The 57671-nt window shown below is 41.4% G+C and carries 59 protein-coding genes (1 of these 59 running past the window's edge); 9 read left to right on the plus strand and 50 right to left on the minus strand.

Annotation, left to right across the window (positions count from 1 at the left end):
- The first annotated feature begins 234 nt into the window (after positions 1–234).
- A complete protein-coding gene (locus DET59_RS15840; RefSeq protein ID WP_113970594.1) occupies positions 235–804 on the plus strand; it encodes a hypothetical protein in 570 nt (189 codons plus the stop codon).
- Between the two features lie 33 nt (positions 805–837).
- On the opposite strand, the gene DET59_RS15845 is transcribed toward DET59_RS15840, so the two are convergent.
- The 5 genes from DET59_RS15845 to DET59_RS15865 form a co-directional block, all read right to left on the minus strand.
- A complete protein-coding gene (locus DET59_RS15845) occupies positions 838–1197 on the minus strand; it encodes a DUF1499 domain-containing protein (protein ID WP_113970595.1) in 360 nt (119 codons plus the stop codon).
- A gap of 634 nt (positions 1198–1831) precedes the next feature.
- Complete coding sequence (locus DET59_RS15850; protein ID WP_113970596.1) at positions 1832–2248, minus strand: Fur family transcriptional regulator; 417 nt, start codon at positions 2246–2248, stop codon at positions 1832–1834.
- Between the two features lie 3 nt (positions 2249–2251).
- Positions 2252–3109: a metal ABC transporter permease gene (locus DET59_RS15855; RefSeq protein WP_113970597.1), complete on the minus strand. Its 858-nt coding sequence runs from the start codon at positions 3107–3109 to the stop codon at positions 2252–2254.
- A gap of 18 nt (positions 3110–3127) precedes the next feature.
- The gene (locus DET59_RS15860; RefSeq protein WP_113970598.1) at positions 3128–3904 is read right to left on the minus strand and encodes a metal ABC transporter ATP-binding protein; all 777 of its coding nucleotides are present in this window, start codon (positions 3902–3904) and stop codon (positions 3128–3130) included.
- 150 nt (positions 3905–4054) lie between these two features.
- Positions 4055–4936 carry a YitT family protein gene (locus DET59_RS15865; RefSeq protein WP_113970599.1) on the minus strand — a complete coding sequence of 294 codons (882 nt, stop codon included), beginning with the start codon at positions 4934–4936 and terminating at the stop codon, positions 4055–4057.
- Positions 4937–5026: 90 nt separating this feature from the next.
- Between DET59_RS15865 and DET59_RS15870 the strand changes: the two genes are divergently transcribed.
- Positions 5027–5281: a DUF2624 domain-containing protein gene (locus DET59_RS15870; protein ID WP_113970600.1), complete on the plus strand. Its 255-nt coding sequence runs from the start codon at positions 5027–5029 to the stop codon at positions 5279–5281.
- A 56-nt stretch (positions 5282–5337) separates the two neighbouring features.
- Here DET59_RS15870 and DET59_RS15875 read toward each other — a convergent pair whose 3' ends face one another.
- Positions 5338–6231 (minus strand): deoxyribonuclease IV, encoded by an 894-nt coding sequence (locus DET59_RS15875; RefSeq protein WP_113970601.1) that lies wholly within the window; start codon positions 6229–6231, stop codon positions 5338–5340.
- Positions 6232–6300: 69 nt separating this feature from the next.
- A complete protein-coding gene (locus tag DET59_RS15880; protein ID WP_113970602.1) occupies positions 6301–7608 on the minus strand; it encodes a DEAD/DEAH box helicase in 1308 nt (435 codons plus the stop codon).
- A gap of 307 nt (positions 7609–7915) precedes the next feature.
- Here DET59_RS15880 and DET59_RS15885 point away from each other — a divergent pair, with 307 nt between their 5' ends.
- Entirely contained in the window at positions 7916–8632 is a 717-nt protein-coding gene (locus DET59_RS15885) for a YqfQ family protein (RefSeq protein ID WP_258549703.1), read from the plus strand.
- A 175-nt stretch (positions 8633–8807) separates the two neighbouring features.
- A complete protein-coding gene (locus DET59_RS15890) occupies positions 8808–9764 on the plus strand; it encodes a 4-hydroxy-3-methylbut-2-enyl diphosphate reductase (protein ID WP_113970603.1) in 957 nt (318 codons plus the stop codon).
- A gap of 40 nt (positions 9765–9804) precedes the next feature.
- On the opposite strand, the gene DET59_RS15895 is transcribed toward DET59_RS15890, so the two are convergent.
- The 10 genes from DET59_RS15895 to DET59_RS15940 form a co-directional block, all read right to left on the minus strand.
- Complete coding sequence (locus DET59_RS15895) at positions 9805–10923, minus strand: Nif3-like dinuclear metal center hexameric protein (RefSeq protein ID WP_113970604.1); 1119 nt, start codon at positions 10921–10923, stop codon at positions 9805–9807.
- A complete protein-coding gene (locus DET59_RS15900; protein WP_113970605.1) occupies positions 10920–11630 on the minus strand; it encodes a tRNA (adenine(22)-N(1))-methyltransferase in 711 nt (236 codons plus the stop codon). Before DET59_RS15900 ends, DET59_RS15895 begins: the two co-directional genes overlap by 4 nt.
- A gap of 117 nt (positions 11631–11747) precedes the next feature.
- Entirely contained in the window at positions 11748–12122 is a 375-nt protein-coding gene (gene cccA, locus DET59_RS15905; protein ID WP_113970606.1) for a cytochrome c550, read from the minus strand.
- Between the two features lie 228 nt (positions 12123–12350).
- The gene (locus DET59_RS15910; protein WP_113970607.1) at positions 12351–13493 is read right to left on the minus strand and encodes an acyl-CoA dehydrogenase; all 1143 of its coding nucleotides are present in this window, start codon (positions 13491–13493) and stop codon (positions 12351–12353) included.
- A gap of 163 nt (positions 13494–13656) precedes the next feature.
- A complete protein-coding gene (locus DET59_RS15915; RefSeq protein WP_113970608.1) occupies positions 13657–14193 on the minus strand; it encodes a hypothetical protein in 537 nt (178 codons plus the stop codon).
- Between the two features lie 118 nt (positions 14194–14311).
- Entirely contained in the window at positions 14312–15442 is a 1131-nt protein-coding gene (gene rpoD, locus DET59_RS15920) for an RNA polymerase sigma factor RpoD (protein ID WP_113970609.1), read from the minus strand.
- A gap of 33 nt (positions 15443–15475) precedes the next feature.
- Entirely contained in the window at positions 15476–17287 is a 1812-nt protein-coding gene (gene dnaG / locus DET59_RS15925) for a DNA primase (RefSeq protein ID WP_113970610.1), read from the minus strand.
- 44 nt (positions 17288–17331) lie between these two features.
- Positions 17332–17772 carry a YaiI/YqxD family protein gene (locus DET59_RS15930; protein ID WP_113970611.1) on the minus strand — a complete coding sequence of 147 codons (441 nt, stop codon included), beginning with the start codon at positions 17770–17772 and terminating at the stop codon, positions 17332–17334.
- Between the two features lie 336 nt (positions 17773–18108).
- On the minus strand, positions 18109–18921 hold the full coding sequence (locus DET59_RS15935; protein ID WP_113970612.1) for a pyruvate, water dikinase regulatory protein: 813 nt from the start codon (positions 18919–18921) through the stop codon (positions 18109–18111).
- Between the two features lie 13 nt (positions 18922–18934).
- Positions 18935–19561, minus strand: a complete 627-nt coding sequence (locus DET59_RS15940) for a transcriptional regulator CcpN (RefSeq protein WP_113970613.1) — start codon at positions 19559–19561, stop codon at positions 18935–18937.
- Between the two features lie 466 nt (positions 19562–20027).
- Between DET59_RS15940 and DET59_RS15945 the strand changes: the two genes are divergently transcribed.
- Positions 20028–21401: a glycine--tRNA ligase gene (locus DET59_RS15945; protein ID WP_113970614.1), complete on the plus strand. Its 1374-nt coding sequence runs from the start codon at positions 20028–20030 to the stop codon at positions 21399–21401.
- A 70-nt stretch (positions 21402–21471) separates the two neighbouring features.
- Here the strand turns inward: DET59_RS15945 and recO are convergent, their stop codons facing one another.
- The 15 genes from recO to rpsU all read right to left on the minus strand — a co-directional run bounded on the left by recO (position 21472) and on the right by rpsU (position 33594).
- Positions 21472–22224 (minus strand): DNA repair protein RecO, encoded by a 753-nt coding sequence (gene recO / locus DET59_RS15950; RefSeq protein WP_113970615.1) that lies wholly within the window; start codon positions 22222–22224, stop codon positions 21472–21474.
- A 45-nt stretch (positions 22225–22269) separates the two neighbouring features.
- Entirely contained in the window at positions 22270–22413 is a 144-nt protein-coding gene (locus DET59_RS15955) for a YqzL family protein (protein ID WP_113970616.1), read from the minus strand.
- Positions 22414–22524: 111 nt separating this feature from the next.
- Complete coding sequence (gene era / locus DET59_RS15960) at positions 22525–23445, minus strand: GTPase Era (protein ID WP_113970617.1); 921 nt, start codon at positions 23443–23445, stop codon at positions 22525–22527.
- Entirely contained in the window at positions 23438–23836 is a 399-nt protein-coding gene (locus DET59_RS15965) for a cytidine deaminase (protein WP_113970618.1), read from the minus strand. The genes era and DET59_RS15965 overlap by 8 nt, the downstream gene beginning before the upstream one ends.
- Positions 23837–24088: 252 nt before the next feature.
- Positions 24089–24487, minus strand: a complete 399-nt coding sequence (locus DET59_RS15970; RefSeq protein WP_113970619.1) for a diacylglycerol kinase — start codon at positions 24485–24487, stop codon at positions 24089–24091.
- Positions 24462–24935 (minus strand): rRNA maturation RNase YbeY, encoded by a 474-nt coding sequence (ybeY, locus tag DET59_RS15975; protein WP_113970620.1) that lies wholly within the window; start codon positions 24933–24935, stop codon positions 24462–24464. Before ybeY ends, DET59_RS15970 begins: the two co-directional genes overlap by 26 nt.
- Positions 24932–27097 carry an HD family phosphohydrolase gene (locus tag DET59_RS15980; protein WP_113970621.1) on the minus strand — a complete coding sequence of 722 codons (2166 nt, stop codon included), beginning with the start codon at positions 27095–27097 and terminating at the stop codon, positions 24932–24934. Before DET59_RS15980 ends, ybeY begins: the two co-directional genes overlap by 4 nt.
- A 212-nt stretch (positions 27098–27309) precedes the next feature.
- Positions 27310–28269, minus strand: a complete 960-nt coding sequence (locus DET59_RS15985; RefSeq protein ID WP_113970622.1) for a PhoH family protein — start codon at positions 28267–28269, stop codon at positions 27310–27312.
- 3 nt (positions 28270–28272) lie between these two features.
- Entirely contained in the window at positions 28273–29460 is a 1188-nt protein-coding gene (yqfD, locus tag DET59_RS15990; RefSeq protein ID WP_113970623.1) for a sporulation protein YqfD, read from the minus strand.
- Positions 29461–29471: 11 nt separating this feature from the next.
- Positions 29472–29756: a sporulation protein YqfC gene (yqfC, locus tag DET59_RS15995; protein ID WP_113970624.1), complete on the minus strand. Its 285-nt coding sequence runs from the start codon at positions 29754–29756 to the stop codon at positions 29472–29474.
- A 56-nt stretch (positions 29757–29812) separates the two neighbouring features.
- Positions 29813–30271, minus strand: coding sequence for a hypothetical protein (locus DET59_RS16000; protein ID WP_113970625.1), 459 nt, complete (start codon positions 30269–30271; stop codon positions 29813–29815).
- A 29-nt stretch (positions 30272–30300) separates the two neighbouring features.
- Positions 30301–31302 carry a flotillin-like protein FloA gene (floA, locus tag DET59_RS16005; RefSeq protein WP_113970660.1) on the minus strand — a complete coding sequence of 334 codons (1002 nt, stop codon included), beginning with the start codon at positions 31300–31302 and terminating at the stop codon, positions 30301–30303.
- Positions 31303–31328: 26 nt separating this feature from the next.
- Positions 31329–32639 carry an NfeD family protein gene (locus DET59_RS16010; RefSeq protein WP_113970626.1) on the minus strand — a complete coding sequence of 437 codons (1311 nt, stop codon included), beginning with the start codon at positions 32637–32639 and terminating at the stop codon, positions 31329–31331.
- Positions 32640–32959: 320 nt separating this feature from the next.
- A complete protein-coding gene (locus tag DET59_RS16015; RefSeq protein ID WP_113970627.1) occupies positions 32960–33406 on the minus strand; it encodes a GatB/YqeY domain-containing protein in 447 nt (148 codons plus the stop codon).
- Positions 33407–33420: 14 nt separating this feature from the next.
- Positions 33421–33594, minus strand: a complete 174-nt coding sequence (gene rpsU / locus DET59_RS16020) for a 30S ribosomal protein S21 (RefSeq protein WP_032087602.1) — start codon at positions 33592–33594, stop codon at positions 33421–33423.
- Between the two features lie 335 nt (positions 33595–33929).
- Between rpsU and DET59_RS16025 the strand changes: the two genes are divergently transcribed.
- Positions 33930–34862 (plus strand): Na/Pi symporter, encoded by a 933-nt coding sequence (locus tag DET59_RS16025; RefSeq protein ID WP_113970628.1) that lies wholly within the window; start codon positions 33930–33932, stop codon positions 34860–34862.
- A 35-nt stretch (positions 34863–34897) separates the two neighbouring features.
- Here the strand turns inward: DET59_RS16025 and deoC are convergent, their stop codons facing one another.
- The 14 genes from deoC to gpr form a co-directional block, all read right to left on the minus strand.
- The gene (gene deoC / locus DET59_RS16030) at positions 34898–35569 is read right to left on the minus strand and encodes a deoxyribose-phosphate aldolase (protein ID WP_113970629.1); all 672 of its coding nucleotides are present in this window, start codon (positions 35567–35569) and stop codon (positions 34898–34900) included.
- 166 nt (positions 35570–35735) lie between these two features.
- Positions 35736–37400 carry a glycoside hydrolase family 13 protein gene (locus tag DET59_RS16035; RefSeq protein ID WP_113970630.1) on the minus strand — a complete coding sequence of 555 codons (1665 nt, stop codon included), beginning with the start codon at positions 37398–37400 and terminating at the stop codon, positions 35736–35738.
- A 237-nt stretch (positions 37401–37637) separates the two neighbouring features.
- Positions 37638–38972: a tRNA (N(6)-L-threonylcarbamoyladenosine(37)-C(2))-methylthiotransferase MtaB gene (gene mtaB, locus DET59_RS16040; protein ID WP_113970631.1), complete on the minus strand. Its 1335-nt coding sequence runs from the start codon at positions 38970–38972 to the stop codon at positions 37638–37640.
- Positions 38973–38977: 5 nt separating this feature from the next.
- Positions 38978–39724 (minus strand): 16S rRNA (uracil(1498)-N(3))-methyltransferase, encoded by a 747-nt coding sequence (locus DET59_RS16045; RefSeq protein WP_113970632.1) that lies wholly within the window; start codon positions 39722–39724, stop codon positions 38978–38980.
- A gap of 31 nt (positions 39725–39755) precedes the next feature.
- On the minus strand, positions 39756–40697 hold the full coding sequence (gene prmA, locus DET59_RS16050) for a 50S ribosomal protein L11 methyltransferase (protein WP_113970633.1): 942 nt from the start codon (positions 40695–40697) through the stop codon (positions 39756–39758).
- Positions 40698–40721: 24 nt separating this feature from the next.
- Positions 40722–41849 carry a molecular chaperone DnaJ gene (gene dnaJ / locus DET59_RS16055; RefSeq protein WP_113970634.1) on the minus strand — a complete coding sequence of 376 codons (1128 nt, stop codon included), beginning with the start codon at positions 41847–41849 and terminating at the stop codon, positions 40722–40724.
- A gap of 193 nt (positions 41850–42042) precedes the next feature.
- On the minus strand, positions 42043–43851 hold the full coding sequence (dnaK, locus tag DET59_RS16060; protein ID WP_113970635.1) for a molecular chaperone DnaK: 1809 nt from the start codon (positions 43849–43851) through the stop codon (positions 42043–42045).
- Between the two features lie 39 nt (positions 43852–43890).
- A complete protein-coding gene (grpE, locus tag DET59_RS16065; protein WP_113970636.1) occupies positions 43891–44457 on the minus strand; it encodes a nucleotide exchange factor GrpE in 567 nt (188 codons plus the stop codon).
- A gap of 96 nt (positions 44458–44553) precedes the next feature.
- A complete protein-coding gene (gene hrcA / locus DET59_RS16070; RefSeq protein ID WP_113970661.1) occupies positions 44554–45588 on the minus strand; it encodes a heat-inducible transcriptional repressor HrcA in 1035 nt (344 codons plus the stop codon).
- A gap of 86 nt (positions 45589–45674) precedes the next feature.
- Complete coding sequence (gene hemW / locus DET59_RS16075; protein ID WP_113970662.1) at positions 45675–46832, minus strand: radical SAM family heme chaperone HemW; 1158 nt, start codon at positions 46830–46832, stop codon at positions 45675–45677.
- Positions 46833–46898: 66 nt separating this feature from the next.
- Positions 46899–48731 carry a translation elongation factor 4 gene (gene lepA / locus DET59_RS16080; protein ID WP_397540956.1) on the minus strand — a complete coding sequence of 611 codons (1833 nt, stop codon included), beginning with the start codon at positions 48729–48731 and terminating at the stop codon, positions 46899–46901.
- Between the two features lie 187 nt (positions 48732–48918).
- A complete protein-coding gene (locus DET59_RS16085; RefSeq protein WP_113970637.1) occupies positions 48919–49254 on the minus strand; it encodes a DUF3679 domain-containing protein in 336 nt (111 codons plus the stop codon).
- Positions 49255–49273: 19 nt separating this feature from the next.
- Entirely contained in the window at positions 49274–50482 is a 1209-nt protein-coding gene (spoIIP, locus tag DET59_RS16090; protein ID WP_113970638.1) for a stage II sporulation protein P, read from the minus strand.
- 249 nt (positions 50483–50731) lie between these two features.
- Positions 50732–51841 (minus strand): GPR endopeptidase, encoded by a 1110-nt coding sequence (gene gpr, locus DET59_RS16095; protein WP_113970639.1) that lies wholly within the window; start codon positions 51839–51841, stop codon positions 50732–50734.
- A gap of 202 nt (positions 51842–52043) precedes the next feature.
- Here gpr and rpsT point away from each other — a divergent pair, with 202 nt between their 5' ends.
- Positions 52044–52295 (plus strand): 30S ribosomal protein S20, encoded by a 252-nt coding sequence (gene rpsT / locus DET59_RS16100; RefSeq protein ID WP_113970640.1) that lies wholly within the window; start codon positions 52044–52046, stop codon positions 52293–52295.
- A gap of 61 nt (positions 52296–52356) precedes the next feature.
- Here rpsT and holA read toward each other — a convergent pair whose 3' ends face one another.
- Positions 52357–53385 carry a DNA polymerase III subunit delta gene (gene holA, locus DET59_RS16105; protein WP_113970641.1) on the minus strand — a complete coding sequence of 343 codons (1029 nt, stop codon included), beginning with the start codon at positions 53383–53385 and terminating at the stop codon, positions 52357–52359.
- 293 nt (positions 53386–53678) lie between these two features.
- Here holA and DET59_RS16110 point away from each other — a divergent pair, with 293 nt between their 5' ends.
- On the plus strand, positions 53679–53813 hold the full coding sequence (locus DET59_RS16110) for a YqzM family protein (protein ID WP_113970642.1): 135 nt from the start codon (positions 53679–53681) through the stop codon (positions 53811–53813).
- 149 nt (positions 53814–53962) lie between these two features.
- Here DET59_RS16110 and DET59_RS16115 read toward each other — a convergent pair whose 3' ends face one another.
- The 3 genes from DET59_RS16115 to DET59_RS16125 all read right to left on the minus strand — a co-directional run bounded on the left by DET59_RS16115 (position 53963) and on the right by DET59_RS16125 (position 57472).
- The gene (locus DET59_RS16115) at positions 53963–56230 is read right to left on the minus strand and encodes a DNA internalization-related competence protein ComEC/Rec2 (protein WP_113970643.1); all 2268 of its coding nucleotides are present in this window, start codon (positions 56228–56230) and stop codon (positions 53963–53965) included.
- Positions 56223–56786, minus strand: coding sequence for a ComE operon protein 2 (locus DET59_RS16120; RefSeq protein ID WP_113970644.1), 564 nt, complete (start codon positions 56784–56786; stop codon positions 56223–56225). Before DET59_RS16120 ends, DET59_RS16115 begins: the two co-directional genes overlap by 8 nt.
- 80 nt (positions 56787–56866) lie before the next feature.
- Complete coding sequence (locus DET59_RS16125) at positions 56867–57472, minus strand: helix-hairpin-helix domain-containing protein (RefSeq protein WP_113970645.1); 606 nt, start codon at positions 57470–57472, stop codon at positions 56867–56869.
- An 80-nt stretch (positions 57473–57552) separates the two neighbouring features.
- Between DET59_RS16125 and comER the strand changes: the two genes are divergently transcribed.
- Positions 57553–57671, plus strand: partial view of a late competence protein ComER gene (comER, locus tag DET59_RS16130; protein ID WP_113970646.1) — the beginning only. 703 nt of this gene lie beyond the right edge of the window; the window shows 119 of its 822 coding nt (coding positions 1–119); its start codon is at positions 57553–57555; its stop codon lies beyond the right edge, outside the window.

A 57671-nucleotide genomic window follows, 5' to 3' on the forward strand; every position in this document is an offset into this window, starting at 1 on the left:
AAGTACGGGCGTGCCGAGACCCCGGAAGCGAAGCTGAGGAGGCTCGGCCGAACGTCCGCGGAAAGCGGAGCAGTTCCCCTCACCATCCAGCACACACTAATGGACAGAGCCAAGACAGATATTATGTAAAGACAACAATCTTTGCGAAAAGAACCTTTTGTAAACATCGTTTATCTACTGGTCAGAAATGTGATAAACTTGAAGGAGTTTTTATAAAGAGGAGCATGATAAAGAATGAAACGTTTTGGAATAGATATTGATGGGACAGTTACGTCACCTGAATCTTTACTGCCTCACATAAATGATTATTTTAAGTTGAATTTAACCTTACAAGACATCACCCAATACGAGCTGACAGAAGTTCTGAATATTTCACCTCAAACTTTCGGGAAATGGTTTAAGGAAGCAGAACCAACCATTTACAAAGAATCTCCACTAGCTCCCGGCGCAAAGAAAATATTGGATCAATGGAAAGAAATACATGAGCTTTATTTTATAAGTGCAAGAAGATCCGATCTCATCCAATTAACGAAAGAATGGTTTAATTCACAAGATTTGATGTATCATCACATCGAATTAATTGGCTCACATGACAAAATTTCAACAGCAAAAAAACACGGTGTCGATATTTTCTTTGAAGATAAACATGATAATGCTGTAGCGATTTCTGAAGAACTATCGATTCCCGTTCTGTTATTCAACACACCATACAATCAAAAACCGATCCCTGATGGAGTCATTCGCGTAAACGACTGGCAGGAAGCGAACTCCTGGGTTCAAGCCTGGCTTCAAAATGAATCATAGGAAAAAGCCTCTAATCGTAAGAGGCTTTTTCCATTATTTATTGAATAACTTTTTAAATTGCTCCACCCGTTTCCGATTCACTTTAAAATCATAATATCCGAGGCGTGAACCTGACTTGATATGTAGAAGGTTGGTGCTTTCATCAATATAGAGTTCCAGGTCATCTTTGAATTTCAACCACTTTGATGTGAAAACCGCATGTACATAATGTGACTTTTCTTCTTTGATTTCTACATGATCGAACTTGCTTAAGGTGTTGCGGATTCTCGTCTTCGCATCTTCTGTGCTGTCACTGATGGGAAGTGGTGCTATTCGATGATATGATGTGAGATCAATTGTGCTTACACAGTTTTTTTTATTCGTTGGGCAGTGCGTAAAAGGGACTGTTTCCATGGCTGTATCTCCTCTCCATTCCTTCTCTATAATTGCATTTTTTCCCTCTTTTACCTTCACTTAAACTCTGGACATTTCAATAAAAGAAAAAGACTTCCAAGAAAAACAAATTTATCATGAGTGGTAGTGTGAAAACATGGACCGTTCCTTTCCGCTCCAGGCACTTGCTTTCCGCGGGGAGGAAGTCGAGCCTCCTCGACGTTCCGTCTGTGGGGTCTCGACCTTTCCTCTATTTCCCGCAGGAGTCAAGTGCCTTCCGCTACAATCCACTCTGTGCTAATACAAAAAATAATTATTTCAATTATCAATCAAGCCTCAGGGTTCTAGAAAGGCGTAAAATTTCTTTAAAAAGGCTGTTTTCCAATTTAGTTAGTTTTTTGACACCTTTTAGCTCTGTCACGAAAACCTCTTAAAGATGGAAAGGGAACTGCGTAGACTCCTGCGGAAGTACGGGCGTGCCGAGACCCCGGAAGCGAAGCTGAGGAGGCTCGGCCGAACGTCCGCGGAAAGCGAAGCGGTTCCCCTCACCATCTAAGCACACACTTGTTGACAGAGCAACAAGCAGATCTTATGTAATAAAACAACAAACTTTTCCAAAGGAGCCAAGAAAAAAGAGACCCTAAAAAGGATCTCTCTACTGACATTGAGGACATTTACCATATATTTCGAATTTATGGCCGGATATATCATACCCTGTATCCGTTAAATTTTCTTTTAATGTTTCCATGGGACATGTGTGAATTTCTTTCGTTTTTCCACAATCCATACAAATGAAGTGATGATGATGGTGATGACTTTCGCATGTAAATCGAAAATGTCTTTCGCCTGAGAGTTCAGTCTCTTCCAAGATCTCAAGTTCAACAAACAAGCTCAAATTACGGTAAATTGTATCAAAACTGAGCCCAGGGTAATCAGCCTTCATGTTTTCTAATACATCCCTGGCCGTCAAATATTTATTCGAGCTGGAAAACAGTTCAAGTAATTGCTCCCGTTTTCCCGTATGCTTATATCCTTTTGATTTTAACAGGTCCATTGCTTCCGTTACATTCATTTCCTACACCTCAACTTTAGAAGAATGACTCGACGTTCTTATTTTTTTCATCACAATTGTAATGAGAAGGATTAAAATAGCCGTCATGACAATCGTACCACCTGGTGCAAGATTCAAATAGAACGCACTGATCAATCCAACAATAACAGAAACTTCACCGAATAACAGTGAAAACCCAATCGTTTGCTTAAATCCATTGGCAATCCTGATACTTGCAGCTACCGGTAATGTCATAAGAGACGAAACCAGCAGGATCCCGACGATGCGCATGGAAGCGGCAATCACAAGAGCCACCATGACCATAAAGATAAAGTGAATTGCCTTAGCGGGGATACCTGACGCCTTTGCATGATCTTCATCAAAGGATAAAAGAAACAATTCCTTATACAGCAAGATAATCACGCTGATGACAAGGACGCTGATTCCCCCAATCAGATACAAATCCCCTCTGCTGACTGCGCTGACACTTCCAAACAAATAACTAAATAAATCTGTATTAAAGCCGTCTGCCAGAGAAATGAAGATGACCCCTATCCCGATTCCGCCAGATAGGATGATCGGAATCGCAAGCTCCTGATAGTGCTTATATAACATACGCAAACGCTCAATGAACAAGGAACCCATGACAGAGAATACCATTCCCAAATAGAGTGGGTTCAACCCCGAAAAAGCAGGTATCGTTTTACTTACATACAGGCTCGCTGCAATACCTGACAGAGTGACGTGACTCAAGGCATCCGCAATTAAAGAGAGCCTCCTTACAACGATGAATGCTCCTAATAAGGGGGCGATGATTCCAATGAGTATCCCCGTCAGAAATGCATTTTGTAAAAATTCATATTGAAAAATAGCTTGAAGCATTGTCTTCCCTCCAACCGATCATGAATGATGATGTTCATGATCATGATTTAAGAAATGTACATCATGACCATAAAAAGAGGAAAGCTGATTTTCTTTTAGCTTTTCAAACTCTTCTGTTTTGCCATGGAAATGTAAATGTTTATTTAAACAAGCGACATGAGTCACTTTGTTCGAAATCGATCCTATGTCATGAGTGACAAAAACGAGTGTAATCCCTAAATCTTTATTTAAGGATTCTAACATATCATAGAAGTTTTGGACGTTTTGACTGTCCACTCCCACTGTGGGTTCATCAAGAATCAATACATCAGGCTGGCTGACGAGCGCCCGGGCAATGAACACCCTTTGCTGTTGTCCTCCTGATAACTCTCCAATATTACGTTTAGCGAATTGACTCATCCCAACTGATTCTATGGCTCCATGAACATCTTGTTTATATTTTGATGAAATCCTCTTGAACAAACCTGCTTTTTTCGCTAATCCGCTCGCTACCACCTCATAAACCGTGGCTGGAAAACCTGTATTGAAGCTATTGGCCTTCTGGGAAACAAACCCTATGCGATCCCATTGTTTGAATTTATGCTGGGGGATCCCAAATAGCTCAATATTCCCTTGTTTCACTCGTAAAAGGCCCAAAACAAGCTTAAGTAAGGTCGATTTTCCTGAACCGTTAGGTCCGACGATCCCAAGGAAGGCCCCCCTGGGGATGCTTAGGTTAATATCCTCGAGCACTCTTTCCCGCTCATACCTGAAATTCACATCTTCTATTTTAATAATAGGATTTATCGTATCCATTTTAATCATCTCTCTTTATAAGAATCATTACGATTTAAAAGTACATAGGGTAGTATACATGATGGGTGCACAATTGTAAATATTCATACCCCGATACCATAATAAAAGGACTGCTCGATTTGAGTGAGCAGTCCTTTACTCCATGCTGCATTAATGAATGGCAGACTTAAATCGTGCACCCTTTGTTTCCTGTGTACTCATAATCGTAATGAATGCATTGGGGTCTACATCAGAAACAATGGATTTCAATTTTGTTACTTCAAGTCTCGTGACCACGACATAAATGACCTCTTTATCATTATCTGTGTAACCTCCACGCCCCTTTAACATGGTTGTTCCCCTGCCAAGTCTTTTAAGTATAGCGTCGGATACATCCAGGTAATGGTCAGAAACAATGATAACCGCCTTCGTTTCATCCATTCCCTGAATGACCGTATCAATCGTTTTAAAGGCTATATAGTAGGTCATAACGGAATACATCGCTTCTTCAAGCCCGAAGACAAATGCTGCCCAGGCGAAAATGAAAATATTGATGAACATAACAAACTCCCCGACTGAAAACGGAAGCTTCTTCGTTAAAAGGATACCAAGGATTTCAGTTCCATCCAAAGATCCACCATGACGTATCACAAGGCCGACCCCAACCCCAAGGGTCAATCCTCCAAAAACAGTGGCTAACACTTTCTCTGTTACAAACGGTTCAATATGGTGTAAAAGGCTTTCAATACCTGCCAGCGCTATAATGGCAAACAGAGAAGAAACGACAAAGGTCTTCCCGATATGTTTATACCCGTAATACATGAAAGGGAGGTTTAAAAAAACCAGCAGGGTTGCAAAGTTTACAAATGGAATGGTGTCTGAAACTAAATAATCCAAAATCAGCGAAACACCAATAATTCCACCATCGATGATATTATTTGGAACAAGGAACAACTCAATGGATATAGCAGCTAAGGCTGCTCCAATCGTAATAAAGATCAATCGGTAAATAAAATGAAGGGGACTTTCTTTTTTATGTACTCTTTGAGTCATCGTCAATTCCTTTCCTTTCACTTTATTTTCTTATAAAAATGTCACTTTCTGATCAGGAGTTACATATGTATCTGTTGAGGAGTGATAAACATGAAGCTATTACAAAACGTGATTAATCACAAAATCAACAATATCACAAATGATGAATTATTAAAGTACGCGAATCAATATAACATTTCATTGACGTCCCAGCAGGCAACAAGCATCGTCGCTAGTGTTAAAGGAAAGAACATCAATATTTTTGATGACAAGAAGCGCAGTAAATTGGTGAAGGACTTAGCCAGGATCATAGGACCTGCCAAGGCGAAGGAAATCAACCAACTCTTTTTGCAGCTCATCAGATAGTAAAAGAAGAGGAGGCGTCCCTATTGATGAGAGATGACCTCCTCTATTGCCTTTTTTTATTGATTCAGTATTTTCGTTAATACACCTTCATCGAATGTTTGATTCTGAAGCATGTCAATTTCGAACTTGTAAGGAGGTTTTTTATTTTTCTTATCTTCCCCTACATATGGTGTTTCCAGAATCTTAGGGACCTCTTGCAGCTGTGGATGATGCACAATATAATTCAGTGCTTTGAATCCGATATGTCCGAATCCTATATTTTCATGGCGATCTTTACTTGCTCCACGTACATTCTTACTATCGTTAATGTGAAGAACCTTTAAGCGGTCAATCCCGACGATCTTATCGAATTCTTCCAGGACTCCATCGAAATCTTCAACAATATCATATCCTGCATCATGGGTGTGACAAGTATCGAAGCAAACAGAAAGACGGTCATTCAGTTCTACTCCATTGATGATTTGTGCTAATTCCTCAAAAGATCTTCCACATTCTGAACCCTTCCCTGCCATTGTTTCCAATGCAATTTGCACTTTATGGTCTTTGGTCAGTACTTCATTCAGACCTTCAATGATCTTTTCAATCCCCTTATCTGCTCCTGCACCCACATGAGCACCCGGGTGAAGCACAATCTGCCCCGCTCCCAGAGCTTCTGTGCGCTCGATTTCAGAACGGAGGAAATTGACACCTAATTCAAATGTAGCAGGGTTCGTCGTATTTCCGATGTTAATGATATAGGGAGCATGAACAACAATATCCTCTATCCCATTTTCTTTCATGTGAGCGATACCCGCTTCAATATTTAAGTCTTCGATCTTTTTTCTTCTCGTATTTTGAGGTGCACCTGTATAAATCATAAATGTATTAGCTCCATAGGAAACGGCTTCCTCACTGGAAGCTAATAGCATTTTTTTACCACTCATTGAAACATGGGATCCAATCTTAACCATTCTTCTCAACTCCTAAGAAAATCTCTCTATATTGTATCGAATGTGTACAAATGAATCACGTTAAAACACTTATTTATTTCTGTTTTTCATTCTTCTCTCACGTTTCTTAATTTGGTCCATTTTGTATTGCATTTTCTTTTTATAGCCCGGCTTAACGGTTTTCGGTTTCCGAACCATAGATTTCGCTTTTTCATCAATCTCATTAACATTCGATTTTTGACGGTTCTTACGTTTGTTCAGGGGTGGTAACTCAGACCATTCCCCTTTCTTAATGTCGTGATGAGCAAAGCTGATTCCGAGCTTCTCCAGACGATTCAATGCATCTTCATCCGAAGGTGTATATATGGTATAGGCAATTCCGCTATTACCGGCACGCGCTGTACGGCCGGAACGGTGAACATAGAAATCCAGGTCTTGTGGCAATTCGAAGTTAATGATATGACTTACACCTTCAATATCAATCCCTCTTGCTGCTAAATCAGTCGCTACGATGTACTGATAATCCAGGTTTCTCGTTTGCTTCATCATTTTCTTACGCTCACGCGGGGAAAGGTCTCCGTGAATACGTCCAACCTTTAATCCTTTAGCGATCAAAGCATCTGCCACTTCATCTGCTTTTTGTTTTGTATTGGTGAAAACGATGCCTAAATATGGATTAATATCCACTAAAATATTGTACAATAAGTTAATTTTATCACGGCTCTTAAGAGGGACGATCACATGTTGGATATTCTTAGCCGATAGTTGCTCGGGCTCGACATGTGCATATTGTGGATTTTCCATATACTTTTTCAAGAATGGCTTCAGTTTCTCTGGAATCGTCGCAGAGAATACAAGCATTTGTAATTTTTCAGGCATCTTAGCGGCAATTTGATCCACGTCTTCAATGAATCCCATATCAAGCATCAGATCCGCTTCATCAATCACCAGTAGACTGGCAGTATGAACAAATAAGGCTTGATCTTTCACTAAATCATTGATCCGGCCAGGAGTACCAACCACAATATGAGGCTGGTGTTTTAATTTCTCAATCGTTCTCTGCTTGTCCGTTCCACCAATGTAGCAACGGGAAACAATGTTGCTATCTTTCGTGATCTTTAGTACTTCTTGATAAATCTGTTGTGCCAGTTCACGGGTTGGAGCAGTAATGACTGCTTGAACCTGTTCAGAATCTGCATTCACCTTCTCAATGATCGGTAATAGATATGAATGTGTTTTTCCCGTTCCTGTCTGGGATTGACCTATCGCACTTTGCCCTTTTAAAATCAGAGGGATCATTTTCTTTTGAATTTCTGTTGGTTCGTAGAAACCCAGTTGTTCTACAGCTTCATTAATGAAAGACTGTAATCCGAATTTTAGAAATAAATTCTTTTTCATTCTTACATCTCCTTTTATCAAAATATCCTTTTATTTACGCTGTCATCGGGATGGATGACTTCTCGTACACATCATCACCATAGATATATATAAAATTTACGGGTCACTTTATCATCGCGAGTGATTTTATCTTAACGTTAGCAAGCGTCATATTTAAAGAACATCTAACCATTATAATATTTTTTTGGCAAAACATCTAGTTCATACTTTATTTAATTTGAGATGATACTGTATGAATACCCTTTTTCCACCTATTGCATACTCTATACTGACGAGGAATTTATTCGAATGAAAGGAGGCTGTCATTATGCCGCCTAGAAGAATGAGGAATCAGGGCCAGGATATGCGAAATCCTTTCGGAATGAGACAGCAGCGGGGATTCAACGGGTTCGGAATGCAGCAGCCTGGGAGAAACAGCTTTGGACTGGGGCAGACGCAGCCACCTCCGTTTCAATTTGGAGGACAACGTCAAAATCAGGGATTCAATATGGGAATGAATCAGAGAGGAAGAAACCGGGGGCCAGGTAAAGGTGGTTTATTGTCTAAGCTTCTTAAAAAGGGTGATAATCAGAATGCCGGCGGAGGATTATTACAACAATTTTCCAGAGGGGATTCATCCTCCAACTCGTCTGGCTTTGAACGATCTCCCCAGGCAGCTGGCGGAATCCTCCAGAGCCTATTGAACCCCGGCAATGTGAATTCATTTTTATCCAATTCACAGCAACTGCTCCAGACCGCTCAACAGCTGGGTCCGATGTTCCAACAATATGGACCTATGGTGAAAAATATCCCGGCACTATGGAAGTTATATCGTGGATTCAAAGATATGTCTGCCGATGATGCGTCCGACGACGGGAATAGCGAAGAAAAAGATGCGGATATCGACATCCCTGAAGTCGAATCCACCGTTAAGAAAAAAAAGAGAAAGAAACCACCGGTAGAAAGTTCAGGGGATAGTGATCTTGATGAGAACCAGGCGCCATCAAAGTCTAAATCAGGTTCAAAACCCAAACTGTATATTTAAAGCCAGGATCCCTAAAGGTACCGAATCACCTGTTTAGGGATTTTTTTATTTGACGGCCACTAACAAGGCATTTCGATAGGGAAAGGTTCATTTTATTATCGTTCTCTTTGTCAGGAAGACTGTTCTCCTTTATAATGAAGACAAAACCTTTTCTCATGTAGGAGGATATTCATAGATGGAAATTATTAAGATTACCCCGAGAGGCTATTGTTACGGTGTTGTAGATGCAATGGTCATTGCAAGAAACGCCGCATTAGACAAATCGCTTCCTCGTCCAATTTATATTTTAGGCATGATCGTTCACAACAAGCATGTGACTGACGCATTCGAAGAAGACGGGATCATTACCCTGGATGGCAGCAACAGAAAAGAAATCATCGAACAGGTAAATGAAGGAACGGTTATCTTCACGGCACATGGAGTCTCTCCCGAAGTGAAAGAAATAGCCAAACAAAAAGGACTTGTCACACTGGATGCAACATGTCCCGATGTAACGAAGACCCATGATCTGATTCGAGCTAAAGAAGCGGAAGGCTATGACGTGATCTATATCGGTAAAAAAGGACATCCTGAGCCTGAAGGGGCTGTCGGGGTCGCACCTGAGATCGTACATCTCGTGGAAACAGCAGAAGATGTAGAAAAGCTTTCAATTGAAAACGAAAAAATCATTGTGACCAATCAAACGACGATGAGTCAGTGGGATGTATTGGACACGATGGATAAAGTGAAGGAAATGTATCCTCACGTTGAGCTGCACAAAGAAATATGCCTGGCTACCCAGGTTCGTCAAGAAGCAGTTGCCGAACAAGCTGGAGATGCAGATGTTCTCATCGTCGTTGGAGATCCAAAGAGTAATAACTCCAACCGGCTCGCTCAAGTATCAAAGGATATCGCAGGTACTCCTGCACATCGCATTTCCGACATTAGTGAATTGGATATAGAATGGATTAAAGATGCGGGCATCGTTGCTGTAACAGCAGGTGCATCCACTCCTACTCCAATCGTAAAAGAAGTCATTAAATTCCTTGAAGCTTTTAACCCACATGATGAATCCACTTGGACAAGAGAGCGAAATGTTCCAATAAATAAAATTCTCCCTAAAGTACGAAAATCTAAATTGGGAACAAAATAAAGTGAAAGGCCCCTTAGAAATTTTAAGGGGCCTTTCCTCTTTACATATACGTAAATGGGTTGGTTTCAGCTTTTGACGCGAATATATTGACGATATATCCTTTTTCCGAGGATTTTTCCGCTAAATGACTGGCCACTCCATCCTTCATGACTTTTTCGATGTGATGTCCTGCATCAACGACATTCAGCCCCATCATCATGGCGTCGTGGGCGGTGTGGTAATAAATATCGCCTGAGACGAATACATCCGCTCCCTGTCTTTTCGCTTTCCCGATAAACTTATTTCCATCTCCGCCAAGCACTGCCACTTTCTTCACTTTCGCTTCCCCATCACCAATGACTCTGATTCCGTCCATACCAAATGTTTCTTTCACAACTAAAGCAAATTCCTTAAGACTCATCTCATTCTGTAAATGTCCGATTCTACCCAGGCCTAAAGCAGGCGATTCGTTTTCAAGTGCATAGATATCATAGGCAACTTCTTCATAAGGATGATGGGTAAACATCGCTTTCAACACTTTTTTCTCTAAAGAAACAGGATAAACCGTTTCCACCTTCTCTTCCGCTACTTCCTCAAGGGAACCTTGCTTCCCGATATGCGGGCTCGTGCCCTCCTCAGGGAGGAATCTTCCCTTTCCTTCAGTCGAGAAGCTGCAATGAGAATAGTTTCCGATGTGCCCGGCTCCTGAATTCCCAAGGGCTGTTCGAAGTTCCTTTGCGTTTTCTTTTGGCACATAAACGACCAATTTACGGAGCTCCTCATGGTGGGTAGGGACGAGTACAGACGTATCCTGCAAATGCAGCATTTCGGATAAAAGGTCATTCACTCCCCCCGTCGCCACATCAAGATTCGTATGAGCCGCATACACGGCTATATCATGCTTGATTAACTTCTCAATCATTCGTCCCTGATAGGTGTCCGTTTGCAGGGACTTTAATGGACGAAAGAGCGGTGGGTGGTGGGCTATGATTAATTTCACATTGTTTTTAATGGCTTCATCCACCACATTCTCCAATACATCCAAGGTGATCATCACATTCTCAACCTTTTCGTTCAGCTTACCAATTTGAAGACCAATCGGATCCCCTTCTTCTGCTAAATATTTTGGTGAAAATTGTTCAAACAGTTGAATGATCTCATGACCGTTTACTGTCTTCATGGGATAAGAACCTCCTCCACCATTTGTATTTTTTGAATAAGTTCCCGTTTTCGTTCTTCCAACGCATCGGTTTTTTCCGCTTTTTCCATGTTATTCAATATATTCTTCCATTGATGAAGCTCCTGATTCCATTTTTTCAAAAATGCATCGTTGCGCCCCTTTATCAAAAATGGACCGAGCAGCAACTCTTTTTCAAGCTCACCAGAGTAATGGCGTCTCGGATTTCCTTTCTCCGCCACTAGAATTTCATATACCTTATCATCTTCTTCAAGAATTTCTTCCCCTATTAAGTCCCATTCATTGTCCATGAGCCACGTCCGGATGGACCTTGAACTCACATTAGGCTGAAGGACCAACCTGGGTTGATTGGTCAGCTTTGCTTTACCCGCCTCCAGGATAGAGGCAATCAATGTGCCCCCCATTCCGGCAATCGTAATACAATCCACTTCACCTGGAGAAATCACTTCCAGGCCATTCCCTAATCTTACTTCGACCTCTTGAGTTAATTCGGCATCTTCCACTTGTTTCTTGGCAGAAAGATATGGCCCTTTCACTACTTCTCCTGCGATGGCAGAGGACGCAATGCCTTTATTGACGGCATAGCACGGTAAGTATGCATGATCGGAACCGATATCAGCGATTTTAGATTGCTTGGGTATGTATGAAACAACTGTTTCTAGTCGTTTTGATAACTGTTGAATATTCATTCGTTCACCTTTAATCATTTTTATTGGATAAATCATATACGATAATCATTCTAACCAACTTTACACGATAAAAAAAGTCCTTTGCCCAAAAGACAAAGAACCTTTTTCAATCATTGATTATTTAAGTGACTTAATCCAGTCTGCCATAGCATCCAGATTTCCTTCTTCTACTAGACCAGCCGGCATCATACCTTTACCGTTTTTGATCGTTTCTTTGATCTCGTCTTTAGACAGCTTTGTTCCCTTTAGAGCAGGACCGGCGCCACCTTCATAGTTTCCACCATGACAAGATATACAAGACTCTTTGTACTTAGCTTCCGGATCGAATTCCCCGCTTGAAGCCTGTTCGCCTTCTTTACCTTCCATTTCCCCGGAACCTTCTTCTTTTGCTTTTTCGTCAGCGTTATTAAGGCCTTCTAAAGATAAGAAGAAAACAAGACCAATTCCAAGAGCCATGATCAGTACGAATGGAATGATTGGATTACGATTCATGATTTAACCTCCTTTATGTACAACATCCAAAATAGTGCTCTTTTCAACACTTTATATTTTACTGTAAAAAACGACAAAGTAAAAGTACTATCAATTAACTTTTCCATCTTTCTCACAAATTAGACACATTTCGTGTGAAATTTGGTGGGTTTTCATTAAAAGGAGGAGAGCCCTATTGCCCCGGATAGGACCAATAGAGCTCCTGATTGATGTTATGGTGCATTCACCTTATTGACATCCTATAAGCCTTGAAATGACCATTCTCTGGACTTCTGAGGTACCTTCTCCGATTTCAAGGAGTTTGGCATCCCGCAGATATCTTTCCACATGGTATTCTTTCATGTATCCGTATCCACCGTGAATCTGAATGGCTTCATCAGCTACTTCCATACTGATTTCTGAAGCGTAAAGCTTACACATCGATGCTTCTTTAGAAAATGGTCTACCCTGATCTTTCAACCATGCTGCCTTATGAACCATATTCCTTGCCAGTTCAATCTTCATTGCCATATCAGCAAGCTTAAATTGAGTGACTTGAAATTGTGATAAGGTTTTGCCAAATTGCTTTCTTTCCTTGGAATACTGCAGTGCTTTATCAAAAGCAGCCTGTGCCACACCGACAGCCATGGCCCCGATTCCGATCCTTCCACCGTCCAGGGTGACAAGGAACTGCTTAAAACCTTCTCCTTCTTTACCTAACAGGTTTTCCTTCGGCACTTCTACATCTTCAAGAACCAACTCAGTCGTGTTCGATGAATGAAGCCCCATTTTTTCATAATTATCGATGACCGTAAATCCTTTTGCTTTAGTCGGAACGATTATCGCACTAATTTCTTTGTTCCCATTGTTTCTACCTGTAATCGCTGTTAAAGCGAGATGATTCGCATAACTTGCATTGGTAATATAGCACTTGTTACCGTTAATAACCCATTTATCCCCTTTATCTTCTGCAGTGGTTTGGGTGCCGCCTGCATCAGAACCTGCATTGGGTTCAGTCAGGCCGAAAGCTCCAAACGATTCCCCTGTACAGATTGGCGTCAAGTATTCCTGCTTTTGTTCATGGGAACCAAATAAGTTAATGGGTGCTCCTCCAAGTGAAATATGCGCAGAGTACGTAATACCTGTCGAAGCACAAGCCCGGCTAAGCTCTTCGGTTACGATGGCGAAACTGACCGTATCGGCACCTGCTCCTCCATATTCCTCGGGAAACGGAAGTCCCATCATCCCCAGATCAGAAAGCTTCTTGAAAATTTCTTTAGGAAATTCCTTTGTGCGGTCCCGGTCCAATGCACCAGGAGCCACTTCTTCTTCAGCGAATTCCCTGATTGTCTTTTTAATCATTGTTTGTTCTTGTGTTAAGTCAAAATTCATTCTTATCCCCCTTGTCTAACTTTGATGACTGAAAGCCCTAACTCCATTTCCATAATAGCGCTTTCAAACATAATCACTGCACTCTATGAATGCGCTCTCATTCTTATTATAAAAGGGAATAGAGAATTTTCTCAACTTTAAAAAACTTTTAAATTTTCAGAAGTTATAGTAATATAAAAATAATTAGGAGGATTCCCCCTGCCAATCCTGAAAGGGAAAAATACCCCAGCTTCCATTTCAAACCTGCACCGATCCAAAGGAAACAGTTCAGAAATAAGGTTATGTACATTCCGAAAGAACTCCCACCGAATAGCTCTTCTGTTATTTCCATGGAGGCCAGAAGAAGTATACAAGCGGCAGCCATATACAAGAGTAAAGGTGATAATTGTTTTTTAGTATAATAAATTCCTGATACTACTAATAATCCGACAAAACTTGCCAAAATCGTTGTTTGCAAAACGATTGACAATTCAGTAAAATAAATGACAAATAATGAAATAAATATCGCACAAATTGAAGCGAAGTCTTTAAGCATGGTCTTCTTTTTAACATTCTTTTGATCACTGTGTTCCATACCATCTCCTTCGGTATATAATGCAAGGAGATAGTCACAATAGTGCTCTGGCAGCATATTGGCTTGCTTCCAAAGTTGTATTTCATTCACAATCAATTCTTTTCTTGAATTCTTTACTGTTTTCACAGCTGTCACACCTTTATCTGTTAAATCTTTTAGCTACATTCGTCAAAGGTGATGGAAAACCCTTTATTTCGAGCAAAAAAAACCACCTCTATCACAATAGAGGCAGTTAATGGGATTTCTATTCTAAAAAGTCCTTTAATCGTTTGCTTCTGCTTGGATGACGCAGTTTTCTAAGAGCTTTTGCTTCTATTTGACGAATACGTTCCCTTGTTACACCGAAGACTTTCCCTACTTCTTCAAGTGTGCGGGTTCTGCCATCGTCCAGTCCAAAACGTAAACGAAGAACATTTTCTTCACGATCTGTTAAAGTATCCAGTACATCTTCAAGCTGTTCCTTTAATAGTTCGTAAGCAGCATGTTCTGAAGGAGATTGAGCTTCTGCGTCTTCAATGAAGTCACCAAGATGAGAATCGTCTTCTTCACCAATTGGTGTTTCAAGAGATACTGGCTCTTGAGCAATCTTAAGGATTTCCCTAACCTTTTCAGGTGTCAGATCCATTTCTTCTGCAATTTCTTCCGGTGCCGGTTCACGCCCTAAGTCTTGCAATAACTGTCTTTGCACACGAATAAGTTTGTTAATGGTTTCAACCATATGAACCGGAATACGAATCGTTCTGGCCTGGTCAGCGATCGCACGTGTAATGGCTTGACGAATCCACCAAGTTGCATACGTACTGAATTTGTACCCTTTACGATAATCAAACTTTTCTACCGCTTTAATCAGACCCATATTTCCTTCCTGGATAAGGTCTAAGAATAACATACCGCGACCAACGTAACGTTTGGCAATACTGACAACAAGTCGCAGGTTCGCCTCAGCAAGACGTCGCTTAGCTTCCTCATCGCCTTCTTCAATTCTCTTGGCAAGATTTATCTCTTCCTCTGCAGATAAAAGATCAACTCTTCCAATTTCTTTCAGATACATACGAACAGGATCATTTATTTTAACTCCTGGAGGAACGCTTAAATCATTCAGATTGAATTCTTCTTCCTCTTCTTTCTCTAACTCAGTAGCACCCGGGTCATCATCTTCATCATTTTCATTGATGATTTCTACACTTTGTTCACCTAAGTGTTCGTAGAATTCATCCATTTGATCGGAATCTAACTCAAACCCTGATAATTTATCGGCAATATCTTCGTATGTGAGGACCCCTCTTTTTTTACCTTGGTTAACTAAAAATTCTTTTACCTGATCAACTGTTAATTCTGACGCTATTTGTTTGGAACGCGCTGACTTTTCAGCCATTTGTTCCCCTCCTTCCAACTTCCTTACAAAACTTTATAGAGACTTACGCAGCTGTAAGATTTCCATTGCTATTTGTGCTTCTTTTCGGTAATCCTTTAGTCGTTCTGCTTCTTTTCTTTCCACTTCTTTTTCTTTTATTCTCAACATCTTTTGATGTTTTAACACCTGATTGACATAATCTACTAATTCCTGGTCCGTACTTTCTTCGCTTATTGACATCATTTCGATGTCCGTTACGATCCTTCTTAACCTCTCATCGGGAAGATACCCGATAAAGGCACTGGCACTTGGAGGTAGACCTTCTTCATAATAACCCAATAAATAAGTAATAATAGCCTGATGTTCATCAATATTAAGGTTGGTACCTGCAAGCCACTCCTGAATCTTATAAGCGATGTTCGGGTCCTTAAGCATATAGGCAATCAATCTTCTCTCAGCCGTTTGGTAAGCGGGTAATAGTTTAGACTGAGTCTGCCTGGAGAAATTACCTTGCATACCTACCTGTTTAGGCGGTTTAGAATTCCGTTTATCAGGGCCTTCCAGTTCAAAGAGCTGCTGTTGAAGAGCCTCAAGAGATAATTCGAACTCATCTGCCAAATACCTTAAATAATAATCTTTTTCAACCGCTTTACTGAGTTGGGTAATTTCCTTAAGTATGTCTTCTATATACTTAAGGCGATCTCCTTCATCATTTAAGTTTTTATTCAGCTTATAGTACCGAAGCTTAAATGCCATGAACGTTAAGCTTGCCCCTATTACATCTTGTTGAAACCTTGTTGGTCCATATTTTGAAATGTAGTCATCAGGGTCTAATTGTTCCGGTATTGTCGCGACACGAATGTTCAGCTGATGCTTGTGAAGAAGATTTCCTGCCCGGAATGCGGCTTCCACTCCAGCAGAATCACCGTCATAACAAATGACCACGGAATCAGTCAGGCGTTTAAGCAGTCCGATTTGCTGCTCAGTTAATGAAGTACCCATAGTGGCTACGCCATTTTCCACCTCTGCTTCACTGGCTGATATGACGTCGGCAAATCCTTCAAACAGAATCGCCTGCTGTTTTCTTCTAATCATTGCACGCGCGCCGTGATAGTTATAAAGAATGCTGCTTTTGTTAAAAATTTTCGTTTCCGGGCTGTTTAAGTACTTCGGTTCATCATCCGAATCGATGCTTCTTCCTGAAAAAGCGACCGTGTTTCCTTTCGAATCAACAATAGGAAACATGATCCTTCCCCTGAAGCGATCCAAGAAAGAATTGTCTCTTTCTCTTCTTACGAGTAAGCCTGCCGCTTCCATCAGCTCCAGGGAATAGCCTCGTTTCTGAAGAAACTTAACCGTGAAATCCCAGCTGGGAAGTGACCACCCAATTTGAAATTTAGTAATGCTTTCAGTCGTAAACCCCCGAGCCAATAAATATTCGAGGGCTTCCTGACCTTCTTTTGTGTTTAGAAGGAGATGATGGTAAAATTTACTTAATAACCCATGTGCTTCCATCATTTGCTTTTCATCTTCTTGAGGGGGAAGCTCCCTTTCAGACGAAGATGTCGGTATGGAGATTTCTTCCCCTACTTTAGAACCGAGCTTTTGCGCTGCTTCGAGGAAGCTTAAACCATCAACATCCATTAGAAACGTAAACGCATTTCCCCCGGTCCCACATCCGAAACAATGAAATATTTGTTTGTCAGGGGAAACAGAAAAAGATGGAGTATTCTCTCCATGAAACGGACACAAACCAAAATAATTGCGTCCCTGCTTTTTCAGTTGTACATAGTCACTGACGACATCTACGATATCGGTTGACGATAATATTTTATTTAACTTATCTTCAGGGATTCTTTCAGACACGATTTATCACCTGTTTTTATTTACCCTCTTAATCCATTCTGTACTTATTCCGATTCTCCTGCAATTTCCGACAAGATTTTATCGAAGGATATACAAAATGTTTCTCTGTCTTCATTTGTAAAAGGTTTAGGACCTTTACCATAGTTTCCTCTACGGCGTTCTTTTGCTGCGACGTATCGATAATCGAGTGCCGTGACTATACTCTCTTCCCTGTAGGCTTTTCCCCTGGGAGAGAGGGCATAAACTTTTTTCGGTAAAACCAATGACGCGAGTCCAATATCCTGGGTAACGAGTACATCATGTGCCCTGACATGGTTCATGATGTATAAGTCAGCCGCTTCTTTCGAACTATCGACATATACCCACCTGCCTTGGTCAGGCGTGTTCTTTCTATGGGCATGAGAAGCAACAAATACAACGTCAAAGCCATATCCTCTGGTAATTTTAATGATTTCCTGCTTTACCGGGCAAGCATCTGCATCCACATATACGGTAGACTTATGTTCGCTAATACTAACTATTCTACATCACTCCGTATTATCCTTCTCTCTTTTGAACTTTCCTGGAGAATTGATTAAAATTGTCGAATTTTAATTGAGACGAGACTTGACATATCACAATAATTAGTTTATTCCTTAAGGGTTTAGTCTAAACCTATTTTAAATATTTTTATCACAATTTTTTATTATAGTATAATCGGACAAGTTTGACCACTATAAAAACTCAATTTATGAAAGCTTTGATTGTTTCCGTTTCAATTCAACAAAAAAGAATGATTCTTTCCCCTTTTATTGAGGGAAAGAATCATTCTTTTTTTAATGTTAATTGCTTGAGTGCTGATAGATATTCGTAATGACATTGGCTGTTTCTTCTACAGCTTTGTTCGTTACGTCAATCACATGGCAACCGATGCGATTGGTTATTTTCTCGAAATATTTCAACTCATCTTCAATGCGTTGAATATTTGCATAGCTCGCCTGATCATTCAGTCCCAATGACTTTAATCTTTCCCGGCGAATCGTATTCAACTTCTCAGGACTGATCTTTAATCCGAAGCACTTCTTCGGAGAAACCATAAATAATTCCTCTGGTGGATCGACTTCCGGTACAAGTGGTACATTGGCCACCTTAATCCTCTTCAGTGCAAGATATTGTGATAATGGCGTCTTTGATGTTCTGGAAACGCCTACAAGCACAATATCCGCTCTAAGGATGCCCCGGGGGTCCCGCCCATCATCATACTTCACGGCAAACTCTATCGCTTCCACTTTCTTGAAGTAATCATCATCCAGCTTTCTTACCGTTCCCGGCTCGAACAACGGCTCCTTTTGGTAAGCTGATTGATATTTATCCATTAATGGACCGATAATATCAAACGCGTACAATTCTTCTCTTTCAGCTTCTTTTTTAATATACGCACGCATATCCGGCTTTACGAGAGTGTACACAATCAGTCCCTGGTTTAATTTCGCCAGGGAAATCACTTCATCGATATGCTCTAAGTCCTCTACATACGGAAAGCGTTTAATGACCGTATTGGAACCATTGAATTGGCTTATCGCCGCTTTTGTGACTAGTTCAGCAGTTTCACCCACCGAGTCGGATACAACATAGATGATCGGTTCTTTCACGATCGTTCACCACCTTCTAATATTCATCTGCTAACGCTACAAATGCTTTTGTGATATTGGTTTTCGTAATTCTGCCTATGACCTCTAAATCGCCTTTTTCTGTTTTCTTAATCACTGGAACAGAGTCGATTTGTTTATGAATCAAGTCTTTGGCCACGCCTATTAGCTGGTCATCCTTTTCACAGACCGTAATATTAGGCATTCTCGTCATAATGATATTCACCGGCAAGGTACTAAGTTCCTGCTTCCCGATGCTCGCCCTTAAAAGATCCTTACGGGACAGGACGCCAACTAAGTAAGTATTTCCATCCACTACAAATAATGTTCCTACGTCCTCCAGGAACATTGTCACAATGGCATCATACACAGAAACATTTTCGTTAACCACCACAGGAATCGATTGATAATCTTTAACATATATTTTGTTAAGGTTTTCTGTCAATAGCTGCGTTCCTGTTTTCCCTGTATAGAAATACCCCACTCTGGGACGTGCGTCCAGGTAACCCGCCATGGTTAAAATGGCTAGATCAGGCCTGAGAGTCGCCCTGGTCAAGTTTAATCGATCGGCGATTTGTTCACCAGTGATAGGTCCGTTGTCTTTAACTATTTGTAAGATATGTTCTTGACGCTTATTAAGTTCGATTGTTACTCACCACCTAACGGACAAACGATTTATGTTATACTTTATATGAAATATTATATACTATTTAAAGAAAATGAAAAGAGCATATTATCATTCATTTGTGTCAACACTATATTTTAAATTTCACCTAACACAGAGTATCTTTTTTTAATACAAACTTCAAATCTTTTCCCTTCTACTGTTCAGTAGTTGTTTTTATTTCTTTATCATGATAAAATGTCTTCATCTTATAATCAATAAGGCTACGAAGGATCAATAAGTACTTGCTGCACTAAAGCGACCAGGGACGGTGAAAGCCTGGAGAGCAGGGAAACGGCAATCCCGAGCTATTTAACATTTAAAAGTGGGTATACTTGACGTATATCAACTAGGGTGGAACCGCGAGTATCAAGCTCGTCCCTAGGCTATAAGCCTAGGGACGAGCTTTTTTATTTTATTACATACATGATGAAAAGGAGTGACTTTTATGTCAATGGAAAAAGTAGTGAATTTAGCGAAGCATCGCGGATTTGTTTTCCCGGGTTCTGAAATTTACGGAGGACTTGCTAACACGTGGGATTACGGTCCATTAGGTGTAGAGTTAAAAAACAATATTAAAAAAGCATGGTGGAAAAAATTCGTTCAGGAATCCCCTTACAACGTGGGTCTTGATGCAAGTATTTTAATGAACCCACAAACTTGGGTAGCTTCTGGTCACGTTGGAAACTTCAACGACCCAATGATCGACTGTAAGCAATGTAAAACACGCCATCGCGCAGACAAAATCATTGAAAATGCCCTTGAAGAAAAAGGCATCGAGATGATCGTGGATGGGCTTTCGTTTGAAAAAATGGAAGAGATCATCAAGGAGCACAGTATCGCGTGCCCTGATTGCGGAAGCCAGGATTTCACGGATATCCGCCAATTCGATTTAATGTTTAAGACTCATCAGGGTGTGACAGAGTCTTCTACAAATGAAATCTATTTACGCCCTGAAACAGCACAAGGTATCTTTGTAAACTTCAAAAATGTTCAGCGCTCCATGCGTAAGAAAATGCCATTCGGTATTGCTCAAGTCGGAAAAAGCTTCCGAAATGAGATTACACCTGGGAACTTCACATTCAGAACTCGTGAATTTGAACAAATGGAACTGGAATTCTTCTGTAAACCTGGTGAAGATCTGGAATGGTTCTCTTACTGGCGTGAATTCTGTAAAAACTGGTTACTTAACCTGGGAATGAACGAAGAAAATATGCGTTTACGCGATCATGATCAAGATGAATTATCCCATTACAGTAATGCAACTTCGGATATTGAATACAAATTCCCATTCGGTTGGGGAGAGCTTTGGGGTGTAGCAGATCGAACAGACTTTGACCTGAAGCGTCATATGGAACATTCAAATGAGGACTTCCACTACATGGATCCTCAAACAAATGAAAAGTATGTACCATACTGTATTGAACCATCCCTTGGCGCAGACCGTGTCACTCTTGCATTCCTATGTGACGCATTTGAAGAGGAAGAGCTTGAAAATGATTCACGTACAGTGCTGCGCTTCCATCCGGCACTGGCCCCATATAAAGCAGCTGTCCTGCCACTTTCTAAGAAATTATCTGATGATGCATTCAAGGTTTATGAAGAATTATCACAGGATCTTATGATAGACTTCGACGAAACAGCGTCAATCGGTAAACGCTACCGTCGTCAAGATGAAATCGGTACACCATTCTGTATCACATTTGACTTTGACTCGGTAGAAGATGGTCAAGTGACCGTACGTGACCGTGACACGATGGATCAGGTAAGAATGCCAATCAGCGAAGTAAAGGCGTTCTTGCAGGAGAAAATTAAATTTTAAAACCATAAAAAACAGGCCCATTCACCATAGTGAATGGGCCTTTTCATATAATCACAAGCAGCATTATAAGCTAGAATAAGTCCTTCAGGTTATCCATTTGGTCTAAGAACCTCCTGGATTTTAATGTTAGGCCTGAATTTTCATCGTAATAAGTCCTGATTACCCGCTTCAATTGACGTTTTGTTTCATCTTTCACCGATATATTTCCCAATCGATTGATATCGAAATAGTAAAATACCCTCAGAAGCTTCACAGTGCTCTGAGAGATCGGAAAATGATGAGGATCTTCACTTAAACAACGATGACAGATGAATCCATTTTCTTTAAAGGAGAAAGCGAATTCACCATCCGCTTCCCCGCATACACTACATCCATTCAGATGAGGATACAGTCCTAATACAGGAAGCATCTTCATTTCAAATATATGCATAAGAATTTCGGGATCATAGTCTCCATTTAAATAGTGAATGGTCTTGTAAAGCAGTTCAAATAGAAATGGGTTCGGTTTCCGGTCCTCCGTCGCTTTATCTAAAAGCTCGACGATGTAAGTGGCATAAGCCGTCTTAAACAAATCTTCCCTCACATGCCTTAACGATTCAACCATCTCTCCCTGTTGAAGTGTACCTAGTCCACTTCCTTTAATAAAAAGGAAATAACCATATGTAAACAATTGTGAAATGGCGGATAGACGGCTATTAGGTTTTTTTGCCCCTCTAGCCATCAATCCAATCTTTCCGAATTCTCGTGTGTATATGGTAACAATCTTGTTCGACTCACCGTAATGATTCGTTCTGATCACGATTCCTTCACACTTCTGCAGCATATAGCCACCTCCCGACATCAATCCATCCGGGTGATGACAAGCTTATCACGTTAAAGGAAAGTCAACTTCCGCTATTTCTTCTTCAAAGCTGTAAGGATCCTCAGTCGTCTCCTTTTCAAGCTCCTTAAAAAGTAAATAGGTGTCTATACTTCCTGTCTGCGAAAAAAATTTCCATGTTAAGTCTAACATAAAAAACCCACCTTTCTGGATTTAAACTAGCAAGACTTCATAAGCTTTCTTGTGATTAGAATGAGCATTTTCTCTCTAAAAGATGCGGCCTAAATATTGTTAATTCAGCTATCAATATTCGTCGTCACTGAATCCAAAGTCACGAAGGGTAGAGGATCGGTTTCTCCAGTCCTTCTGTACCTTCACCCATAGTTCAAGATATACCTTTGATCCCAACAGGTTCTCAATGTCTACACGGGAACGCTTCCCTACTTCCTTTAGCATCGACCCCTGTTTTCCGATGACAATCCCTTTTTGCGAGTCTCTCTCCACAATAATGGTTGCGATCACGTCAATAAGATCCTTGTCTTGCTTTCGCTCCATTTTATCGATCACGACTGCAATGCTGTGGGGAATCTCTTCCCTTGTCAGGTGCAGGACCTTCTCACGTATGAGTTCTGAAACGATAAAACGTTCAGGATGGTCTGTAATCTGATCAGCAGGATAAAATTGAGGTCCTTCCGGCAGTTGATCCTTTAATAATTGCAGAAGGCTATCTACATTATTTCCTTCAAGTGCTGAAATCGGAACAGTGGCCGCGAAAGGAAACAGGTCATTGTATTGTTGAATCATCGGCAATAACGCATCAGGGTGAATTTGATCAATCTTATTAAGAATGAGAAAAACAGGTGTTTTGACCCCTTTTAACTTCTCGATGATGAAGTGATCTCCTTTTCCTAACCCTTCTTCTACGTTGATCATGAACAAAATGACGTCCACTTCTTTTAAAGTGTTCTGAGCAATCTTCATCATGAAGTCTCCCAGTTTATGTTTCGGTTTGTGTATCCCTGGAGTATCGATGAATATCATTTGTGCATCATCTGTTGTGTAAACTCCCTGAACTTTGTTTCGTGTTGTTTGAGGCTTATCACTCATAATTGCAATCTTTTGACCGATTACATGGTTCAAGAAAGTGGACTTCCCAACGTTTGGACGTCCAATGATGGAGATGAAGCCTGATTTGTGCCCTGTATTACTGCCTATATTACTCATTTAAATCCTCCGGTGAAAAAGCTCCTGGTAATAGTTCTGAAACGGTTAGTTCTTCCACATCGCCTTTAAGGTTTGTCAGTACGACCTTCATCTCTTTCGGACATAACTCTGAAATGACCTGACGACAGGCTCCGCATGGCGGCACCGGTCTTGCCGTGTCTGCTACAACCGCAATCATTGAATAGTCTGTATCGCCTTCTGAGTAAGCTTTGAATAGTGCTGTTCTTTCGGCACAATTACACATACTGTAGGCTGCGTTCTCGATATTACAACCGTGATAGACCTTACCATCCTTTGACAGAAGGGCCGCTCCCACCTTAAATTTACTATAGGGTACGTATGCTTTTTCTCTCGCTAGTTTAGCTTCTTGTATCAATTGTTCTGCATTCATTCGTTTAACTCTCCTTTTAACCCTTACAAATTCATTTTACTACAATTTTTATAAAAGAAAATGGGCTGTTATCATTTTGTAATAAAATAGTTAGATAATTCAAACTATTTATCGATTTTGTCCTTTGCTCCACTTATTCTATACAAGTATAAGAACGTTTTCAAATGAATTAAAGACTGCAGGAAAGAAATCGTTCAATTTCTCTCCTGCAGCCTTTGTTTTTTCAGGTATTTGTATCTTCAATGCATCCCATCAAAGAGCCGTGATGAGTTCAAGCAGCTTTGGAATAAAGATAATGGCACCCACAATCGCCGTGCAGACGGCAAAGAGTAATACGGCAGCCGAAGCAAGGTCCTTTGCCGCTTTCGCCAAGGGATGGTAGTCTGAAATTGAAAGATCCACTGCCTTTTCGATCGCCGTATTCATGGTTTCAAGTGCCAGTACGGAAAACACCAATATGATCAGGATGATCCATTCCATGGCAGATACGGAAAGCAGATACGCTAAGATAAAAACAATGACCCCCACACATGAGTGAATCCTGAAATTCTGCTCCGTGGACCATACAGATCTAATCCCATCTGCCGCATACCCAAAAGACTTCAAGAACCTGAACAGGCCGAACTTAGTCCCTTTTGAGTCCATACTCATCTAAAATATCCTTTTGTCTTTGAAACATTTTCTTTTCATCCATTTCCTCCATATGATCATAGCCTAATAAATGCAGGAATCCGTGCAGAGCAAGAAAACCCAGTTCACGGGAAAATGAATGATTGTATTCTTCAGCCTGTTCTTTGGCCCGATCGATGGAAATGATGATATCACCGAGAACCCGGGGAATTTGTCCACCTACTATTTCGATTTCATCCTCCCCCAATTCTTCAAGAGCAAAGGAAATCACATCCGTCGGCTGGTCCTTCTGGCGGTATTCACGATTAATTTCCTGAATTCTTTCGTTCGTCACAAACGTAACCGACACCTCGCTTTCATCTTCGACCTCTTCTTTATTTGCTGCAAAGTTTAAGATGTTTTGCACCAAACTTGTTTCCTCTTCGGATAATGTTTCCGTTTCATCAATAAAGTCGATCAATAATGTCATACTTCTTCTCCTTTTGCTTTAAGTTCCGGATATTCTATTCTTGGGTGAAAGATTCCATTCAGAGTCTCACATAGAGACCTCTTGACTGTCTCTAATTGCTTCAATGAAAGATCGCATTCGTTAAACTGACCGTCCTGCAGGCGGTCTTGTACAATGGAATGAACGAGCTGTTGAATCTCTCCCTGAGTGGGGGATTTCTTGGATCTGACAGCTGCTTCCACACTATCTGCAATGCTAATGATGGCCGCTTCCCTTGTTTGTGGTTTAGGACCGGGATATCGATAATCTTCTTCCTTAACATCTTTCCCTTGTTCCTTTGCCTTATAATAAAAAAATTTCAACAAGGTTGTCCCATGATGCTGCTCGGCAATATCGACGATTTCCTTTGGAAGCTTATGTTTCCGAAGCATATCAGCACCATCTGAAGCATGACTTATAATAACATCCCTGCTCGTCTCAGGCGAGACCCGATCATGAGGATTTCCCATATTAAGCTGATTTTCAATGAAAAAGTGTGGCCTTTTTGACTTTCCGACATCATGATAGTAGCAACCGACTCTCGCTAATAGTCCATTTGCACCAATGGATTCACACGCGGATTCTGCAAGATTCGCTACCATGACACTGTGATGGTAGGTACCGGGTGCATCGGTCAAAAGCTTCTTTAATAATGGTTGTGTAGGGCTTGAAAGCTCCACCAGCCTCATGGAAGAAAGTATGCCAAACCCCGCCTCGAAAAACGGCAGAAAACCGATTGTTAATATAGAGGAACTGATTCCTGACACCAGGGCAAACACGAGATAATACACATATTCACTATTGGAATAAGAAGTACCGCTTAACAGGACCAAAAACGCCAGGATCAATATATTTACAAGAGCTACGTAAATACCCGCTCTTAAAATATTCGAGCGCTGATTGCGGCTCACAAGGAAAAGAATCCCTGATACTCCACTGAATAACGTATAAATAGCGATCTCCATATCGATTGAACCTGAGAACTGCTGGTGAAAAACGATACTTGAGCAAGCTGATAAAATAAACACCATCATCATGGCAATCCGCTCATTCAATAAAATCCTCAGGATCATTCCCGTGAATGCAGCAGGGAATATATAGGCGATATCATTGATTTCCAGCTGTTCTATCAATCCTACAATCTTCATGATCAACAGTGAGATGACAAACACGATACTCGTGAGGATCAAATAGTTTTGTTTTCGTTCCTCGGTTACTTCCAATGTATAGAAGAAATAATAAAGTAAACTGATCACCACTAGCACAAAAAGCGCCAATCCGATGTATGGGCGGAAGGAGAACGTATTTTCCACCATCCCCAATGATTTCATGATCCGATATTCTTTAGGAGTAATCAATTCCCCATCTTCTACAATGACTCCGCCTTCAATGATTTCAACTGACTGAACATTCGCCACGGCCAGCCTCTTTAATTCATCCGTTTTTTCAGCGTCAAAATATTGTGTAGGCTCAAGTGCCACATTCCCAAGCTTTACGGCAGCATTGGATAGATCCCCCTTAAAGGTATAATTTGTGATCCTTTGTTCTAAATTTAATCTCGCTTCACTCAATTCCTCTTCTTTCACACCATTTTCCATGATAATCTTCATTTGCGTAGAAACGATTGTCTCTACTCGTTCCAGATCTTCCTCTGAAGCTTCCAATAGAGTTTTTAAAACCGTATCATTCAATTGGTTGGTTACATTATTATTCTTATCTTTAGGCAGCTTGGCTTTAAGCTGTTTTAGCTGCTCATTTATTTCCGCTTCAGCTGGAGGCTTCAGTTCCTCTGAGCCGGGTTCTTGAGTTTCAGTTTCCTTCTTCACTTCTTTTACACTTTCCATAAGGGAACGAAGTAACGATATGGAGTTGTCGATCGCCCCTTCTTTAGGGGTATAGACATTTCCTACTTCTTCTTTAGCTTCCAGCTGCTTCTTCACAGTTGCCTCATCATCAACAAACTTCTTCGGCGCCCTAATTGTAGTAGGAGCTTCTTCATACAAATTAATATCCAGGGTTTTCGGTTTTACATTCCCATATAAAACCCCGAAAACAATAATACCAAGTAACACAAATAAAAGATTAGTAAAAAGTCGGTAGCTAAGAAAGCTCCTTATTTTGAGTAAGAATGGGTGCGTTTGCATAAAGAACCCCCTGTTATGTAAGTACAATTTCAACCAGTTCAAGGTATAGAGCTCACAGAAAGCATGAGAAAAAACAATCTAACAATTATGTAAAATCATAACAGTTTTTCACTTAATTATCCATGTTAAACCCTATAAAAAAGATTGACCCCTGCATGCGCCGCCTGTATTAACTGGCGACATGAACACATTGGGTCAATCCCTTTATTGCATTACTTTTCGATTGTTTCATAGGCATCGATTATTTTAGCGACTAATGGATGACGAACCACATCCGCTTGGTCAAGATAAATAAACGATACGCCTTTTACGTTTTTTAATATTTTTTCAGAGGAAATCAGTCCTGACTCGCTTCCTCTCGGTAAGTCCACTTGAGAGCGATCTCCTGTAATAATCATCTTTGAATCAAAGCCAAGTCTGGTTAAAAACATTTTCATTTGTGCTTTCGTTGTGTTTTGTGCCTCATCGAGGATGACAAACGCATCATCCAGTGTACGGCCTCTCATATAGGCAAGAGGAGCGATTTCAATGGTTCCTCTTTCGATCAACCGGGCTGTATGCTCAGCCCCAAACACATCATGCAGAGCGTCATATAAGGGGCGTAGATAAGGGTCCACTTTTTCCTTCAGATCACCCGGAAGGAAGCCGAGACTCTCTCCCGCTTCAACAGCCGGCCTTGTGAGAATGATTTTCTTTACGTGCCCGTTTTTCAACGCATGTACCGCCATCACTACAGCAAGATAGGTTTTCCCTGTACCTGCCGGACCAATCCCAAACACCATATCATGTTTTTTGATAGCCTGGATGTATTGACGCTGCCCAAGGGTTTTCACCCTGATGGATTTACCTTTTGCATTTTTCGTAATTTCTTCATTGTACAAGTCAGTAAAGTATTCAAGTGTCCCTTGCTTGCCCATTTCCAGTGCATAATGGACATCTCTTTGACCAATATTGATCCCTTTACGTATTACAGCCACGAGTCGATCTGAAACATCTAGAGCGAGACTTACATCTTCTTCCTTACCTGAAACCAGCAATTCTTCGCCCCTTGTTACGATTGAAACGTGTAATTCCTGTTCGATTAATTTAAGGTGAGAATCTGAAACGCCAAACAAAGCGATGGCTTCATTAGGGTTTTCAAGTTGTAATTTCATTAAGATTTCATCTGACATTCGTTAGTCTCCTTGAATAATTGGTTGTCCTACTGCAATGTTTTCTAATACTTTGAAGTGAATTGTTACCCTAACTTTACCATTCTCAACCTTTTCTTGCAAAATTTTTTCACCTATCACTTCGGCATCCTCAGGGAGGGTGGACTCCAAATTACTCTTGGCCAGCTTCTTCGCCGCATCGATGGCTTCTGATTTCGTATAAGTTCTCTCTACATCCTCTTTCTCTTTAAAGCTTTTATCAATATAATAGATCGGCAGCTCCCATTTCAAGAAACGCAGGTTCTTTTTGTTCTCTTCCTCGATGGACTCTTTATACTCAACTTTCCCGAATCCCCAAATCGGAATATTAAAAGAGCCGACTCCGATATAATGCTTTCTTTTTTCATCACCGCTAAAAACCACAAATTCGGATTTCAAAGGTAAATCAACGTTAGATTTATACCATGTTTCCCCCAGAATTTTTGCTTTGGCGGAGACCCCTTTAGGATCCTTTTCATTCCCGATCAATCCTGATACGAGGAGCTGACCTTTGTTCACATAGTCATTGACGTTCACCTGTGGATCGCCTTCTTCTACGAACATTTGAGTGATGATCGCTTTCTCCTTCGCTACGATATGCTGAAGACCAGAGGATTCAGAAGGCTCAGGGGCGTTCTTCTCAACCACTTGGAAGTGAAAGGTTGTCCCTTGCAATTCCACCCCCACCCACGTAATATTGTTCATTCTGTAGGATAGCTCCCGTTGGATATTTTCCACATCCGGCAGGGAGAATTGCAGCTTCCCTTTCGACACTCCCATTTCTTCCAGCTCTTTTCTGATGCTGTGCTCCGTTTGTGGGGATGCCCCTTTAATTTGAATGTCCCAAACCATATTGGAAAGCAGGAAGACGATGACGAAGAAAGCAAGTCCACCTATCATGAACCCTGAGTTCTTCAGAGATCGCTTAAACAAAAATGGAACTCCCTGACCTCTTAGAAATGTCACTTTACACTCGGATGTCCGCACCGCTCTTCGGAAGTTATGTACATCCTCTAAGGATAAGTAAAAGGTGATGGTCTCCGTTCCGGCTCTCTTCACATTCCATATCGTGATATTTGCACGAAGCAATTGATTGATGACCCTCTCAACTAATCTGCCTTCCATTTTCACAAATACCTTTCCCCTTAGAAAGGTGAACCATTGATTCTTCAAATCCGTCCCTCCTATTGTTCCAAATAGATCACTTCTACGATCTTCCCCTGAAGAAGAATTTCTTCCGGAAGAATCATCTTGATGACAAACTGTTCACCTTTTATTAAAAGTTGACCTTGTTTTAGCAGAAGTCGTACCTCTCGATCTGTGAACGTTAACAGACCACGATGGTTTTCTATATAGATGTGAATTTGTCCAATCATGGTGACGCGAGGAAGGTCCATCATGACATCTTCAGGTAAATCCATTTTCTGTGTCATCCATTTACGCGCATGCTGTAAAAAGCTTTTTGCCATAAAAAAGAACCCCCTTTCATCTCATATTTATGAAATGAAAAGGGGTTTCATCACTCTTATTTTTGATGATGACGTTTTTTTGATCTTGGAGGTCCAAATACCTCTGAAAAGATGAATCCTTTTACGATATCATCTTCCTTGTTGAAATCAATGTTGAGAGTCGAATCTTTTTCCCGTATCTTATCTGCCCTGGTTTGATGAGCTTCCAGTCTGCGGGAATAACGTTCTTCTTTCTTATGCAGGTCAGCATACGTTGATTCCGCTTCCTTCTTCTTTTCTTCAAACCGGGTTTGAAGAGAAGAGGCTGCGTCTTTCAATGGTTCTTGGTATTCTCTTGGCACTCTGCTCCGTGCCGTTCTCTCCCTTTCTCTTCCTCTTTCATGAGGTTCTGAAGGAGGGGCAGACGCCGTTTGAATCGGCTTTTGCCTTACCGGTTTATTAGAAGGAGACTCTTTCACTTTATTGAAAATCGTAGTGATAAGTCCGATCAGTATGGCAATGATTAAAGGTTCCATGGAGAAAACTCCTTTCTCACAAGGGGAAATTACTTATCTTTAGAATTTTTCGGATCATTTTTATCCCCGGTTAGTTTCCCGATCGAGTCTCTCATTTCCGTATCAGCGTCGATATTCTTTAAGTTCATATAGTCCATCACACCGATATTTCCTGATCTGAGTGCTTCAGCCATGGCAAGAGGTACTTCTGCTTCTGCTTCCACAACCTTCGCTCTCATTTCTTCTACTCTTGCTTTCATTTCCTGCTCATTGGCAACGGCCATTGCTCTTCTTTCTTCCGCTTTCGCCTGTGCAATGTTCTTATCAGCTTCCGCTTGTTCTGTTTGCAGTTCTGCTCCGATATTCTTGCCGATATCAACGTCCGCGATATCAATCGAGAGAATTTCAAATGCTGTACCTGCATCCAGGCCTTTCGAAAGGACCGTTTGAGAAATCAAATCCGGATTTTCCAATACCTTCTTATGATTGCTGGATGAACCGATTGTGGATACAATCCCTTCCCCTACACGGGCAACGATCGTCTCTTCCCCGGCCCCCCCGACAAGGCGGTCAATGTTCGCACGAACCGTAATTCGCGCTTTGGCTTTCACTTCAATTCCATCCATTGCAACACCGGCAATAAATGGCGTTTCGATCACTTTAGGGTTAACACTCATTTGAACCGCTTCAAGTACGTCACGACCAGCAAGGTCAATCGCCGCACAACGCTCAAAGGTCAGTTCAATGTTTGCACGATGGGCTGCAATCAGTGCATTGACCACTCTGTCTACATTACCACCAGCTAAATAGTGACTCTCCAGCTGATTGATCGTTACCGTGATGCCTGCTTTATGTGCTTTAATTAATGGGTTAATCACACGACTCGGGATAACACGTCTCAACCTCATCCCCACTAGTGTGAAAATACTGATTCTTACTCCTGCTGCGATCGCTGAAATCCACAGCATGACTGGTACAAATGTAAATAAAACTGCTAATACAATCACTCCCACCACAATGGCAACGAGCAATAAAATCGTACTTGGTCCTATAACCATATTCTTTACCTCCTAAGTAATTATGAAATGTCTCTTACAACAATCCGCGAACCTTCTACTTTCACAATCTTAACTCTTTCACCTGCTTTAATAAAGCCACCCTCTGTCACTGCATCAATTCTTTCATCATCCACGATCACGGTTCCTGAGGGTCTTAAAGGTGTTTTCGTTAAACCTTCTTTACCGATCAATTCTAATCGATTGATGTTTGATACATATCCACTTTCTGTGCTTGTTGAATCTTTTAAAATGATTTTGTTGAAAAATTTCATTTTTTTACCAAACACCTTTACAAATATAATCATTGTCGCAACGGCAATAAGTAAAGCGATAAGAAGAGAAATGCTCATTTGCACTACATCGCCCCCTGCCAACATAATACTTGCTAGAATAGCCCCGATCCCAAGTCCGCCTGCAATGCCCCCGGGGAGGAAAAATTCCGCTACGATAAGAGCGACCCCAATGATAAAGAGGATGATGGTTTCGTAACCGGCAAGTCCCGCCACTAAATGTCCATAAAAGAATAATACAAGTGAAATCAATCCGATAGAACCGGCAATCCCAAAGCCTGGTGAATACAATTCGACAATCAACCCAAGGCTTGCCAACGAAAGAAGGATGGGTACCACGACCGGATTGGTAATGAATCGTGCCAGCTTCTCTGCAAAGGTCTCCTCGACATTTACAACAGAAGATTTATCGACACCAAGGGTTTCATATAACTCATCCAGGTTCGCAACGGTTCCTTCAGAGTAGCCGACTTGCTTGGCTTCTTTTGAACCGAGAGTCAATAATTCCCCTTTTTCAATCCCCAATTCTTCGATCACTACCGATTCATCCGCCATGGCCAGGGCAACTTGAGGATCTCTCCCATTTGATTCAGCGGCACTCTTCATGGCAGAAAGCCAGTAACTCTGAGCTTTCTTATCAGCGGCATTTCCAGCTTGATCAATCACAGCCGCAGAACCGATTTGACCATTCGGAACCATATAGATCTCATCTGCATGCAGGGAGATGAAGGCACCTGCCGATAAAGCATTATTATTCACAAAGGCAACCGTCTTTGTTTCTACGCCGTCAAGGAGCTGACCAATATCTCCAGCTGCAGTGACCAGACCTCCAGGCGTATCAATATCAAAAACAATCAGTTCAGCATTGTTTTCCTCTGCATCACTTATCGCTCTCTCCAGAAATGCATGAAGCCCTTTTTCAACTTCCTTGTGAATAGGAATGACGTATACTTTTTTTGTATTATCAGCAGAGCTTAACAAGGGCTGAAGAAAACTGAACCCAAGAATCATCATGAAAAATATTAGTAGACCTTTTTTCAACGCAACCCCCTCGTTTCAGGTAATATTCCTTGATACTCTATGTACGATTGACCTTAAAAAAAGTTTCAACTTTTTTAAAAATATTATGTGGTTGGGGCGGAATTAATTGATATAGTAAAAAAATTTGAAAAAAGAAGGATATTTTTGATGGATTGAAGCTTGCTTATGATGATCTTTCACCTTTTATTATCGACTTCCTCAAGCTTATTTTCAACCTTCAAACTATGATCTTAACTTCCCCTATTTATTTACAAACCGCTTCCCTACTTAAGGCTATTAAAAAAACCGGAAAGCATGATGGCTTTCCGGTCTCTTTAATCTTATGATAAATGTTGAAGAACAAGTTTGTTGACGAGAGCTCCATCGGCTTTCCCTTTTAATTTAGGCATGATTGCTCCCATCACTTTGCCCATGTCAGCTTTAGAAGTAGCACCTACCTCCGCTACCGTCTCTTGGACAATAGCAGAGACCTCTTCTTCTGTAAGCTGCTTAGGCATATATATTTCGACGTAAGTCAGTTCTGTTTGAATTTTTTCAACGAGGTCTTCGCGACCAGCGTTTTGAAATTCATGGAGGGAGTCTTTCCGTTGCTTCACTTCTCGAGAAAGGACAGTCAACTCTTCGTCTTCAGAGAGTTCCTGTTTCCCATGTTTAATCGCTTCATTTTGAAGTGAAGCTTTAAGCATGCGGATAACAGAAAGCTTCTCTTTTTCTTTATTTTTCATCGCTTGTTTCATATCATCATTTAAACGATTGAGAAGACTCATGCTTACACCCTCTCTTAGAACTTACGCTTTCTTGCAGCTTCTGATTTCTTTTTGCGTTTTACGCTTGGCTTTTCATAAAATTCGCGCTTTCTAAACTCTTGTAAAGTTCCTGTTTTAGAAACTGAGCGTTTGAAGCGACGAAGAGCATCTTCAAGCGATTCGTTTTTACGAACAACTGTTTTTGACATCTCTCTTTCCCTCCCTCCGAACACACTACACTTACATGTTAAAGTCAAGAAATGGTTTGTACCAAATTCTTAAGACGCAGAGTTATCTGGCGTCCTTTACTTCACCAATAGGTTATGGCTTTGCCCTTGGATCATTGTCACAAGGGGACAGAAAGTGTATGTCTTTCTTGGATGAATCCTTTATTAATATAAAGAAATCCATGTACTTTGCCATTATAATATATGATATGTAATAGGTCAACAATTTATCATAAAACACCTTATATAAATAGGCATGTCTCACTCAATTCTTCCATACATTTGTATAAAGCAGGCTGGTGTGTGGGAGGAATGTAATGATTTTACATGGAATCGCCTTTATTTTTTTCATTGTATGTTTCTTACTGGGGATGACTTGGCTGCGGTCAGGGCTATTTAATATTGCCAATCAGAAAATAAAGAAATGGCTTCATTATTTAACGAGCACTCCTGCTAAGGGTGTCCTTACAGGAACGATTGTAACAGCCTTTATCCATAGCAGTTCTGCCGTTATGGTTCTCACTGTGGGACTGGCCTCTTCCGGCTTGATACCGTTCAGACAGACGATCGGAATCATGCTTGGATCCAATATCGGAACAACGTTCACCCTTGAAATGTTCACACTGGATATGAATTATCTTATTGTCCCATCCATGATCATCGGATGCATTCTGTATTTCTTCCGCTCGCCCTCCATCCGAAGTGCGGGAATGATATTTATCGGGTTTGGATTAATCTTCACGTCGATCCGTGCGATTCAGTGGTTAGCTACTCCATTAACGACTCACGAATCCTTGCGCACGTATATCATAGAAGTGAACGAGCATGTGGTAATCGCGCTGCTTATTGGTTGTATATTAACGGCGATCATCCAGTCCAGCACCGTTGTGACAGGAGTGACGATGGGATTTCTGGCTGCAGGTTCCATTGATCTTCATGCGGGAATCACCATTATGCTTGGCGCAAACGTCGGGACATGTATTACAGCTTTTATTGCAAGCATCGGTGGGGGAACTCAAGCGAAACTGACGGCGTACGCTCATATATGGCTTAACGTTATTGGGGTGGCTCTTTTTATCCCCTTCATCCCATTACTCGGATTGGTGGCTCAATCTTTAGCAGGCTCACCCGATTTACAATTGGCCCACGCCAGTGTCCTATTTAACCTTTTATGCTCGATCCTTGTGTTGCCATTTGCGAATCAATTCGCCCGTTTCATTGAAAGGATTCACCAGCCAAAAAAAAGCTGAACGAGGATTGAATTCCTCGTTCAGCTTTTTTCTTATTAATAATCAGAGTCGCTTGTCAAACCTTGTACGATTTTCACACCAGAGCTTGCTCCCAGGCGGGTAGCTCCTGCATCAATCATAGCTTGTGCGTCTTCGGAAGATCGTACGCCTCCTGAAGCCTTCACACCGATATCAGGTCCAACTGTTTTTCTCATAAGAGCGATATCTTCTACAGTCGCTCCCCCAGTAGAGAATCCTGTAGATGTTTTCACATAATCTGCTCCAGCTTCTACAGCTAATTGGCAAGCTTTCACTTTCTCTTCATCCGTCAGCAGGCATGTTTCAATGATTACTTTTGAAAGTGCTTTACCTTTAGATGCTGCCACAACAGCTTCAATATCGCGTTTAACCAACTCATGATCGCCACTTTTCAATGCGCCGATATTGATGACCATATCCACTTCTGTAGCACCTTTTTCGATTGCATCTTTCGTTTCGAATGCTTTCGTTTCAGGCGTGGAAGCTCCAAGTGGGAACCCGATAACCGTACACACTTTTACTTCAGTGCCGCTTAATAATTCGCTTGAATATTGAACCCATGTCGGGTTAACGCACACAGAAGCAAATGTAAATTCTTTCGCTTCCTGGCAAAGTACTTCTACTTGGTCTTTCGTTGATTCTGGTTTAAGTAAAGTATGATCAATCATACTTGCAATGTTCGCAGTCATTCATTATCTCTCCTTTAACAGTTGTCCGTACCTCTCTTATCATAACAAAACAAAGAGAAAAAGACGAGCATTTCTTATTATCATCTCCAAAAAAAGAAAACCTTTTCATTATTCCTATCAAAATAAAAACAACCCCGGTATTCACATACCAGGGTTGCAATCTTCATTATTTTAAACGGTACACTCTCGCTTCGTATGGCTTAAGAGTTAATTTGCTTACATTTTCATGGCTGTCTGCATCATAGTTATTCAACAGAAGATTAGAAGAGGAGACTTCCAATTTACCCAGGTCACAAACCGCATTCTTCGTGGAAAGGTTTGTGATCACGATCATGGACCGATCTTCTCCTGTGCGGGTATACGCATAGATTTGCTTGTTTTTTTCAAGAAGCAGGTCATAGATCCCGTACGTGAAGACATCTTCCTTTTTCTTTAGTTGAATCATTTTTTTATAGAAGTTCAGAATGGAGTTTTCATCCTTTTCCTGAGCTTTTACATTGATTGTTTTATAGTTTGGATTGACTTTCATCCAAGGCTTGCCGTCTGTAAATCCACTGTTTCCTTCATCCGTCCATTGCATCGGTGTTCTGCTGTTGTCACGGGAAGAAGCCCAGATGATGTCCATGATGTCTTGGTGAGGTACTCCTTCTTCACGCTTCAGACGATATAGATTCTTGACCGCTACATCATCATAATCTTCAATGGAAGGGAATTGAACATTAGTCATCCCGATTTCCTGTCCTTGATAAATAAAGGGAGTCCCCTGCATTAAGAAGTACATGGTTGCCATGGCAGTGGCACTTTCTCTCCAATATTCTTTATCATTGCCCCAAGTGGATACAACTCGTGGTTTATCATGGTTTTCGATGAATAGGGCATTCCAGCCGTTGCCTTCGAGGCCTTTCTGCCAGCGAGTGAGCACCTTCTTCAATTCGACGATATCAAGGTCGGGGTTGGTTTCGGCGTCCCAAAGACCAAGATGTTCAAATTGGAAAATCATATCCATCTTACCGTTTTCTTTTCCAACCCACAGTTCCGCTTCATCGGCTTTTACACCATTTGCTTCTCCAACGGACATGACATCATAGTTTGCATACGTCCGATCCTTGAATTCTTGCAGGAACGTATGAATCCCTTTTTGGTTCATATGCATATCGAAAGAAGAAACATACTTTTCCTTCTTAGGATTTGGCATATCAGGAAGTCCTGAACGTTTCTTAATATGGCTGATGGCATCGATCCTGAAGCCATCAATTCCTTTATCAAGCCACCAGTTGACTGTGTCATACAGAGCGTCGCGGACTTCTTCATTTTCCCAGTTCAAATCCGGCTGCTTCGTAGAGAATACGTGAAGGAAATATTGATCTGTTTCTTCGTCATACTCCCAGGCTGATCCCCCAAAGATACTTTCCCAGTTATTCGGCTCCTTGCCTTTTACGCCATCTCTCCATATATACCAGTCACGCTTTGGATTTTCTTTAGAGCTCTTAGACTCAATGAACCAAGGGTGCTCGTCACTTGTATGATTAAGTACAAGGTCAATGATCAGTTTCATATCTCTCTTGTGAACCTCATTAAGTAGCTGATCGAAGTCCTCCATCGTACCGAAGTCTTCCATAATATCCTGATAATCAGAAATATCATATCCATTATCATCATTAGGTGATTTATACATTGGACAAATCCAAATCACATCGATACCTAATTCTTTAATATAATCCAACCGTTGAATCACGCCCTGCAAGTCACCAATTCCGTCGCCGTTTGAATCCTGAAAACTCCTGGGATAGATTTGATAGCCTACCGCTTCTTTACGCCATGCCTTTTTCATCGTAACACCTCATCAAAGTATAGTAAGATACAAACGCTTACATTTAATGCAATCGTTTGCACTATTAGTTTAAAAAAAAGACCTGTTTCATTTATTATATTGACATTAATAGTTTACAACCTTCTTCTTCACTTATCAATAGATAAATTGATTCTATACAAAAAAAAGAAAGTGGTTACAAAGAATTATTGTGCAAAAACAAAAAAGCACCCAACCATTGTCAGGTGCCTTGATTTATTAAATTGCGGCTTTTTCGTCTTCCTCTTCAAGGACACGTACAAATTGACCTTCGTTTAAAGGATAACCGGCTTTCGTGATTTTCACTTTCACCAGTTTCCCTACCATATCTTCCGTTGCCGGGAATACTACTTTCAGGTAATTATCCGTATATCCAACATAGTGATCGTCTTTGTGAATTTCTTCAGGGATGACATCTAATACTTCATTTTCAAACCGAGAAGCGTATTCTTTCGCTAATTGGTTGGAAAGTTCAATTAGACGATGAACCCGTTCGTTCTTGATGTCTTCATCGATTTGGTCGTCCATACGTGCGGCAGGAGTACCTGTCCGCTTAGAATATGGGAACACATGAAGCTCTGAGAATTTATGTTCATTGATGAACTGATATGTTTCCATAAATTCTTCTTCCGTTTCACCGGGGAAACCGACAATGACATCAGAGGTAACGGCAAGTCCTGGTAAGGCCTTCTTAAGCTTTTCCAAGCGCTCTGCAAAGAATTCCATCGTATATTTTCTGCGCATTCTCTTAAGGACCGTATTGGATCCCGATTGAAGCGGAACGTGTAAGTGTCTGACAACGATATTCGATTGATCGATCACTTCAATGACTTCATCCGTCAGTTGACTGGCTTCGATGGAAGAGATACGAATTCTCTTCAGACCTTTCACTTTCTGCTCCAGATCTTTAAGAAGCATGGCAAGATTGTAGTCTTTCATGTCCTCTCCGTATCCACCTGTGTGAATTCCTGTCAGGACAATCTCTTTATAGCCTGCATCCACAAGCTGTTGAGCTTGATGAATGACTTCTTCAGGATCACGGGATCTCATCAGACCACGTGCCCAAGGAATGATACAGAATGTACAGAAATTATTGCAGCCTTCCTGGATCTTAAGAGAGGCACGTGTACGATCTGTAAACGCCGGGACATCCAGTTCTTCGTAGACACGGTTCTTCATGATGTTCGTGACGCCATTGATCGGTTGTCGTTCTGTTTTGTATTCTTCGATATACGTAAGCATTTTTCTTCGATCCTGCGTTCCCACCACGACATCGACGCCTGGTATCGCCATGATTTCAGCAGGGGATGTTTGAGCGTAGCATCCTGTTACACAAATCACTCCGTCAGGATTCTTACGGATGGCACGACGAATGACCTGTCTGCTTTTCTTATCTCCTGTATTCGTTACCGTGCACGTGTTAATGACATACACATCTGCAATCGAATCATATTCCACACGTTCGTATCCTTCTTCTTTAAATAGTTGCCAGATGGCTTCTGTTTCGTAGTGGTTCACTTTACACCCTAGAGTGTGAAACGCTACTGATGGCATTACAATCACCTCATAAGTTCTAATTGATAGCTGATGGCTGAGAGGACATACAATGGAGCAGTCTCCGTCCGTAAGATTCTTGGGCCAAGTCCACAGGGGATAAAGCCCTCGCTCTTACACATCTCTACTTCTTTCTCTGTCAATCCACCTTCAGGACCGAATACGACAAGGACACTTTGTCCATGTTCAATCGTCGATAACACCTTTGAAAGATTTCCTTTTTCTCCGGCTCTTGCTTCTTCTTCATATGCGATCAGTTTGTAATCAAACTGTGCCTGTATTAATTGTTTCAATGAAATGGGGGCAGATACACCGGGAACAAGGAGTCTATGAGACTGTTCCGCTGCTTCCTTGACGATTTTCTCCCATCGTTCAACCTTTTTCTTTGCTTTTTTATCGTCCCACTTCACAATGGAGCGATCCGCATTAAAAGGGATAAATTGAGTGGCTCCAAGCTCTGTTCCCTTTTGGAAAATCAACTCCAATTTATCCCCTTTCGGCAGTCCGCTCGCAATGGTTACTTTAATTGGTAATTCTTTCGTCGATGTTTCCCATTTTACTATTGATAGTTCTATTGAGTCACTGGAAATCGTTTCAATACGGGCAATTGCTGATGCTTGATCCTTAAAGACAGCATAGACTTCATCATCTTCCTTCATTCTCATGACACGAACGATATGATGATAGTCATCCCCTGTTATCGTAATAGGATCATTTTCTCGATATGTGTCATTAATAAAATATCGTTGCATACAGTTTCAACTCCACCGTTTTTACTTATATTCACATAGGCTTCTTGGCAATAATAGCGACCCAGTCTTCCATGACCATAATTTCCTCTATTATAAATCCGGCAGACTCCAATGCATCACGCACTTCTTGCTTCTTTGGCTGGATAATCCCAGAGGTGATAAAAAATCCACCCGGTTTCACAAGTTCGAAGGCATCAAGTGTAAAGCGTAAAATGATTTCAGCCAAAATGTTCGCTACAATCACATCTGCTTGCCCTGTAACGCCATTCAATAAATTGTTCTCGTCAACCGTCACAGTTTGTTGAACTTTGTTCAGCTTCACATTCAGTCTTGCTGAACGAACAGCCACTTCATCCAGGTCATACGCTCTTACATTGTCTGCAGCTAACTGTGCAGCAGCAATGGATAATACACCTGAACCTGTTCCTACATCGATGACCGTATCATGTTCTTTAACGATTCGCTCAAGAGCCTGGATACACATGACGGTTGTAGGATGAGTTCCTGTCCCGAATGCCATGCCTGGATCCAGTTCAATGATGAGTTCGTCACTGTGAACCGGTTTATAGTCTTCCCAGGTAGGGACGATCGTAAATTTATCAGAGATCTTCACAGGATGGTAGTATTTCTTCCACGCCGTTGCCCATTCTTCCTCATTCACTTCTGAAATCTCCACTTTGTTTTCACCAATGTCGATATCATAGGTAACCAGGTTCGTAATGCCCTGCTTGATCTCGTCAACGGTTTCACCAAGAAAGCTATTTACGGGTAAATACGCTTTGACTAAGACACCTTCACTCGGATAATCGTCAGGATTGAGTTGGTAGATCTCTCCAAACATATCTTCTCTTTCCTTAATTAATTCGGCAGGGTCTTCAATGACCACACCGCTTGCTCCAGATTCATGAAGAATGTTTGAAATAGGTTCAATCGCTTCATTCGTAGTAAGAATACTGATTTCTGACCATTTCATTGATCTACCAACTCCGTCCTTTAGTTATTCGCCTTTAAAGGCTTTTTTTACTTTATCAAAAAAGCTTTCATGCTGTTCGTCTGGTACCTGTCCGCTAATATCCGCAAATTCTCTTAATAATTGCTTTTGCTTATCTGTTAGTTTAGAAGGGGTAACCACCTTCACCTGAACATGCTGATCGCCTGTACCGTATCCACGTACATTCGGTACTCCTTTACCTTTCAAACGGAATCTCGTGCTTGTTTGAGTTCCAGCAGGTACTTTCAGCTTAACTTTCCCGTGCAGGGTCGGTACTTCAATTTCATCACCTAGTGCCGCTTGTGCAAACGTCACTGGCATTTCACAATAGATATCATCTCCGTTACGCTCAAAGAAATCATGTGAGCGAACGTGGAAGACAACGTACAAGTCACCGGCAGGTCCGCCATTTATACCTGGTTCACCTTGACCAGTCACACGCAGCTGCTGTCCATCATCGATACCAGCCGGGATTTTAACAGAGATTTTACGGCGCTTCTGTACTTTTCCAGCTCCGCCACAAGTTGAACATTTCTCCTTGATTTGTTTACCCGTACCGTTACAGTAGTGACAAACCCGTCTGTTCACAATGCGGCCAAACGGTGTATTCTGTTCTACATTCAATTGACCCGATCCATTACAGTGTGAACATGTATTGACCTTTGTTCCCGGCTTCGCACCTGAACCATGGCAAGTGTCACATTCTTCTTCTCTCGGAATCTCGATTTCTGTGTCTTTCCCAAAGACCGCTTCTTCAAATGTCAGTGACATCGTGTATTGAAGATCGGCACCTTGTCTAGGTGCATTCGGATCTCTTCTGCGGCCTCCGCCGCCTCCGAAGAATGTATTAAAGATATCTTCGAAACCACCGAATCCGCCACCGCCAAAGTCAGCTCCGCCGCCAAATCCCTGGTTAGGGTCAGTATGTCCGAAACGATCATATTGAGCACGCTTTTGATCATCACTCAATACTTCATAGGCTTCCGATATTTCTTTGAATTTTTCATCCGCATCCGCTTCTTTATTAATATCCGGATGATATTTTTTGGAGAGCTTGCGGTATGCTTTCTTCATTTCGTCTTTTGAGGCATCTTTTCCGACACCAAGAACCTCATAATAGTCCCGTTTACTCATTAAAACACCACTCCCGAATCCTTTGCATAAAGGTTATTTTAACATTGAGCTTTGACTATTATCAATAAAAACTCAACATTCCTTGTAATTGATTGTGTCTGATAGATGAATGTAACACATTCTGTTTCTTTCAATCATAGAAAAAGTCAAAGCCAAGAACCGCCCTGACTTTGACTTTTTCGTACATACTGGATTATTTCTTGTCGTCGTTTACTTCTTCGTATTCAGCATCGACTACATCGTCGTCTTTCGAAGCTTCGCCTTCTGCTCCTTGAGCCTGCTCATAAAGCTTCATCGTTAAGCTTTGAACGATTTCTTGTAATGCATCTTTCTTTTCACGGATAAGATCCAGATCATCTTTCTCGATTGCTTCTTTTAATTCAGCTTTCGCATCTTCCGCTTTTTTCACTTCATCTTCTTCTACTTTGCCTTCAAGGTCTTTTAACGTTTTTTCCGTTTGGAAAACAAGTTGGTCTGCTTCGTTGCGAAGTTCGACTTCCTCTTTACGTTGTTTATCCGCTTCGGCATTTTCTTCCGCTTCTTTCACCATGCGTTCTACTTCATCATCTGAAAGACCGGTAGAAGACTTGATTGTGATGTTTTGCTCTTTACCTGTTCCCAGGTCCTTCGCACTTACATTCACGATACCGTTCTTATCAATATCGAATTTCACTTCGATTTGTGGTACGCCACGTGGTGCCGGCGGAATGTCCGCTAATTGGAAACGACCAAGCGTTTTGTTATCAGCAGCCATTGGGCGCTCACCTTGTAATACGTGGATATCAACAGCGGTCTGGTTATCAGCGGCAGTTGAGAATGTTTGAGATTTAGACGTCGGGATCGTTGTGTTACGCTCGATCAGCTTAGTTGATACGCCACCCATTGTTTCGATACCAAGTGAAAGTGGTGTAACGTCAAGTAAGACAACATCTTTCACGTCTCCAGTCAGAACTCCACCTTGAATCGCTGCACCCATCGCTACCACTTCGTCAGGGTTAACGCCTTTAGATGGCTCTTTACCTGTTTCTTTTCTGATTGCTTCTTGTACAGCCGGGATACGAGTTGATCCACCAACAAGAATGATTTTATCGATTTCACTTGCAGAAAGACCAGCATCTTTCATCGCTTGACGAGTTGGTCCCATTGTACGTTCTACAAGATCTGAAGAGATTTCATCGAATTTCGCTCTTGAAAGAGTCACTTCCAAGTGAAGTGGACCCGCTTCTCCAGCCGTGATGAATGGAAGTGAGATCTGAGTTGAAGTCACTCCTGAAAGATCTTTCTTCGCTTTCTCAGCTGCGTCTTTAAGACGTTGAAGGGCCATTTTATCTTTAGAAAGGTCGATGCCGTTCTCTTTTTTGAATTCAGCTACCAGATAATCGATGATCACTTGGTCAAAGTCGTCTCCACCAAGACGGTTGTCACCGGCAGTAGAACGTACTTCGAATACTCCGTCACCAAGTTCAAGGATGGATACGTCAAATGTACCGCCACCAAGGTCATATACGAGGATGGTTTGGTCTTGATCCATTTTATCCAGACCATATGCAAGTGCAGCAGCAGTTGGTTCGTTGATGATACGCTCAACTTCCAGACCCGCAATTTTACCTGCGTCTTTTGTTGCTTGACGTTCTGCATCATTGAAGTAAGCAGGTACTGTGATGACTGCTTTTTCAACTGTTTCTCCAAGATAGTCCTCTGCATATGATTTCAAGTGTTGAAGAATCATAGCTGAAATCTCTTGTGGAGTGTATTCTTTTCCTTCTGCTTCCACTTTGTGAGCTGTTCCCATATGACGTTTCACTGAGATGATCGTGTTTGGGTTTGTAATGGCTTGACGCTTTGCTACTTCCCCCACTTGCTTTTCTCCATTTTTGAACGCAACAACCGATGGAGTTGTGCGGTTTCCTTCTGCATTTGCAATAACCTTTGGCTCTCCGCCTTCAAGTACTGATACACATGAGTTTGTTGTACCTAAGTCAATACCGATAATTTTACTCATAGTAAGAAACCTCCCTGTTTTGTATATGTAATGTCTTTATTATTGATTGACCTTCACCATGGAAGGACGAATTACTCTGTCTTTCAGTTTGTATCCCTTTTGGAATTCTTCAACAACTACATTGCTATCGAAATTTTCATCTTCTGTTTGCATAACTGCTTGATGCAAATGTGGATCAAACTCTTGACCTACCGCTTCAATTGGCTCTACTCCCTCTTTCTTAAGGGCTTCAACAATACTTCTATGAACCATTTCCATTCCTTGAAGCAGTGTTTTTGTTTGATCATTATCAGCATCTATATTTAAAGCACGCTCGAAATTATCAAGTGCCGGCAATAGTTCAGTAATCAGTCCTTGAGCACGATATTTCTCCTTCGCTTCGCTTTCTACATTGACGCGTCGGCGGAAGTTATCAAAATCAGCTCTTAAACGAAGATAACGATTCTCAGACTCATTCAGCTTCTCTTCCAATTGTGAAAGCTCATCTGATTCATGTTGTTCTTCTGCTACTTCCTCTGCTTGAGGTTCTTCAGCGAACACTTCTTCTACCACTTCGCTGTTTTCTTCTTTCGCATCATGCTGCTCTTGTTTTGTTTTTTCAGACATAACATTCACCTCCTTAAAAATCTACGAACACTTGTAGGCTCCTGATGACGATAAAGACGGCATCAGAGCCTTATTTTCCTTTATACAATATGTCCACTAATCTTCACTTTGATACAGTTTCGTAAGAACCTTGGACATATCATTTGAAAAGAAATTAAGTAAACTCACGACACGGGAATACTCCATTCGAGTAGGTCCGATAATCGCAATGGATCCTAATTGTTCTTTACCAATAGAATAAGTAGCGGTTATGAGACTGCAATTCTCCATAGCAAGATGATCATTTTCTTTCCCGATTTTAATGTTCAATCCTGACGCGGATGGACGAATCAAGTTGTAGACGCTCTCCTCTTGTTCGATCATTTCAAGGAGCATGCGAACTTTATGGACGTCATTAAACTCAGGCTGGTTGAGTATATTGGTTTTCCCACCAAAGAACAGCTTATCCGTGACCGTTGGATTAAAGGAATCCGTGATCGAGTGAAGGATAAAATCATAGTTCTGAATATGCTCTCTCAGCAAGAGAGCGACTTCCTTGAAAATTTTATCGTTTAACTCACTGATGGGAACACCCGATAACCGGTCATTTAAGATGTGCACAAGCTTCTCAAGCTCTGCTGCATCCATTGTCGGCGGGATATGGAACAGTTTATTTTCAACATGTCCGTTATCCGTCACGATGATGGCAATCGCTGTATCCTTGTTCAAAGGAATCAGTTGAATCTTCTTCAGCCTATTTTCCTTCAAATCGGGACCTAATACGATGGTCGTGTAATTCGTCAGCTCGGAAAGAATCTTTGCAGACTTCTGAACCACTTTCTCCAATTCATATATTCGCTCAGTGAAGATGGAGCGAATGGCATGCACGTCATTCTTCTCTAATTTCTGTGGAGAAAGCAAGTGATCCACATAATAGCGATAACCCTTTTCAGATGGAACACGTCCTGAAGAAGTATGCGTCTTTTCAATAAAACCCAAATCCTCCAAATCAGCCATTTCATTTCGGATCGTTGCTGAGCTGAAGGAAATTTCATCCTTCTTGGACAAGCTCCTCGAACCGACAGGCTGAGCTGACAGGATAAAATCATCAATAATCACTTGAAGAATTAGAAGTTGTCGATCTGTTAACAACATTCATCACCCCTGTTAGCACTCTATTGAGATGAGTGCTAAATCTAATTAATAAATTATCAAATCAGAAAAGGGATGTCAATATATTAGATTACTCCCAGAAAAGATTGAAATACTTCGTTTCCTAAAAAGCGGCCCTGTTTCGTAAGTGCGACCCGTTCTTCATTCACCGTGAGCAGCTCCCGTTTCTTCATTTCTTCAATCGATGAACCGAAGACGGACTCGATACTGCAGTCAAATTTTTGTTGAAAAACAGACTTACTTACGCCCTCTACCTTACGTAATCCGAGGAACATTTCTTCTTCCATTCTTTCTGCTTTCGTTACCTCGTGTTGCTGGATGGTAGGCAGGGAACCTTCTGCAATTGGGTCCATATATTTTTTCAGGGGACCGTAATTGGAATAACGTACTCCGTTTATATATCCGTGCGCACCGGCTCCTAAACCATAATATTCATTATTGTCCCAATAAACGAGATTATGTTTGCTTTCGAATCCACGTTTAGCAAAATTACTGATTTCATATTGATTGATCCCGTATTTCTCCATCGTTTCGATCAGAATCTCGTACATAGCCGCTTCCTGGTCTTGAGAAGGCAATGACAGCTTCCCTTTCCTCATCAGGTTGTAGAATACCGTTTTCGGCTCTACGATGAGTGAATAAGCCGAGTAATGAGGAAGATCAAGGTCCAGTGCTTTCTTCAATGTATCTTGAAAATCTTCCTCTGTTTGCTTAGGCAGGCTATAAATCAGATCAATGCTGATATTCGAGAATCCAACTTTTTGAGCCTTTTCCACGGACGTATACACATCTTCGCTTCTATGTGTCCGTCCGATACCTTTAAGAAGCTCATCATTGAATGACTGAACACCAAAACTCAATCGGTTCACACCGTGGTCCTTTAACACTCGAAGTTTGTCTTCCGTCAAATCACCTGGGTTTGCTTCAAAGGTGAATTCCCCCTGATCAAAGGGCAGATGAGTGTTGATCGATTCACATAATAGATCAAGCTGGCTCGCATTCAATGATGTCGGAGTGCCGCCACCGACAAAAATCGTATCCAGTTTGTCAGGAGACATGACTCTTTGCTTCATTTCTTTGCCCAGGCTGATTAAATATTCATTTACGGGCTGTCCTTCTAAAAAGACTTTATTGAAATCACAATAATGACAGATATGTTCACAGAAAGGTATATGAATATAAGCTGATTTTACCAAGTATATCCCTCCTTTGGGGGCATTCATAGAGAAAAGGGGGTAAGCAGTGCTTGTATGGTACAAGCCACTTTCCCCCCTTTATCATGAAGACAATTATTTTTTATCCGTATCGTCCATTTTCAGGACGGCCATGAATGCTTCTTGCGGAACTTCTACATTCCCTACGGACTTCATACGTTTTTTACCTTCTTTTTGTTTATCAAGAAGTTTACGTTTACGTGAAATATCTCCACCGTAACATTTTGCCAGAACGTTCTTCCGAATGGCTTTAATAGTCGATCTTGCGACAATCTTCTGCCCGATCGCTGCCTGGACGGGTACTTCGAATTGTTGTCTCGGAATTAATTCCTTCAATTTCTCTACAATCAACTTCCCGCGTTCATAAGCGAAGTCACGATGAACGATAAAGCTAAGGGCATCGACATTTTCAGCGTTCAACAGGATATCCATCTTCACAAGCTTGGATTCCTTGTATCCGATCAGCTCATAATCAAATGAAGCGTACCCCTTCGTATTCGACTTCAATTGATCGAAGAAGTCATATACGATTTCAGCAAGCGGGATTTCATAGACGATGTTCACTCGGGTATCATCCATATACTGCATATCGATGAAGTTCCCGCGCTTTCCTTGACAAAGTTCCATTACGGCACCTACGTAGTCGTTCGGAACCATGATCGTTGCTTTGACATAAGGTTCTTCAACATGATCGACCTTTTGAGGATCCGGCATCATGGATGGGTTATCCACTTTCACTTCTTCACCGTCTGTCAATTTCACATGATAGATAACGCTTGGTGCAGTCGTGATCAGGTCGATTTTGAATTCCCGTTCGATACGTTCCTGAATGATCTCCATATGCAGAAGACCGAGGAATCCACAACGGAATCCAAACCCTAATGCCTGTGAAGTTTCAGGCTCAAATTGAAGGGCAGAGTCATTTAATTCAAGCTTTTCAAGTGCTTCTCTCAAATCGTTATAACGATTTGAATCAATCGGATATAGACCGCAATAAACCATCGGGTTCATTCGGCGATAACCAGGCAATGCTTCCTGTGCAGGATTTTCGGCAAGTGTGATCGTATCCCCTACACGGGTGTCCCCGACGTTCTTGATCGCTGCAGTCAAATATCCAACATCCCCGACGGTCAATTCCTTCTGACCCGTCGCTTTCGGTGTGAAGACACCGATCTCGGTCACTTCAAACTCTTTCCCTGTCGCCATCATACGGACTTTATCCCCTACCTTGACGCTTCCATCCATCACACGGATGTAGGCAACGACTCCTCGGTAGGCGTCATATAATGAGTCAAAGATCAGGGCTTTAAGTGGAGCATCTGGATCTCCCTGGGGAGCAGGTACCTTTTCAACCACCTGTTCGAGGATCTCTTCAATCCCGATCCCTGCTTTGGCTGATGCAAGGACGGCTTCAGATGCATCCAGACCGATGACATCTTCCACTTCCTGACGAACTCTCTCGGGATCGGCTGCCGGAAGATCAATTTTGTTGATGACGGGCAGGATTTCCAAGTTATTATCCAAGGCAAGATACACGTTTGCAAGCGTCTGGGCTTCAATACCCTGAGCGGCGTCCACTACAAGGACAGCTCCCTCACAAGCCGCTAAACTGCGGGATACTTCGTATGTAAAGTCTACGTGCCCCGGTGTATCAATAAGGTGGAAAATATATTCTTCCCCATCCTTTGCCTGATACTTTAATTGCACAGAATTTAATTTGATGGTGATTCCACGCTCTCTCTCAAGGTCCATGGAATCCAGCAATTGGGCTTTCATTTCACGTGCCGTCAATGCTTTCGTCTTTTCTAATATACGATCGGCAAGGGTAGATTTCCCATGGTCGATATGAGCTATAATGGAAAAGTTTCTTATTCTCGATTGTCTCTCTAATTTCTCTTCACGGTTCATTATACGTTCAACTCCTGTTATTTCCACACATGTACACTATTTTGAATTATAGCAGTAGACTATATATTATTCAATGTAAACTAAAAGGGCTATACGGAATTGTCCATTTTAAGAAGCAAATCACTTAAGTTCTCAGATAAAAAGCCTCAAAAAAAGAGAAGGCAGGAACATTCCCGAAAGCCTCCTCTTATATTAACGAAGCAATAAAGTTCACTATTTCATTGGTGATACTTTCAATTGTATTCGCAAGTGCCTTTCCAATCGAGGAAAACGCATTAAAGGCTTTCATGTCCTCTAATTTCTCTTTCTTTTCGCTTAACGTTTTCGATTCCATTTCATTCCCAAGGAAAGACGCTTCCACGTTTCCTTCCCCGTCCTGACTCACTCCCACCGGCGAAGTGAAATTTTGTTGTTCATGCCCCTTCATTTCCACGATGCCTTCATTCGCATACTGCATTCCGATCAGTACCCCGATAAATAAGGCAGATATAAGTAATGCACATTTAAAAAAGAATTTGGTCATTTCTCATCCATCCTTTTCCTTACTGACTTGAAGCAGGAGTGACAGGTGTATGATTCACCTTTTCAGCCTGCCAATAATAATCTGCGAATACTTCAGCGAAAGCCTGTGCAGATCGCTCCAATTCTTCAAACGTATTATCGACTCCGCCAAACTCCAGTAACATGGCATTGCTTGAAAGATCCTGGTTGAACTTCCCGTTGGTCCCGCTTCCCTTTTTCGCAATCACTCCACGTGAGATCCCTTTATAGTTCGCTTCCAATAATTTATGAAGCTCTGTTGCCACCTTTAAATTTTGCTCGTAATTCGGATGCTCTTCCCCGACGACAAATGCGAGCTTGGCATAAGATTTTCCATTGATCGTCCCTGTCGTGATAGCCCTTCTTTGTGAATCACGATGGATATCAACAAGATAAAGTAAGTCTTTATTACTCGTCATGGCAGCCTGCACTAATGGTCTCGACTCCTGGTAAGCAGCCCAATAATCCAATCCTTTATTGTTCAGGTTCGCTATCACATCGGTTTTATCAATTGTCGTTCCAATCCCAAGTCCCTCTAAGTTCCTCTTCACCATGTCACCCACTTTGGTGACATTTACTTCCGAGTGCATGGCTGAATCCGGATTGGTCACCCCCTCCAAGTAGGGCAGATAGGATTCACGGGTGTGGGTGAAGTAAAGATGAACCGTCTTTTTATTTCCGGTTGATAACGGCGGGGCCACATCCCCACTCTTTTGATCCGATTCTTTTAAGTTCTCTACATTCTTGAGTGGAGCTTCATTTTCTGCCTCAAGTGCTTCGGGAGGAGGGACAGATTCGATCGGCATATTGGTGAAATCCGTTCCTTCCCCGGCCACGAGGATATCCCCATCGAAAATCGAGAATCCCGGAAGCTCTCTCCCCAGGAAACTTCGGGGATCCTCAAAGCTCACATTGGTAGCCACCTGAAAAAGGAGGGAGGACAAATTCGGTAAATCCTGCTCTTCTTCAGTCAAAATTTGATTAAAAGACCGGTTTTCTAATGCCAGAATCTTATATAATGCCTCACCCTTCACATTGGAAGCCGCTTGATTCAATGAATTCGATGTAATTCTATACTCAGGGTTCAAGGAAGTGAGGATGCCCGTTATCGAAAAAATCGAGAGAAATCCTGCCACGAAGATCAACATCCCTTTCAGTATCGTTGACATATTAATCGCAACTACATAATTAGGCGCTTTATACGATCTCATTCTCCCACCCTTTCCTTTAATCTACTCTAGTACAACGTATGTCATTACTAGAGAAAGTAGAACAATATTTAGTAGTCATTATGAGGTTATTGGTGGAAAGTTAAACAGGGGAATCTATTATTTTTATCATGGTTGGCAAGGTGGGGTGGGTTCGATAGCTAGAGTGAGTTGAAGTGAGTAGGAAATTTCAATTAAAAAAACGCCTCAAGGATCATTCCCTGACCCTAAGGCGCTATTTTCACCTGCCATCTATCTCGTCTGATAACCCGTATTCTCCTGATCGACTGCATCATGCAGTGCTGCATTCAAGCCACTTGCGATAAGATTGGCCATGTCTTCCATGAACACGTCCACCTCTTTAGGTGTGACCATCAGATTATGACCGATGGGAGCCAATACTTCATGAATGAGTTTTCGTTTTTCCTGATCCTCGAGTGTTCCGACGATTCCCATGTAGGTTTGACGATGCTGTTCTTCCGGTAGATCTTCTTCTGTTAATTTCCTTCTCTCACCGAAGCTTAATCCTGCAGGGGCAAGGGATCTGGATGGACGGTCCCCTTCTCTCATTTCTTTCCCAAAATGCTTTAAAAGAAAGTCGACTGTATCACTTACGATTGTGACAGCATCGAGTACGGTCGGAACGCCTATGGCAATAACCGGAACCCCTAATGTTTCCTGATCCAACCCTTTTCGTTTGTTTCCTACACCTGACCCTGGATGTATCCCTGTATCGGAAATCTGGATGGTTGAATTGACTCGCTCAATGGACCTTGAGGCCAGGGCATCGATGGCGATGATGAAGTCGGGTTTGGATTTCTCTACTACACCGAAAATGATATCGCTCGTTTCAATGCCCGTCAGCCCCATCACACCAGGCACGAGGGCACTGACCGGTCGATAGCCCTCCTCCACTGATTCCGGCTGCAGTTCAAAAAGATGTCTCGTCACAATGATATCTTCACAGACGCGGGGCCCTAATGAATCGGGGGTTACATTCCAGTTGCCGAGCCCGACAATTAAGCAACTTGCATTTTTACTGATTTTATTATTCATTAAAAATTGATTGAATTCATTGGCAAATACTTTTTCAACCCTTTGTTGCAGTTCTGCATCTTCCTGGCGAATTCCATGGGCCTCGATGGTTAAGTAATTACCAGGTTTTTTACCGATTTTCTCTTCTCCTTCAGGTGTAACGGTGACAAGGGAAACCTTTATCCCATCTTCTTCTTTCTCTTTAATCATGACTCCTTGGATGGATGACGTATCTTCCGCTTTATCAGTGACGACCATTTCTCTTGCTTCAACGGCAAGATCGGTACGAATGGAATATTTACTATAATCGATTTCTTCGTTTTTCATTTAGACTCTACCTCCAGGCTTGGGATGTTATCTACTATTTTTTTATGTTTACCTTTTTCGTATGTGTTCATTCACTCGTTTAATTTCACTACATAGTATTGCAATATCACTGTTCGTTTGATAAAATATCATTTGTTCTTATTGTTTAGGAATTTAAATCGAGTCACATAGAATCTCGATCCTTTTATAGGAGGTGACAGGAATGCCAAATATCAAATCAGCTATCAAACGTGTAAAAACTAACAACGAGCGCAACGCTCAAAACGCTGCTGTAAAATCTACAATGCGTACTGCTATCAAGAAAGCAGAAGCTGCAGCTGCTAACAGCGCAGATAACGCTAAAGATCTAGCAACAGAAGCGGTTCGTCAATTAGACAAAGCAGCTCAAAAAGGTCTTATCCACAAAAACGCTGCGGATCGTCAAAAGTCTCGCCTTATGAAAAAAGCGAACTAATTGAAAAAAACCACCTAGCCTTTTGGCCGGGTGGTTTTTCTTTTGATCTAAAGGGGTGTCCTCAAGTAAAACTCTGATCATGGAGTTTAAACAGAAACATTTCAATCATCAGTTCTTTTTTGATTTTTCCTGTTTTGATTTCATAATCTCCTTGAGACAGCAACTCGATGATATGGGCAAGTTGTTTATCGTTGAAATGCTTTGCCTGACCTGCTGCAAGTTTCACTCTGAAAGGGTGTACTTTTAGGTAGGAAGCAATTTTTTGCTGCCCGTATCCTCTTCGTGATAGTTCCTTCGTTCCGTATATCAATCTGAACTGTCCTGCCAGAATCGATAGAATCTTCAACGGTTCTTCGTTTTGTTTGAGAAGATCGTAATAAATTCTCAATGCCTCATCGATTCTTCGGTGAACGACCTTATCCACTAATGTGAAAATGTTTTGTTCCAGGGACCGTGCTGTTAATCGTTCCACCACTTCCACATCGATTCTGTTTGTATCGCTTGCGTACAAAGAAAGCTTGTCCAGCTCCTGTGTCAGCATCATGAGGTTTGTTCCAGCAAGGGTCAGCAATAATTCAATGGCATCTTCATCTATCTGGACACTATTAGAGGCTGCCCGTTCTCTTACCCACGACTTTAATTCAGGCTCGTTCAGCTTTTTGGCTTCTACGACTTCTGCCAGTTTCTTCAAGGACTTCGTAATCTTCTTACGTTCGTCCAGTTTTTCGTAATTTGCTGTAATGACCAAAATCGTATAAGGAGCAGGGGATTGTATGTATTGTTCCAGTCGTTTAATATTGTGCTCTACCTTCTCTTTTGTTTTTTCAGCTGTCAAGAACACAGGGTTTTGTATGATGACGACCCTTTTCTCCCCCATAAATGGAAAGGTTTCTGCATCTTCTATCGCCACTTCCACAGGAGTTTCCTCCAGATCATAACTGGAAAAATTAAAATCCATTTCTTCTTCTGAAAGGGCACTTGAAACAATTCTTTGTTTCGTTTCATTAATAATAAATGACTCATTTCCGTAAACTAAATATATAGCTGCGAATTGAGATTTCTCTATTTTCTTCCAAATATCAATAACCAAGTCAGCACTCTCCATTAATTCTTTTCTCTACTCTATGGTAAAAAAGCTTTTTGGTTTTGACAAGGGGTAAAGGGGACATCCGTCAAATGGGACACCCCCTATATCTATATTAACGTTAACGGAGAAGACCTAGGAACCTTTTCCGAAAACGGTATTTCCTTTGTAATGATTAGTGTCACCCCCTTTCAGGATCTTATAGGTGACAACTCTTGTCAGTAAAGGAAAAAGTAAAGTGAAGTATAGATTTTTCAGTAGCGATGTTCTATACTAGAATAGAAATAGGAGGGGTAGTTGTGAACCAATTTGAAAAGAATGTACAATCAAAAAGAAATGATGCAGTAGATTCAGGCGTTGGGTTTATTGTTTCTTTTGGATTCTTTGCGACAATGTTCGTTATTGCAACTGTTATTAAGTTTATCGGCTCTTAATGAATATAGGAGGCAGACCTTAAAGATTCCGGTTTCTTCAACTTCCATATATGGTACTGATGTATCATACAGATGGCTTGAAGGTGCCTGACTTCTTGCAGCAGGTCTGCCCCTTTTTCATTAGCGCTTAATTTGTTTTGTCATACATCCTATGGCAGGTGGGCTGAAAACGTTCCTTTTTTATCCCAAAATCGATAGGAGATCGCCCCATTTTCTCCCGTGCTATATATTGTTATTCCTCTTCTCTTCAATCGTTCCACTACTTCAGGATGAGGATGGCCAAAACGATTGGTTTCACCCGCAGAAATCACCGCCACAGACGGTTTCGTGTCAATGAGGAACTCTTCGGTTGTACTCGTATTACTCCCATGATGACCCACTTTTAACACATCAATCGGCAGATCGAAGTTTCGGATGAACTCATTCTCCCCTTGCTCTTCTAAATCTCCAGTAAATAACCATCTCAATGACCCGATTTCACCATATAACACAATGGAATCATTATTTCCTTCATACTTTTCATCCTGCGGGGAAACAATATGCAGTCCATCTTTATCACCAGCCCAGCTGTATGGATACCAGGCTTCTTTAACAGGAACTTTCTTTTGTCCGGCGATTTTCATGATTTTCTTCATTTCGCCTTTCTCGTCGCTGTTAGGGCTAATCAGGACTTCCTTCACTTTCATTTCCCGAAGAACCGCTTCTGACCCGCCAATATGATCGAGATCTCCGTGTGTTAAGATCAAGGTGTCAATGGACGTGATGCCTTTACTTTTCAAAAAAGGAACGACGATATCTTCCCCTACAGAAAAACGACTCTTCCTCTCTTCCCATTCTTCTTTCGAAAACGGCACTTCCCCACCTGTATCGATCAGATAGGTTCCTCGATTGTACGGCAGCTTGATCAATGTAGCATCACCTTGCCCAACATCCACAAATACAATCTCACCATAAGGATTATAGGTGTTGATGAGCATGTGAGTGGATGCCCAGAAAATCAAAAGAAGACCGGAAAGCATATATTTCCTCTTTTCAAACCCAACAAACACAATATAAATAGCGATGAGGTAACCAACCAATAACAGAAATGGAGGCTTTCCCATCACAATGGTGCTGAATGGAAAAGAAGCGATAAAGGTGGATACCCATTGTATTCCATCCAAAAGATGTTTATGGAACAGTATCAACCACTCAACTGACAGAATATAGACGATGATGGTCATGGGAAGAACAATGAATGAGAAGAGGGGTACATAAAGAAGGTTCGTGAGAAAGCCCAGTAAAGAAAATTCATAGAAATGATAGAGGATGATCGGTAGCGAAGACAGCTGGGCAACGACTGTTACTTTCACCAATTGTGCAATGGATGAGGAAGTATTTAGAATAACGGCTGAAGAAACTACAAGAGAAAAACTCACCATAAATGACAGCTGAAACCCAACATTGAATACAGCAAATGGATCATATAAAACCAACATCACAAATACAATGGACAAACTGTCGATTGTACTTAACTTACTTGCCACTTTTCTGCTGAGGAGAATCACGATCAGCATGGAGGATGCCCTCATCACGGAAGGAGATGCCCCCGTCAGTACGATGTAACATAGGAGAAAAACAATCCCGATCCATGTCACCGATTCCTTTGTAACACCGATCCTCAATAGACAATAGTAAAGGACCGCAAAGACCAACCCAACGTGCAGGCCTGAAATTGCCAGTAAATGAACGACACCCAGCTCTCTGAATGCCTTCATCGTGTCTTCTGCAATCAACCCTGTTTCTCCAAACAATAACGCCTGGGTCACCCCTGCTGTTGAAGATGGAAATTCCCTTTCGATTTTTTTCAATCCATTGAATCTCAGATTTATGAGGGTATGCTTCCATGTACTTTCATCTGCACACTTCTCGAATACGTTTACGCCAAGAACCCAATACACTCCCCGATGAGCCAAATAATTTTTATAATGAAACAAGTTGGGATTTTTATTCGGTTTGGGTTCTGTCAACTGCCCCTTCACTTTACACACAAACCCCGGTTTCACATATTGGAATTTTCGTTTTTCTTCCTCTGAAGAGAAATAATAGCGAATGAGAACCTTCTCTTTCTTTATTCGAGCGAGGGTGACGAAGGAATTCCCATCGATGACTGGAATGTCATTGATCACAATTTGTAAGTCGGCCGGTTGGGGTTCTGACGTCAGAACGGTTTTCTGTCTCTTTTCTTGAATAGTGGTGTTGAGAAAGGAAATAAAGAGGAATACGAAGCAGAGAAAAAGGATGGTGAAGGTCATTTTTCTGAGGAAAAGGGATACCAGAAGCAGAGCAAGAACGACGGCACCCCAATGGAATTGAAGTGCCAGTAATGTTCCTGAAAGTACTGAAATCGCGGGGTAGAGGTATAATCCTCTATTCATTAAATAATTTTATGTATTCTTGTTCATAGTAAGCGAGCTTCTCGTCTTCGGCACCTTGATTTCTCAAGTCTTCGATTAATTGAAGCATCATGGAGGCTTTTTCTTTGTGCTTTACGTCGATGCTGCTTTCTTGAAAGGGCACTTTCTCTACATGGACGTTTGCCTTTTGAAAAAGTTCAATGGCATAAGGATGATTTTTATAATCCTTTGCATAATAAACCGTTTTTATTCCTGCCTGGATAAGAGCCTTACAGCATTGAAGACAGGGGAAGTGAGTAACATAAATATCCGCATTCTCCGTTCCGACCCCGAACTTTGAACATTGCAGCAGGGCATTCATTTCGGCATGTATGGTTCTCACGCAGTGATTGTCAATCACATAGCACCCTTCATCTATACAATGATCCCCTCCTGCAATGGAGCCGTTATAGCCTCCTGCAATGATTCGTTTTTCACGAACGATGGTTGCCCCCACCGCCAGTCTTGTACACGTGCTGCGCAGGGCAAGGAGCTGACTTTGGGCCATAAAATATTGATGCCAAGCGATTCTTTCCATCACCATTCCCCCTTCTATGTTTTCAGGTGCATTTTCATTTGCTTGTTTAAGTGTATAAAGACTTTCTATGTTTCGTCAATTCATTGAACATAAATATATTCTTTTAATTTCTCAAACGTTTTTTCTCCGACTCCAGAGATGTTTTGAATCTCTTCAATAGCTGCAAACGGACCATGTTCTTCGCGGTATTGGATAAAGGTTGATGCTTTCGCAGGACCAATTCCGGGCAGTGTTTCGAATTCCTGTTGAGTGGCTGTATTGATGTTGATTCTATCCTTTCCCGTATCGGTCCCAGGCATGGAAGGAGCAAGCCCGGGCACTTCTATTTCTCCGACTTTAGGGACATAAATCATCATTTCGTCTGATACCTTTACCGCTAAATTGATCATTTTCTTATCTGCTTCCGGAGTGAAACCACCGGCTCGATCGATCACAAACTTTAACCTGTCTCCCTGCCTGACTTCATATAATCCAGGATTAACAACCTCTCCCTTTACGTCTACAAATACTTTTTCGACTATTTTCAATTTTTCAGGCTCCTTTTCTTTCTTAACGGGATCGGCTGTAAAAGAAGCTTCTTTTACAGGCACGGCGGAAGCACTTTTTAAAATATATGCAATCAGGACAATGGCACATATGACAAGAATCACAAGAACCGTTCTGTATTTTTCAATTAGGGATTGCACAGGAAATCACCTCTGATGGAATATTCATTGAAAGGAATTCATAAGTTTTAGGAGAGAGTGTGATAGAAGGAGGGCTGCACATGAAAGTGGGTATCATTGGCACGGGAAACATGGGGAAAATCATTATTGAAGCTCTCATTGAATCTAAGGCGATTTCTCCTTCACATCTTCATATTACGAATCGTTCATTAAAAAAAGC

This window comes from Rossellomorea aquimaris (assembly GCF_003315075.1).
In the GTDB taxonomy this organism is placed as follows: Bacteria; Bacillota; Bacilli; order Bacillales; family Bacillaceae_B; genus Rossellomorea; species Rossellomorea aquimaris_C.

Excerpts from the sequence above, each read along its gene's own strand:
- dnaJ (WP_113970634.1), bottom strand. The coding sequence starts at position 41,849 with ATGAGTAAACGGGACTATTATGAGGTTCTTGGTGTCGGAAAAGATGCC.
- gpr (WP_113970639.1), bottom strand. The coding sequence starts at position 51,841 with ATGAAAAACGAAGAAATCGATTATAGTAAATATTCCATTCGTACCGAT.
- DET59_RS15850 (WP_113970596.1), bottom strand. The coding sequence starts at position 2,248 with ATGAATGTAACGGAAGCAATGGACCTGTTAAAATCAAAAGGATATAAG.
- DET59_RS16045 (WP_113970632.1), bottom strand. The coding sequence starts at position 39,724 with ATGCAACGATATTTTATTAATGACACATATCGAGAAAATGATCCTATT.
- cccA (WP_113970606.1), bottom strand. The coding sequence starts at position 12,122 with ATGAATCGTAATCCAATCATTCCATTCGTACTGATCATGGCTCTTGGA.
- DET59_RS16115 (WP_113970643.1), bottom strand. The coding sequence starts at position 56,230 with ATGAATAGAGGATTATACCTCTACCCCGCGATTTCAGTACTTTCAGGA.
- DET59_RS15895 (WP_113970604.1), bottom strand. The coding sequence starts at position 10,923 with ATGAAGACAGTAAACGGTCATGAGATCATTCAACTGTTTGAACAATTT.
- DET59_RS15860 (WP_113970598.1), bottom strand. The coding sequence starts at position 3,904 with ATGGATACGATAAATCCTATTATTAAAATAGAAGATGTGAATTTCAGG.
- rpsU (WP_032087602.1), bottom strand. The coding sequence starts at position 33,594 with ATGTCAAAAACAGTTGTTCGTAAAAACGAATCGCTTGAAGATGCTCTT.
- DET59_RS15845 (WP_113970595.1), bottom strand. The coding sequence starts at position 1,197 with ATGGAAACAGTCCCTTTTACGCACTGCCCAACGAATAAAAAAAACTGT.
- DET59_RS15890 (WP_113970603.1), top strand. The coding sequence starts at position 8,808 with ATGGAAATTATTAAGATTACCCCGAGAGGCTATTGTTACGGTGTTGTA.
- era (WP_113970617.1), bottom strand. The coding sequence starts at position 23,445 with ATGAGTAATATAGGCAGTAATACAGGGCACAAATCAGGCTTCATCTCC.
- DET59_RS15945 (WP_113970614.1), top strand. The coding sequence starts at position 20,028 with ATGTCAATGGAAAAAGTAGTGAATTTAGCGAAGCATCGCGGATTTGTT.
- prmA (WP_113970633.1), bottom strand. The coding sequence starts at position 40,697 with ATGAAATGGTCAGAAATCAGTATTCTTACTACGAATGAAGCGATTGAA.
- recO (WP_113970615.1), bottom strand. The coding sequence starts at position 22,224 with ATGCTGCAGAAGTGTGAAGGAATCGTGATCAGAACGAATCATTACGGT.
- DET59_RS16120 (WP_113970644.1), bottom strand. The coding sequence starts at position 56,786 with ATGGAAAGAATCGCTTGGCATCAATATTTTATGGCCCAAAGTCAGCTC.
- DET59_RS15875 (WP_113970601.1), bottom strand. The coding sequence starts at position 6,231 with ATGGTTAAGATTGGATCCCATGTTTCAATGAGTGGTAAAAAAATGCTA.
- DET59_RS16035 (WP_113970630.1), bottom strand. The coding sequence starts at position 37,400 with ATGAAAAAGGCATGGCGTAAAGAAGCGGTAGGCTATCAAATCTATCCC.
- ybeY (WP_113970620.1), bottom strand. The coding sequence starts at position 24,935 with ATGACATTATTGATCGACTTTATTGATGAAACGGAAACATTATCCGAA.
- grpE (WP_113970636.1), bottom strand. The coding sequence starts at position 44,457 with ATGTCTGAAAAAACAAAACAAGAGCAGCATGATGCGAAAGAAGAAAAC.
- DET59_RS15980 (WP_113970621.1), bottom strand. The coding sequence starts at position 27,097 with ATGCAAACGCACCCATTCTTACTCAAAATAAGGAGCTTTCTTAGCTAC.
- DET59_RS16015 (WP_113970627.1), bottom strand. The coding sequence starts at position 33,406 with ATGAGTCTTCTCAATCGTTTAAATGATGATATGAAACAAGCGATGAAA.
- deoC (WP_113970629.1), bottom strand. The coding sequence starts at position 35,569 with ATGACTGCGAACATTGCAAGTATGATTGATCATACTTTACTTAAACCA.
- DET59_RS15885 (WP_258549703.1), top strand. The coding sequence starts at position 7,916 with ATGCCGCCTAGAAGAATGAGGAATCAGGGCCAGGATATGCGAAATCCT.
- DET59_RS15900 (WP_113970605.1), bottom strand. The coding sequence starts at position 11,630 with ATGAATATTCAACAGTTATCAAAACGACTAGAAACAGTTGTTTCATAC.
- DET59_RS16000 (WP_113970625.1), bottom strand. The coding sequence starts at position 30,271 with ATGGAACCTTTAATCATTGCCATACTGATCGGACTTATCACTACGATT.
- DET59_RS15985 (WP_113970622.1), bottom strand. The coding sequence starts at position 28,269 with ATGTCAGATGAAATCTTAATGAAATTACAACTTGAAAACCCTAATGAA.
- DET59_RS15870 (WP_113970600.1), top strand. The coding sequence starts at position 5,027 with ATGAAGCTATTACAAAACGTGATTAATCACAAAATCAACAATATCACA.
- rpsT (WP_113970640.1), top strand. The coding sequence starts at position 52,044 with ATGCCAAATATCAAATCAGCTATCAAACGTGTAAAAACTAACAACGAG.
- DET59_RS15840 (WP_113970594.1), top strand. The coding sequence starts at position 235 with ATGAAACGTTTTGGAATAGATATTGATGGGACAGTTACGTCACCTGAA.
- spoIIP (WP_113970638.1), bottom strand. The coding sequence starts at position 50,482 with ATGAGATCGTATAAAGCGCCTAATTATGTAGTTGCGATTAATATGTCA.
- DET59_RS15965 (WP_113970618.1), bottom strand. The coding sequence starts at position 23,836 with ATGAATGCAGAACAATTGATACAAGAAGCTAAACTAGCGAGAGAAAAA.
- DET59_RS15955 (WP_113970616.1), bottom strand. The coding sequence starts at position 22,413 with ATGTTAGACTTAACATGGAAATTTTTTTCGCAGACAGGAAGTATAGAC.
- mtaB (WP_113970631.1), bottom strand. The coding sequence starts at position 38,972 with ATGCCATCAGTAGCGTTTCACACTCTAGGGTGTAAAGTGAACCACTAC.
- hemW (WP_113970662.1), bottom strand. The coding sequence starts at position 46,832 with ATGAATGCCCCCAAAGGAGGGATATACTTGGTAAAATCAGCTTATATT.
- yqfC (WP_113970624.1), bottom strand. The coding sequence starts at position 29,756 with ATGGCAAAAAGCTTTTTACAGCATGCGCGTAAATGGATGACACAGAAA.
- DET59_RS15880 (WP_113970602.1), bottom strand. The coding sequence starts at position 7,608 with ATGAAAAAGAATTTATTTCTAAAATTCGGATTACAGTCTTTCATTAAT.
- lepA (WP_397540956.1), bottom strand. The coding sequence starts at position 48,731 with ATGAACCGTGAAGAGAAATTAGAGAGACAATCGAGAATAAGAAACTTT.
- DET59_RS15970 (WP_113970619.1), bottom strand. The coding sequence starts at position 24,487 with ATGAGTATGGACTCAAAAGGGACTAAGTTCGGCCTGTTCAGGTTCTTG.
- dnaK (WP_113970635.1), bottom strand. The coding sequence starts at position 43,851 with ATGAGTAAAATTATCGGTATTGACTTAGGTACAACAAACTCATGTGTA.
- DET59_RS15855 (WP_113970597.1), bottom strand. The coding sequence starts at position 3,109 with ATGCTTCAAGCTATTTTTCAATATGAATTTTTACAAAATGCATTTCTG.
- DET59_RS16085 (WP_113970637.1), bottom strand. The coding sequence starts at position 49,254 with ATGACCAAATTCTTTTTTAAATGTGCATTACTTATATCTGCCTTATTT.
- DET59_RS15865 (WP_113970599.1), bottom strand. The coding sequence starts at position 4,936 with ATGACTCAAAGAGTACATAAAAAAGAAAGTCCCCTTCATTTTATTTAC.
- DET59_RS16025 (WP_113970628.1), top strand. The coding sequence starts at position 33,930 with ATGATTTTACATGGAATCGCCTTTATTTTTTTCATTGTATGTTTCTTA.
- DET59_RS15910 (WP_113970607.1), bottom strand. The coding sequence starts at position 13,493 with ATGAATTTTGACTTAACACAAGAACAAACAATGATTAAAAAGACAATC.
- rpoD (WP_113970609.1), bottom strand. The coding sequence starts at position 15,442 with ATGGCTGAAAAGTCAGCGCGTTCCAAACAAATAGCGTCAGAATTAACA.